Origin of the sequence: Endozoicomonas sp. NE40 (assembly GCF_040549045.1) — a bacterium.
GTDB classification, from domain to species: Bacteria; Pseudomonadota; Gammaproteobacteria; order Pseudomonadales; family Endozoicomonadaceae; genus Endozoicomonas_A; species Endozoicomonas_A lisbonensis.
Window position 1 is genome coordinate 3,424,899 of record NZ_JBEWTB010000002.1, and the last position, 56,960, is coordinate 3,481,858.

Consider the following 56,960-nt stretch of genomic DNA (forward strand, 5'->3'; position numbering starts at 1 on the left):
GCGCTTTCTGACACGGTCGCTCATACCACAGCCGTTGTCTGAGAGGGAGATGACAGCCTGATCGTTTTCGTGTCGGGTTTTGATACGAATTCTTCCCGGCTCAGTTCGATTCTGGCGCTGGTTAATGGCATGGGCGGCATTTTTCAGCAGGTTCAGCAGTACCTGCTGCAACTCGCAGGCGATACAGGGAACTTCTGTTAAAGCCGGATCAAGATCGTAGTCCACACGAATCCGCATAAAATCAAACTCGGATTGCCAGTTCAGGTCAGAGGCAGCGATATCGACGGTCTTTTCCAGTAACTCTTTCAGATTGGCTGAGGACAGAACCGGTTCAGCCTGACGACTGAATTTCAGCATGTTTCTGACGATCTCCGAGGCTCTCAGACCCGCATCCTGAATATTATCGAGGAAGCGATTGATCCCCCGGTCTTCCAGATAGGCATTCAGCTCGTTCAGGTCTACATGGTGTTGCTGTGCAGTGTGCTGGTTGGCGGGCAGATCGACAGAGATTCTGCGACGTATGTTTTGTGCGCCCTGAATCACTGCACCCAGAGGATTATTGATTTCGTGTGCCATGCCTGCGGCCAGTCCGCCAACAGACATCATTTTTTCGGTCTGCACCATCACTTCTTCCAGCTTAAGTCGTTGAGTGATGTCGTCTATACGGATAACCGCTTCCGGATGCTCATCACCAGACAGTGGATAGATGATTAAGTCCAGGTAACTGTCGTTTCCAGCAATAGCCACTGGCAGCTTTTCTACCCTCTGGGTACTTTGTTCTTTCAGCGTTGTTTCAATCTGAGGCAGGCAATGCTCAAGGAAGGGTAAGGCATTAACAATTGTCTGGCCGATCACTGGCTGGTGGCTGTCTTCTGCGAGACGGGCTGCTTCGGCGTTACACTGTTGTATGACCCCCTGATGATCCACAGTGATCAGCGCCGATGGCATGGAATTGATAATGTTGTTGAGGTATTCCTGAAACTGTTTCAGTTTGCGTTCAGCCTGCTGGCGCACTTTTATCTCATGTTCCAGCTCCTGATTATTGCGCTGCATTTCTGTCAACAGCTGTCGTTCATACTCTTTTTCTTCCTGGAGCTGCTGATCTCTGGTGGCGATGCGGGAGAGCATAACGTTAAACGCCTGTGACAGGGTGCCTATTTCGTCATGGTGAAAGACTCTGGCGCGGATACGGTAATCTTCATGTTTTGACACCCTGCCCGTTATACGAATCAGGTGAAGGATGGGTTTGGTAATAAAACGACGAACATAATGGGTGATGGTCAATGTGATCAGCAGGAAACTGACCACGATGACCATTCCGGCCACCCCCATAACGCTGGTCGGGGCAAGGTCATGCTTTGAAAGCAAATAGGCAGAAACCATGAAAGCACCGCTGGCAATCAGCCCCAGGGAAAGGGCTATGCCAATCAACAGGTGCAGGAGTTTGCTGCTGACGGTGAGTTTTGAGAAGTAGGCGTACAGTGTTTGCATGGGCTTTGTCGTATTCTTGGTGGCCCGGGATATAGAGCAAACTATCTTATTTGTACTTCCGTAACAAGTTTACCAGCGAACGCCTTTTTGTGAGAGCCTGTCCATCAGCTGTTGGTGGGCTGGAAGCTTCAGGCCCTCTTTTTCAGCGATCCTGATCAGGTAGCCGTTGATAAATGCCAGCTCGGTTCTACGCTGCAGGCGTGCATCCATGCAGGTTGAAGAGTGGTTAGCAGCTGTTAAACGGCAAACTTCGTATACTTTTTCGTGCAGAGACTCTGGTGTTGGCCGGCCCAGTGTGTTGCTGACATGAACGAATTCATCAATCAGCTCATCCATCAGTGGCTTTTTGTCATTTTCCAGTAATGAGCCATTCTGACAGTCAAAAAGGGCTGTTAAGCCGTTGATGGCGCAGTTGACGGCCAGTTTTTGCCATAAGACATTCTCAATATCTTTACTGGCGGTCATCTTCAGAGGAAAACCCTGGAACTGGCGGAGAAACGCTGTGGCAGGCTGACGGTTAAAACAACCGATTTCTGTCAGCCCCTGCCCGGCGTGATGGACATGCAACGGTTCTCTGATCCAGGCTCCATCAGTGGTTGAGCCAATCCAGATGTTTTGTGCAGGAAAGGCTTCTGCGACCGCCTCCTGACTGCCCATACCATTTTGCAGAAGCAGCACGTTGCAGTGTTTCGCCAGCACAGGGCTGATGGAGTTCATAGCGGTCAGTGCGTCGCTCGCTTTGGTGCAGACAATAAGCTGGTGAATCGGCGCTGTTATCTCATCGGCGGTCACCACACTGACAGGGTGACAAGATTCTGTTTTGTCCAGACGGGTCAGGGTCAGAACTGCTTTTTTGTCTGTATTTTCGTTTATGGAGTGCTCTCTGTTACGGACAATCATAACAGGAGATTTTCCAGTGGCTTGATGAAGAGTTGCGGCCCAGAGGCAGCCAATACTTCCGGCTCCAAGGATATACCAGGGGTGTGATGACATCGTTTATTTGCAGGGTCAGATGAGTCAGTGGATTCAGGTGCCATAGTCTAACAGGAGGTACAGTGTAACACAGGGTGTCAGGGCTTTTTTTCGAACGAGAGTACTTTGAATCCATGTCTATACTTGCTGGATGTTTCTAACACCTGAGGTGTCTGGATTATGAGTCATGTTTATAAAATCCTTGAAGTCGTCGGCAGCTCAACCCTTAGTAGTGATGACGCTATTCGTAATGCCATAGCGACAGCAAGCGTTACGGTGAAAAACCTCAACTGGTACGAAGTGGTGGAACACAGGGGGCATATTAACGATGGTGAAATTGGTCATTTTCAGGTGACGGTGCGAATTGGATTCAGGCTGAATGATAAAGAGTAGGTTAACGTTCGGATAAACTGTTCTGGTCGAAAACAGCCCTGGTAGTTCCGGGGCTTGCCCCTGACTCTTGCCCTGGCTTCTTATTTCGAACTCTTACTTCAAACTCTTGCCTCGAAGAAAGCGTTCCCTGACAATATGGGGCATTAATCTTTTTTATGTGGAATTCTTCATGCCTTCATTTGATATTGTTTCTGAAGTCGATCTGCACGAACTCAGCAACTCTGTAGATCAGTCAAACCGTGAACTGACCACCCGCTACGATTTCCGTGGTGTTGATGCCAGCTTTGAACAAAGTGGTGACACCCAGATCGTGATGACTTCTGACGCGGATTTTCAGCTGGTGCAAATGCTGGAGATGCTGAAAACCAAAATGGTTAAACGGGGCATCGACGTCAAGTGTCTGGAAGTGAAAGACCATTACGGTTCCGGCAAACAGGTCAAGCAGGAAGTCACTGTACGTCAGGGACTGGATAAGGAACAGGCTAAAAAGATTGTGAAAATGATCAAGGATGCCAAACTCAAGGTTCAGCCTGCTATTCAGGGTGAACAGGTTCGTGTAACGGGCAAAAAGCGGGATGATCTGCAACAGGTGATTGCCATGCTGCGTGAAGCGGATACCGACATGCCGCTGCAGTACAATAATTTCCGTGATTAATTCAGCGTTTTATTGAAACAAAAGGGCTTGCTTTTAGCCCTTTTTAAATTTTATTTAATAATTGTCTGGCTATAGTTCAGAAAAATTTTTCATTTGTTTAGTTTCACGCGGTTTGTCTATACCCGTATGTTCTTTTATAAATCTTACGAATGGACTCAGACCCAGAGGCATAAAATAATTCATTTCCATTGTCGTATTCTTTTGATCCAGTTCGTAGCCTAACCCGGTGACTGCAAAGTTTTCATCCAGCAAAACTGATCCTCTCTGAAAGTCACTGCTTAACACCTCTCCGAAACCTTCAGGAATTGAGCATATTTTCCAGTCAAGCCCTTTGACACGGGGGATGCAGTCTGACTGATCTTTTATTTTGACAGGATGAGAAAAAACATTAATTTCAGGGCGGCTTACTAACAAATGGCTGGGGCGTTTCATCCTCTCCAAATAATACACTGTCCACAATGGGTAACGACCTTCAAGTCCATCAAACCAGGAGTGCGTTTTAAAAGACAAAGTGGGAAAGGGAGGGTTAAGTGGTGATTTCAGTTTTAACAGGACAGGTTGAGAAGTATGGTATGTGCTCGGGCGCCGAACATCTGAGACTTCAACCTGATCATACTTTTGATTCGATTCAGCTGAGAAACGAAGCATTATTTTTTGAACAGATGGTTTCTGAATCGTTATTTCCGAGAGTGGTTTCGGTACGCAGTCACTTGTTGTCAAAGCCCAATTTTTATGAATGACAACAGCGTGGCAGCTTATTGGATTATGATTAAAGTCACTGGTTTCCAGAAAAGCCAGCCAGTTGGAGACATGTATATCCTCCGGGCTGGGAGTCTCCGCCATTGAACAGAGCGCTGGGAACAAGAGGGACGTAAACAGTACAGCTCTTACTGTTTGAATGTTGGACACAGTGACTCCTCATTTTTATGGTTTATTGCTCAGCTGATGTCACTTTTAACTTCCACGCCAGCAGTATCAGAACCAGCGATGGAATACCCATCAATGCCGTAGCTGTGAAGAACGAAGCATAGCCTATGGAGTCAACCATTACTCCGGAAAAACCCGCCAGAAACTTTGGAAACAGTGCCATGACGGAACTGAACAGTGCGTACTGGGTCGCAGAGTAACTGACGTTAGTGAGACTCGACAGATAAGCAATAAAAGCGGCAGTCGCTACGCCTCCCGCCAGATTATCCAGTGAGATCACGACGGTCAGCCAGGTGATGTCGTGGCCTATACCTGCAAGAAAGGCGAACAGCAGGTTGGTTATCGCTGCCAGTAAACCACCGGCAAACAGAATCTTCATCACCCCGAAGCGCACCATCAGACCACCACCAATGGCCGCACCAACCAGCGTCATAATGACGCCATAGACTTTTGAAATGGCTGCGACTTCCTGTTTGGTGTATCCCAGATCGACATAAAACGGGTTTGCCATGATGCCCATCACCACATCGCAAATGCGGTAAGTGCTGATTAACCCCAGAACCAGAAGCGCATGCCAGCGGTAGCGAATCAAAAAGTCCAGAAACGGGCAGATAACGGCACCGTAGAACCAGCCAGCGGTACGGACAATAAAACCGGGCAGGTGAGCGTTATCAGCCATCCACTGTTTAGCCCTGAGTTCCAGCTCCTGTCTGGGTGGCTCTGCCGGCTCACTGATAATCAGAGTCGTGAGAATACCCACTCCCATGCAGCAGGCCATGATGAAGTAAGCCATACGCCAGGGGTACTGGTCATAGGTGCCTTCAGTCACGGTAAACCATGCCGCGATACTTAAGACGCCAGCCGTTGCCAGAATCATTGCCAGACGGTAACCGACCATGTAAGTAGCTGCCAGGGCAGCCTGAAGGTCTTTGTTGGCAGACTCAATACGGTACGCGTCGATGACGATATCCTGAGTGGCAGAGCCAAAAGCGACCATGACGGCAAACAGCGCCATCGTCCACAGATCCAGGGCCGGGTCGGTGATAGCCATTCCCACCAGGGAACCGGCAATAACGATCTGGGATAACAGCAGCCATGCGCGGCGGCGACCCAGTAGAGAGCTCAATATTGGTAGCGGCATTCGGTCAACCAGTGGCGACCAGACCCACTTAAAGCCATAAGCCAGCCCTACCCAACTGAAAAAGCCAATGGTTGAACGACTGACGTCTGCTTCCCGCATCCAGAAAGACAGGCTGGAAAACACCAGCAATATTGGAAGACCTGCTGAAAAGCCCAGAAAAAACAGGGTAATGGCCCGGCGATGAAGGTAGACCGACAACGTCTGCCGCCAGTCGCCGGGGAGAGTTTTCAGGTCTGTCATTGAGCTTTCCGAGGTTGTTAAGGTTTTATTGGGAAAAGAAAGTAACTATAGACACCTTTGTATTAATAGAGTGTATTAATCGAGGTTCATATGATTGCATCGGTTATTTATTGTTGAATTATTTTGCCTGAAAAGAAAAGCCTTTCCGAAAGAACAGGTGATTAAAAAGCGAAAGAGCCATTTTCAAACCAATGAAAATGACTCGCTGTTATCAGGATGTCTGGTTTGTCTCCAGAAAGCGGTTCGCCATCCAGATCAGAACCAGTACGGGAGCACCCAGCAGTGCGCTGAAAATGAAGAAGTAGTTGTATCCAATAGCATCCACCATCACGCCGGAAAAACCCGCGACAAACTTGGGCAGCAGCAACATCATGGAGCTGAACAGGGCGTATTGGGTAGCCGAATACTGGACATTGGTCAGGCTCGACATCCAGGCAATAAAGGCTGATGTCGCAATACCGGCAGCCAGGTTGTCTGCTGAAACCACCAGGGCCAGCCAGTAAACGTTATTGCCCACCAGACTCATAACGGCGAACAGAGCGTTGGTAATGGCAGCGGCAATCGCCCCGGTAAACAGCATTTTCATCACGCCAAAACGCATGGTCAGCGTTCCGCCAAGGGTGACACCGACCAGTGTCATAATGACGCCAAAGATTTTGGTGACGGTGGCGACTTCATTTTTGGTAAAACCCAGATCGACGTAGAAGGGGTTTGCCATGATGCCCATAACAATGTCTGAGATTCGATAAGTGCTGATCAGGGCCAGTAGCAGCAGGGCATGCCAGCGATAACGGCGGAAAAAGTCTGAAAACGGGCAAACCACCGCGCCATAAAACCAGCCTGCCAGTCTTACCAGCGGTGTTGGCAGGTGAGCCTTTTGTGCCATCCACTGGGTGACTCTCTGTTCCTGCTTCGGTGTTTCGAGTTTAACCTCCGGCTCGCGGGTGACTAATGTGGTGATGATACCAACCGCCATAAAGCCTCCCATAAACAGGTAGGCAACCATCCATGCGGACTGCTGGTAACCGGTACTGTCACCTGCTGCCCGGGCGGCTATTGCCAGAGTGCCAGCCCCCGCGACCATCATTGCCAGACGGTAGCCAAACATATAAGTAGCCGCCAGAGCCGCCTGCAGGCGTTCTTCAGCGGCTTCAATACGGAAGGCATCAATCACGATATCCTGTGTTGCCGAGCTGAAAGCCACCAGTACAGCAAAAAGCGCCATTCTGGTCAGGTTAAGGGTTGGGTCTGTGAAAGCCATACCCAGTAGCCCGGCGACAATGGCAATCTGGCTGAGCAGCAGCCATGAACGACGACGACCTAATAATTGACTAAGCAGTGGCAAAGGCATCCGGTCAACCAGTGGCGACCAGACCCACTTGACACTGTAGGCCAGCCCTATCCAGCTGAAGAAACCAATGGTGGCACGGCTCACGTCGGCTTCCCTTAACCAGAATGACAGGCTGGAAAACAGCAGCATCAATGGCAGGCCCGCAGAAAAGCCCATAAAGAAAAGCGTGAGAGCGCGGGGGTGGCGATAGACTTTCATAGCGTCCCACCATGAAGTCAATCGTATTTTTGAAGGTACAACAGGCATAGAGGCTCATTTTATTGGGTGATCTGGCTGCGTTCGATCCTGTCTGCCTGAATCTACTGACTCAGGCTGCCCAGCAAAAACTGCTGCCATTTTTTTCTGTCAGAGTCTGACAGCTTGTTCAGGGTATCCTGACAGATAATGGCCATTGCCTGAAGTATGGTTTCGGGGGGATAGTCCAGATTTTCCAGCTGGCGGATGATTTCAATGGCCAGCGTCATTTCTTCAGGCAGGTTGTCCATGGTTATTCTCCGTTCCATCCATAGCTATTCAGGCTGACCTTACCGGCGATAAAGGTCACGCCTTCCTGTTCCAGCAGTCCCTTCTGTTCATTATATTTCACACTGTCTTCCGGAAAGGAAATGCGTCCTTTGCAGTTAATCACACGGTGCCAGGGCAGCCCGGAGCCTTTGGGGAGCTGTTTCAGAATATTACCGACGACCCTGGCGTAACCCGGCGCTCCGGCCATTCTGGCCAGCTGGCCGTAAGTCACGACTTTGCCTTCAGGAACCTGGCTGAGGACGAGCCAGATATCGGTACGACTGAACGGTGCTTGCAAGGCGGTTCTCCGATTAAAATACCAGAGAATACCCTAAATCTTCTGTTGAGTTCATTAGCATTTTTTCAGTAAGGCCTCTGGCTTTTTAGCTTCTGAGAGTACAGGCAGAGAGATACTTTATAAGGGTTAGCCGCTGGTAAATTGTCTTGAGTATTACCGCTATTTTATGGAATTCTTACAGCGTTTTTTATAGCCAAAGAGGCTGACTATTCCAATCTTTACAGAGGTCTTTTCAAGGTGTTCATGAAGCTCCAGCTGTTCCGGGGCCGTTATCCCATCGTTTTTTTCAGGTTTCTGATGAACTGCCTTAAAGGCTGTGCTTTGCTGCTCCCTGTGTTTGTGGGTACTGGCCGGGCTGATACCATCTGGTTGGAAAACGGTGATGTTCTGTCAGGGGAAGTGGTTGGTCTGGATGCTGGAATATTGAAGCTGAAAACTGTTTATGCCGGCGAACTGAGTGTTAACTGGCGACATGTCCGTTCGGTCAAGACCGATAATCCTTTGTGGATTAACCTGATTGGCGAAAACAAGGCACAGCTCAGGGAACTGCACAGCAGCGGCGATGATCTGCTTATTGTCGATGAAGATGGCTATGAACGGCGGTTTTCTGCTGCCTGGCCCGTTGCCAGTATGGCTCAGTCGGAACCGGTGCTGGACGACAACTGGGAGTTTAGAGGCAATTTTGATGTCAATCTGGAAAACAAGAGCGGCAACGACATTGAATCCCGCTACCGTATGAACGGACAGATGCATCTGGATGACCAGTGGAACAAGAACCGGCTGAAGTGGAATGTAGACGTAGAGCGAAAAAACGAAGGTATCTGGAAGAAAGATATCTGGGAAGTGGAGTACGACTACAGTCGTTATTTTACCGAACACTGGTTTGCCAATGCCTCGTCCAAAAAACGTTATCATTCACGTGAAAACCTTCGCAGTCGCTCCAATGCCGGTGGTTTTATTGGTTACAGAGTCCGTGAAACGACCACTGAAGCGTTGTTGAACAGTCTGGGACTCACCCAGATCTGGGAAACCTATGACCGCGAAGGCAAGCAGCAGAATCTTGCAGTGGGCTGGAAGATGTTTCACAGGCGATACCTGATGAATGACCTGGAATACTTTGTTGACAGTGGCCTGTATTACCGGATTCAGAGCCAGAGACAGTGGATCTGGGATGGTGAACACGGTGTTCGCTACAAAATGACTGATAACCTTTCGTTCAATGTGACCCAGATATTCGACTTTGACAGTCAACCCGGTGAAGATGAGAAAAAACTCGACTCGCAATTGAAGTTCGGTATTGGCTATAACTGGTAGTTGTTATTGATAATCAGTCGCATTTGTATATAATGACCAGCACCGATAATAATCAAAAGCAGCCATGACTGATGCTTCATGGTCAAGCCAATATTCGAGGTTAATAATGGATAATAAAATGGAAGCCGCCGGGGCTGCCCGCGAATTATTGCTGAATGAATACCACGGTATTCTTTCTACCCACTCCCACGATGTACCAGGCTATCCTTTTGGTTCAGTCATGCCGTATTGTCTGGATGAAAACGGACAGCCTGTTATTTTGATCAGCCGAATTGCCCAGCACACCAGAAATATTCAGGAAAACCCCAAGGTATCGCTGATTATCAGTGAAACCGGTATTAATGATGTGCATAAAGGTGGGCGGCTGACCTGGCTCGGTGATGCTGAAAAAATAGAGGATTACGAACAGCAGGCAGAGCGTTACTATGCTTTTTTTCCTCAGTCCAGGGATTACCATAAAACCCATGACTTTGACTTTTATCGTATCAATCTGGTGCGAGCCCGCTTTATTGGAGGCTTTGGAAAGATCTTCTGGGTTAAAAATGACCTGATGACAAAAGCCAACCCGTTTTATGGCCAGACAGAGAATGGCATGGTGAACCACATGAATGAAGATCATGTGGATGCCATGGTGAAGTACTGCGTTAATGCAGGCATTGTTATTCCTGAAGGTCTTTCCCCCAGAATGGCGGGCGTAGACAGCGAGGGTATGCATCTGTTACTTGGCGATAAGCTGGTACGTATTCCTTTTCCTGCTTCGGTTGAAGAGCCCATGGCGGTCAGAAAAACGCTGGTCGATATGGCGCGGGCTGCTTAATTAAATTGATAGCCTTTAGATAATAACTTGAAATAAAAAAGCTGTATTTAATAATAAATACAGCTTTCAAAATATATCCTTAGATCATAAAGCCTTTAAATCAAGGGATTCTCCTATTTTTTCCAATAGTCGGTTCTGTTTTAAATCATAATAAACTCGTTTTTTTAATTTCAAATTAATGAACTAATTAATCTGGGAGGTATCTATTAGTTCATGCGTCCATTTCAATGGGTATCTGAATTTAATTAAACAGGGAAGGAAATTAATATGGAATCACTGAATATGGTAAATGTTATAACTGGTTATGGCGCTGATGCTTATAATAAGATAGCCAGTTTTAGCCAGAGCGTTTGTGATAGTGGTACTAATGCCTATAACAGTGTAATGGGAAATGTCTCTTATGCTGGTGCAAAAAACTACTTGTACAACAATGGCTCAAGCTGTTATGAAACGTTAAAGAATACAGCTGCGACTCTTTACAGTAGAACTGTTACAGACTATGTACCTGCAGCCGAAAAAGGATTTTCGGATCTGCAACGTATCTCGACAGCCTTTGGTGAGAAAGTAAGAAAGAATGCTCCTGAATCATTGCAGTCTGCATTTGTTCCATCACAGAGAACAGGTATGAGCGCAGCGGTAATGACGGTTGCTGCACTACCGTTTGCAGTGCCTTATCTGGAAAATCAATTCACGAGCTATTCCTGTGGAAGAGAGCTGAGCAGACAGAAACAATTACAGCAGAAGGTAATGACTGATGCTGCAGAGCAAACACCGGAAGAAGCGATCAACTCACTGGGACAGCGATCAGAAAAGCTGAACGAAGCCATCAATGGACGTAAGGCAATTCTAAATCGTAGCTGCTTCAGCCTTTGGAATCTCGGTAAAACATTATTAGTGGCAGGTTCTTCCTTTGTGCTTGCACCCTATGTTACTGGCGCACAGCTGGGCGTTTATGCTGCAACAGGTTTGGCACATATGGTTTACCGCAATGTTTCGAATACAAGCCAGACCCGCTCTCAGGTCGCTGAGCTTGAAAGTATGAAAACAAATATAGATCAGGCCAGAGCTGATAAAGGCACCCTTCAAAGAAGTCAGGAAGAAGCTGTAAGGTTGACGGAAGAGAATGCCAAAGTTACTGCGGAAAAAGGAAAAATAACTGAGGAAAGAGCTGTTATTTTGGATCAACTGAACAATGAACGAGTTGCTCTTCATGATGCCATTCGGCAGCTTGATAATGAGAAAAAACAGCTTCAAGACCGTGTCGATGAGCAAACTGGTTTGCTCACTAACCCAGATGTAGTTTCATTGATGGCAACACATAAAGTGGTTGAGAAGCTTGGCGACAATGCGCAGAAGATTGCGGAAGCAGAACAGCGTCTAAATGAAAAACGGCAGGAAAGAGCCAACCTGATTGCTGAAAAGGACGAAACGCAAGCAGCTATGCGAGCAAGAATGGATGAGTTGACCCGACAGCTTGGGGCTCTTAACTAAGCGATTCATTCACTTTAAACCAGCCTGAAAAATCGCCTTCTATTCCGGAAGGCGATTTTTTTATATGTGTCATAAAGATTCTGCCTGACAGGCCGACCTGATGATTAATATTTATCCAATGTGATCGTTGCAATGCACAAGATAACGCCACTTCTATTATCCGCTTTTGTATCTGCAACCGCCGCAGTCCTGCAGCCATCTGCCTATGGCAGTACAACAATCATTAGCACCGATGGCGACTCTAAGGTACCTACCGATGTTTATGCTGAAGATACAGATCAATATAACTACATCATTGATGTTAAAGGAGAAGGGCGCTTTTTTATCACAGGCGCACGGATCGTTAACGACTCCACGGCTGGTATCGCTGCGATTTTATTAAAATCCAGTACTGATACCTACTCTATCATTCTTGAGCCTGGCTATTTTTTCTCGTCTGCTGTTCACAGCAGTGGCAACATTGATGGTTTGCTTATCAGTGACACACAATCAACAGCAGGCACGATTAAAATAGGTGAAATATTATTAAATGACTTGGTCAGTGTTGATCAGGGCATTGCCGTTCACATCAAAGACATCCTGTCAGGTGGAGCAGTGATAGTTGGTTCTAAAGGCCGTCTGACAGGTAATAACACCCTGATCAAAACAACGGAAAATGGTTACTTGCCGAGTCTGGTCATCAGAGGTGAGATAAAAACAACAGGCGGTTATGCCATTGACCTGTCGGAAGGGATGGGAGCTGGTAACGTTATTGTCGAATCAGGTCTTATTGAAGGTAATATTAAAGGTCCTTCCTCTGCTGATGATCTTCTGAATTTAAACGGTGGTACGATTGATGGTACTATTGAAGGCTTTGAGGACATCCAGATCAATACTACTTCCGCTGTCGTACTGACCAATGATGTAATCGGAAGTAACAGAATGGATGTCAGAGGCGGTGTTTCTTTTGCCAAACCAGATTCCGAAGGGCAACAGAAGGTATCCGGCGATATTTCACTGATCGGCTATAGCTATATGGAGGTACTTGTTGGCGTCGATGATTTAAATGATCCGGCTTTGAAAGTGGCGGGTGATATAACGCTTGATAAAGATGCTGAAATATATGTCGTCATGTCTAAAGACGATTACGACAATAACCGGGTGCTGGATAATGTTAAAGTCTTCCAGGCTGATAATGTAGAATTAACGGCGGCTGCGGATAGTGTTGATGCTTTTATCGGAACACCCTTTTTACATAAAATTTATAATAAATTTTACCAGGATGGTGTAGTCACTGTTTCTATTTCTCCAAAAAGTATTACTGAGGTTGTTAAAGACCTCAATACCGGCCAATCCAGTGCAGAAGTGTTAACGACTATTCTTGAGAATTTAAAAACTGATTCTTCGGGCGGGTCTTCAGGCGGATCTTCAGGTGGGTCTTCAGGCGATTCTTTCGTACCATCAGGCTTTTCAAATCTTTATGCCCGACTTCTGCCCATCCGCACTGCTGAAGATATGGCTGAATTTGCTTCCGAGAACAGAGTCAATAACGCAGATATTACTCAGGAAGTGAACATCACTTTAATGAACAGTGCGATTACCCAGGTTTTGCGTCGCCTGTCTGCGCCTCGTCAGGGGGCTGCTAAAACGGGTGTGGCGTACGGTGATGGAATATCAGCAGATGGTTTCTGGCTTCAGGCTATAGGCGCAGATATAAAGCAGAACAGCCGCAAAAATACCACGGGTGGTAAGATATTTGGCTATGATGCCAGTCTTGAGGGGTTCACACTGGGTATAGAGTCTTCAAAGGAAGATTATACCTTTGGGGGAGCCGTCACACTGGTAAATGCTTATGTTGAAAAAGACGGTGTCAGCGATACCAGTCGTATAAAGAATTACCAGTTCAGTGCCTACAGCCGATGGGAGCATGAAAACCGTTTTATTGACTCGGTACTCAACTATGGACAGAGTTCGCATAAGCGACACCGTTATATTGATGTTCAGGGCTTTTCAGGCTTGCCCTTAATCGCTGATTTTAATAGCCAGCACTATGGACTGAGAGTGCTTGGAGGCTATAACCTTTCATATCGTGGTATAGACCTTCAGCCAATGGTCGGCTTCAACTATGAAATGGTTCGGACTGACAAATATAAGGAAAAGGACCCTGGTAGTATTGACCTCGCGCAGTCCGTCGAGGATCAGAAATATCAGCGAATAGAAGTGGGAACTGGCATCACTGTAAGTAAAACATTTGCAGTGGCTAAAGGTGAAATAGAACCCTACGTAAGAACCATGGTGTGGCATGACCTCAAGGGACAGCGTATAGAGACAACGGCTCAATTCACTGGCGGCGGTGCAGATTCTTTCGTCTCCAGAGGTGGTGACCCAGTCCGGACAAGCTATCAGGCTTCACTGGGGGTCGTTTATCATCGGGATGACCGTTTCACATTCTTTGCTGGTTATGAGCTGGGCAAAAAATTAGACTACACCTATAACAGTTATTCAGCCGCTATGAAGTATAAGTTCTGAGTGTTTATCTGCTCCATCAACTGAAGTTCATCAAATCAAGATAGGTACCGTTAAGCGATTGGTGAGTGTTTACGGCTGTGGACACCCAAAAAATGCGAGCAGTGTCCACAATACAGTGGCTATAGCCGCCATAGCCATGGCCTGGGGTAGCTGAGTTCTGACATGATCCATCAGATCACACCCCGTACACAGTGCCGATAAAATTGTGGTATCTGAAATGGGTGAAGTCTGGTCACCAAACACTGCGCCATTCAGCACACAGGCAAAACACAGTGCCATAAAAAGCCAGGCACTGCTTTCTTCTAATCCAAGACCCAGGGTCAGGCTCCAGGCCAGAGGCATTGCCAGAGGGTAAACAACGGCATAGGTTCCCAGGCTGGTACCTGTGGAAAAGGCAACCACAATACTTAATCCAAATAACAGGGCTGGCAGCAGCCAGTAAACACTCAGCAAACGTTCTGATAATAAGCTGACAAGAAAAGCTCCTCCTCCCGTCTGCTGACTCATATGCCCCATGGTGACGGCGAGCAAAATAATGACAGAGCCGAGTACCACCGATTCCAGACCTTCCACTACACCGCCCATCAGGTCATTGAGGCTCATGCCTCTCATCAGGGCAATGCCCCCGGCCAATACAAAGGCAGCAGAAAAAGCCCAGAGAATCTGTGGGGCACCACGCAACCAGAAAGTCACCAGTGCAGTGCCGATCAATACGCCCAGCGGGAGCACAAATTCCAGTACCCATGGCTGATAGTCCCCCGAAGAGTTATCAATTTCACGGGACGCGAGCGGACGACTGCCCAGTGCTGATAACTGCCCTGTCGATCGAGCCCGTTTAATTGCCTTTTTCATTTGCCGCCCAATAAAGGGAGCCTTGTCGATTGATAACAGAAAAGTCCCCATAACCGCCAAAATAGCGTAAAACGACAGAGGCAGGCACTGGAAAAAGAACTTCAGGCGATCGGATTCTGTGGCCAGAAAGCTAACACCACTGACAATCAGTAAAGGTTGTACAAACCCTGGCCAGGCATTAAAGGCTAGTAACACCGCGACAGGGGAGGAAGTGGAGTCTACAATATACGACAGTTCCTCTTTTGATATCTTTTCCTGGTCAGCAACGGGTGTCACGGTGGTACCCACCAGTACGGCAGAAATGGTCCCTCCCTGGAACATCAGGATACCCAGTGTCCAGGTCACTAACTTTGCTGAAACAGGTCCTTTGACGCAATGTCTCGACAGAAAACGGGCAAAGGCCTGGGCAGCACCGGTTTTTCCCCAGATACCACTCAGCCCACCCAGCAGCCAGAGGTACAAAATCAACAGAATTGCAGAACCCGGCTGCCCGATGCTGTTTACCAACAACCGGGTAACATCGTACTGACCGATCAGCATTCCCCCAACAAGCAATCCCCCAAGTAGAGCTGTCAGGGGTTCTTTGAGCATGAAACAAAGAATAATGGCGGTCAGGGCTGGCAACAGTGACCAGCCTCCCCAGTGACGAACAACACTCAGTTTTAACACCTGAGGCCTGCCGTCGGAGCCTATCCGCCTGGCCAGGTCCTGCTCAGGAAGTTCCTGCTTCAAAGTCAGCTTGTTAAGGTTAGAAGGGTGCAGCGGGCTTTGATAATAGGGGGTAATTTCTGACAGTGAAATGTCCTGGTCCTGAAAGTGGACAAACCTAGAACCATCCGGGGCTATTTCCTGAGGCAGCACCTGTTCCTGAACCTGAGATATCGGTGTCATAGTCCGTCCGACACAGAAGGACATAGCCAGAAACAGTAGAAAAATCCCCAGAGGAGCCAGGCGACCTAGGTGAATGCAGCATCCTTTCGATTTTGAAAAGGTTGTTGGTGAATGCATGATTTTCTTACAAAACCTCTGATAGATCATAAACACCTACTCTCCGGACGCACTTACCTGTCAGAGAATAGAAATACCCTCAGTCATTAGCTGATTCGTTTTGTTGTACAGACTCCCCCGGCTACTCTGGTGTACTCCAAAGCCTTGCATTTGGCTCTCAATGTATTTCTGCCAATGTGTTTCTATGTAAAGCCAAATTCAGTATCCGGCATGAGGTTTACTGTTGTCACACTGGCTTCACCGTGACGCATAGCCATGTTCTCGCCAACCGGAAACCAGCTGCACAAAGCTTGGTAGATACTCAGTGTTTCTGCAACTTTACTTAATGAAGCGATGGTGTCTCTCTGAAATATTGATCCCGATGCAATTGCCTGTTAACTCTTTCTGTTATGCTCCCTCCCGTTTCCCGGTAATAGAATAAAGGAAGAAGAATGAAAGCCTTTCGGCTACTGTGTGGTTGTTTATCATTGGTGAGTGCAGGTGTGTTGGCTGTCAGCTTTCCTGAAGTTCGACTGGAAAACGACACCGTTAAAGTGGCAGTTTATCTGCCTGATATTGAAAAAGGCTCATACCGTTCCACTCGTTTTGACTGGTCTGGCCTGATCCACTCATTTCAGTTTGAAGAGATTGAGTATTTTGGCCGCTGGCGCTCAGAGCCGGTACATAACCCGGAGATGCATTTCAGTGTTAACGGGCCTGCCCAGATTTTTGGCAACCTGGGCTATGGTGAGTCTGATACCTTTGTTCGCATCGGCATCGGTGTTCTGGAAAAACCCGAAAACGAGAAAAGTTTTAACTTCATCAACCCATACCAGATTCTTGACCATGGCGAGTGGCAGGTCGAATCCACTGACGACACTGTTCAGTTTGTTCAGACATTGCAGGATGACACGGGCTATGGTTATCGTTACAGAAAAACCGTCACCCTGAATGAGCAGGGGTTCTCCATGGCTCATCAACTGGAAAATACGGGTGAAAAGGCAATTGAGACCACTGTGTTCAATCATCACTTCTTTGTGATTGACGACCAGACTGTTGATGAACAATATCAGGTGTTTTTCCCGTTCTCTCCTGCTAAACAAATAGAAGAGTCACGCATTGAATTACAAGACGACAGTCTTCAGATAATCGAACCCATCAGCGATGAAGACCGGTTGTTTGTTCCTCTGACAGGTTTTGCCAGAACGGCGGATGACCATCAGTTTCGTATTCATCATAATGGCCTGAACCGGGGGATAAAGGTTCAGGTAGACCAGCCCCTGAGCAGGCTGGTGGTCTGGGCGAACGACAGATCACTCTCACCGGAAAATTTTCTTGAAGTGAATGTGCCGGTTGGCGAAAGTTTCAGCTGGACGGCAGAATACAGAGTTTATTGATGGCTGTAAAAGGCAGGGTTAATGTTGTTTTTCAACCCTGCTGACTCTTTATATACTGGATCTTTTCAGGATGTATACTGGAGTAAATATGAGCGAATGCGGAGAAAAGCATGGAAACCTTCCAGCATGACCTGAAGAGTTTGTTCAGCCAGCTGGGGCTGAACAATACACCAGAATACATCGAGCAATTTATTGCTGAGCATTCACTGACAGAACAGCAGTCTATTTTTGAAGCCGATTTCTGGCAGCCAGCACAAAAACAGTTTCTCAGGGAAAGCCATGATCAGGACTCAGACTGGTGTGCGGTAGTTAATGAGTTTGATGTAATGCTGAGAGCCAGAAAATAATCACCACTTGTTCAGCCAGAAGTATTGATGATGTATGACCTGCCCAAAGCAAAGATTTTGTAATCCTCCCTTGTATTTCTACTATATGCCTCCAGATAGAAAGTACTTATAAATCCGGAGTCATCCATGCGATTCCCAGTCTGGTTATTTTTGCTGTTCCCCGTTATTGAAATGCTGGTGCTGATTGAAGTTGGCAGCGCTATCGGGGGACTGAATGCGGTTGCACTGATTATTTTAGGGGCAATTATTGGTATGGCGGTTTTACGCCAGCAGGGATTCAGTACTATGCTGAGAGCCCGTGAACGTATGGCACATGGGGAGATGCCTGCGACAGAAATGGTGGAAGGATTCATGATTGCCATTGGCGGTCTGTTTATGATGTTCCCTGGCTTTGTGTCTGACTTTTTCGGGATCGCCCTGCTGATTCCACCAGTACGTAAGTACCTTTTGAAGAAAATGATTGCCAGTGGTCGCTGGCAGGTACACCAGTCTTCGACCACCTTCGAAGGCCAGTATTACCGTGAAGATATTGACCCCGGGCGTGGGCTGCACAATACCTTCGACGGGGACTTCAAACGGGAAGATGAAAAAAAATAGTATTGCCCCCTTGAAAAAGATTAACCGCATCCCTACTTAGAGTAACACCGTATAACAGGTTCGGTTTGGGTGGGTACCAACAGAAATCCACCCGGCCTTAATTGTAAGTTGACTGCTGAATGTTCGGCATAAACAGTTGGAGAGATACATCGATGAAAATCCGTCCGTTGCGTGACCGCGTGGCCGTTCGTCGTGAAGAAGAAGAAACTACCTCTGCTGGCGGCATCGTTCTGCCAGGTTCCGCTACAGAGAAACCAAACCAGGGTGTTGTGGTAGCTGTAGGTAACGGAACTGTTCTGGACAACGGTGAAGTTCGTCCTCTGGGCGTGAAGATTGGCGACAAAGTGATCTTTGGCAAATACGCTGGTTCTGACACCGTTAAGATCGACGGCGAAGAGCTGATCATTCTGTCCGAAAGCGAAATCTACGCTGTTCTGGAAGACTGATTGTCTGCGACTCCCTTAGGGGTTCGATTACAACTGTTTTTAAAAAATTCGTAAAGGATGTCAATCATGGCAGCAAAACAGGTTAAGTTCGGCGACGAAGCTCGCAAGCAAATGCTGGAAGGCGTTAACGTTCTGGCTGACGCTGTAAAAGCGACTCTGGGGCCTAAGGGTCGTAACGTACTGCTGGAGAAATCCTTCGGCGCGCCAACCATCACTAAAGATGGTGTTTCCGTAGCCAAGGAAATTGAACTGGCTGACAAGTTCCAGAACATGGGTGCTCAACTGGTTAAGGAAGTCGCTTCCCAGGCTAACGATCAGGCGGGTGACGGTACCACAACGGCAACCGTACTGGCTCAGTCCATTCTGAACGAAGGTCTGAAGTACGTTGCTGCCGGCATGAACCCAATGGATCTGAAGCGCGGCATCGACAAGGCTGTTATTGAAGTGGTAGCCAAGCTGAAAGGCATGGCGACTCCCTGTGAAGACAGCAAGTCTATCGCTCAGGTAGGTACTATCTCTGCCAACTCTGACGAACTGGTTGGTCAGATCATTGCTGAAGCCATGGAAAAAGTAGGCAAAGAAGGCGTTATTACCGTTGAAGAAGGTTCCGGTCTGGAAAACGAACTGGACGTCGTAGAAGGCATGCAGTTCGACCGCGGCTACCTGTCTCCTTACTTCATCAACAACCAGGAAAGCATGACCTGTGAACTGGAGAATCCGTTCATCCTGCTGGTTGACAAGAAGATCTCCAACATTCGCGACCTGCTGCCAGTACTGGAAAATGTGGCAAAAGCAGGCAAGCCTCTGCTGATCATTGCTGAAGACGTTGAAGGCGAAGCGCTGGCGACTCTGGTAGTGAACAACATGCGCGGTATCGTTAAGGTATCTGCGGTTAAGGCACCTGGTTTTGGCGACCGCCGTAAAGCCATGCTGCAGGATATCGCTACCCTGACTGGCGCAACCGTTATCTCTGAAGAGATCGGTCTGTCCCTGGAAGGTACGAGTCTGGAAGATCTGGGTTCTGCCAAGCGCATCGCGATCACCAAGGAAGACACCACCGTTGTTGACGGTGCTGGTAACCAGGCTGACATCGTTGCCCGTGTTGAGCAGATCCGTGCCGAGATCGAAAACTCCTCTTCCGACTACGACAAAGAAAAACTGCAGGAACGCGTAGCCAAGCTGGCTGGCGGTGTTGCTGTTGTTAAGGTAGGCGCTGCTACCGAAGTCGAAATGAAAGAGAAGAAAGCCCGTGTAGAAGACGCTCTGCACGCTACCCGCGCTGCGGTTGAAGAAGGCGTTGTTGCTGGTGGTGGCGTAGCCCTGATCCGCGCCCTGTCTGCTATCGAAGTGGACGCTATCAACGCTGAGCAGAAAGCCGGTGTTGAACTGGTTCTGCGCGCTCTGGAAGGCCCAATCCGTCAGATCGCTTCCAACTCCGGTGACGAAGCTTCTGTTGTTGTTGACAAGGTACGTTCCGGCGAAGGTAACTTCGGTTACAACGCTGCAACCGGCGAATACGGCGACATGATCGAAATGGGTATTCTGGATCCGGCCAAAGTAACCCGTTCTGCTCTGCAGGCGGCTGCTTCCGTTGCTGGTCTGATGATCACCACCGAAGCCATGGTTGCTGACGAGCCTAAGGAAGAAGCACCTGCTATGCCTGATATGGGCGGCATGGGTGGTATGGGCGGCATGGGCGGCATGATGTAGTGCGACGAGAGTCGCGTAGGTAGCTGACCTAGCGGGCTACGTCCCCGAGGGTGCGAAAGCATCCTCACCCAAACCCCGCAGAAAAAACAGCATTGAAAAATCCGGTATCCGGAGCACTGTCTGGATACCGGTCTTCTCTCACGAGGAGCCTGTATCCAGGTATTGGGTGAAGACCCAATATTCCACGCCTTAGCATTTTCGCCGTAAGCCCCCTGGCTTTTAAGACACCCTCTTTAGTTGGGGGAGCAGTCACCCGAGTTGACTTTCATAACCCGAAAACCGGACAGGAAATACCCATCACGCCACGTCGTGTCGTAACATTCAGGCCCGGTCAGAAACTGAAGGCTAGGGTAGAAGCTTATGCAGGACACCGAGTTCAGGACGACTGATTCCGACATTCAGGAAGAATCAGGCCAACAGGCTGAACTGCCCGTTATTCCGGGCAAACGCTACTTTACTATTGGTGAAGTGAGTGAGTTGTGTCAGGTGAAATCTCATGTCCTGCGTTACTGGGAGCAGGAGTTCTCCAAACTGAAGCCGGTACGCCGCCGCTATTACCGCCGTCAGGATGTGTTGCTGATACGGCAGATCCGTAGTCTCCTTTACGCACAGCGATACACCATTGACGGCGCCCGTGTCCATCTCAGGGGCGAGGCTCAGAAGCAGGATTCATCCAAATACAACCAGCTGATCCTACAGATGATTGCCAAGCTGGAAGATGTGCTGGATACGCTGGATGGGATTCCCCGCTTCTGAGAGCCGTTATCAAAGTACCCGGTCCACTGTCAATAGATTATTTCTGAATCTGAAATCAGACCATATATACTGTCCGTACGCCCCAATAGCCAATAAAGAAATAATGGCAGTTGCTATTGCGATATTCACTAGTAGCTTTCGACATCTGAAACGCATTGATGTTCTCTCATGTATAGACGTTTTTATGGGCTGTCTGCACATGGGGCAATTCGGGGGTGGGCCATTAGTGAGGCATTTTTCGACCCAACGGCTTATGCATTTTTTTCCAAATTTATGACCACAATCGAGTGTATCAACCTGATTCTCAGGTATATTCTCGTGGCAGATGGCACACATTGGATTAGGTTCTGACGGTCTTAACATAGGATCAGGTTCTGACGGTCTTAACATAGGGTACTCCTTTACTATTTTATATTCCTGATAGCTGTGCTCTTTGATTACTGGTGAATGAATAAGTTCCCCTGTACCCCTTTTTAAACAAGCTTGTGAATCCAGCCGAAAGCCTTCAACGACCGGCTGGACTGGAGTGTTCATTTTTCTACCGGTTTGGAAGATGCTTTGGCAGTGGGCGAGGCGCAGATACGCCAACCGCCGTAAGAACTGGATTAGAAAGAAGTATTTCAGAAAGGTCGGTGGTCGAAGTCGAAGTTTCTGTGCAGTGTACCGTGATATAGATGGCAACGGTGTACTGGCATCTTTGGTGTACGCCAGTGATGTACCGATTAAACGGCATACAAAAATCAAGGGCGATGCTAATCCTTTTGACCTCGAGTGGGAAACCTATTTTGAGTCTTGATGGCTCAAAAAGACAAAGGAATCCCTGAAGTCTCGTGGAAAGTTGCTAAGACTATGGACTGAGCAGAAAGGGTTATGCCCTGTATGCCGTGGAAAGGTTGACAGCAGTACAGGTTGGGATGTTCATCATCTGGTCAGGAAGACAGATGGAGGAACTGATGATCGGAACAGGGCTTGAACAACAGCTCGTAATTGGGCGTGGTGAGACGTTGAAACTGGATATAGAAGATACGTCTAAGGTGACACTAGAAACAGTGGGGGGAAGCAAGATTGAATTCATCGCTACTCCCAGCACCAACCCTACCATCTCAGTAGGAGATGATATTGCCCAGCTGGATGTGAGCGTTGAGGAGTTTCTTGTGACTAGCAAAAAGCTGCTGGATTATGACTTATCAGTAAAACCTTAAGAGGCCATAAAAGTGCCTTAATGGTCTCCCAAGGGCTCTAAATCTTAGAGAGGCTTGAGCCGTATGCGGGGAAACTCGCACGTAGGGTTCTTAGGGGAGGGACTGACAGTAATGGCGGCTTTTTTCGTGAAGGGTTCTGACAACCCGCCGATTTAATACCTGTTGAAAACCTGACAGGTAAACGTCTATGCCCAGTGGTATAACTCCGGGTTCCAATGTTCCGACTCCTCCCACAACGTCTGGAGGTGGGACTGGTTCTGCTGATGCAGCAGGGGTAACGGGAAGGGTCAATGGGAACTCTGTTGCAGGAGTAGCCAGTCCGAGACGCCAGCTTGACGGTATTCCACCAAACCAGACCTCTGGCACTTCACTTCGTGAACGCTCTGCCAGCCAGCCCGGCACGCCTCCTCCCAATCAGCTATCCGGTTCACTATCCTCAGAGTCTGCCCGGGAGGGTAGTGCTGCGGAAAGCCCAAAGGAAAAACAGAAAAGAGAACTGGAAGAAGCCCGCCAAGCCAGAGAAAACAATACTCTGGAACAGCTGGAGGCTGAGCAGGAAGCCTTGCTGGCCGAAGCCGATGAAAAATACCAGAAGGTTGAGGCGCATACGGTTCTTGGCAAAGCATTTGCCGCCCTGGATAACCCGTCCGGAGCCCTCAAAGGCGTTAAAGTGATCATTCGGTTGCCGGGTGAAGACAAACCAATACGACTGATTCCTCCTGATAAGAAGGCTCTTAAGGGTCGTGATGTTGTTGCCTTGACTAAGATGGCAAAAGAGTTGCTCCAGCAATATAACAACACGGCCTTTACCGGCTTTAATGTAGGAGAGTGCAACCAGCGATTGTCGACTATTCAGGAAATGCTCAAAGATGTGGGCGGTAAGATATCTGAAAAAGGCAAGCCTGATAATGACTGGCAGAAGCAGCTGGAAGATCTGCAACACCGGCAGTCAATTATTCATGTTAAACAGCCAGCACCCGTTGAGGGTTCAGAAGATGAAATACGAGAACTAACGGTGGAAAGGCTGGGAAAGGAAGAAACAGAACAACTCATGAAAGATCTGGAAATGATCGAGCCAGAACCGACCACACTGGCAGGAAAATTTTGGAGGTTCCTCAACCATGGAAGGTAGCCGTAGCATTCCGCCTGGCACCCCACCTTCAGGCAAATCGTTGACTGAGGAGACTGTGCCGGAAGAAGAACAGCCCAATGCTGGCTCAGTTGCGCCCCCTGACGGGCGCCCGAAAATGGAAGGACTGGAGCCTGGCAAAGCGCCTAAAAAGTCCTTGCGGGAGAGGATGTCCGCAGCGCAGCCGGATGTTGCGTCAACAACAGGTATGGGCAAAACGGATTCACCTGAGGCGTTGTTAAGGCAGCGACAGGAAGTGTTGACTGCGGTTAATCATCTGGCCGTTATGAACGGGAAACTGAAAATTCTTGGCGAAGCCCTGGAGGCTCTGAAATCCCCGAATGACTCACCAAAGGGATTGGTGATTAAAGTTGAGATTGACGACAGAATGGTCTCTATTATTCCTCCTGACAAAGAAGCGTTGCGGGGGCAGGATATGGAACAGCTGTTGAGGGAGGTTAGAGAGGCAGTCAATCGCAGTTATGCCGAGTGTGCAAGAGAGGCTGGTTCTAAACCGCTGCCAGCACAGTTTCAGGAGCTGCAGCAAAAGTTTATTCAGTTAAGTCGCCAGCTTGGAAAAGAACACGCTGAAGGTGAAGTAATACAGGAGCATTTGAATCAGGCATTGAAAGCGGTACCGAAATCCATGCAGGTGGATTATTCGGGGGGAATCGTCCTGATTGAAAGAGTCATCAAACCCAAAGAGCAACCACCAGAACCAGCTACTGACCAACCCCCTCAGCCACCCCGACCACCCGGGCCAGAGGAGTAGGTTAACCAGCGAAAACAAAAAAGAGTGCTACATTTCTAGTGCCGACACAGGAGCGTAATAGATGAATTTCAGGAAACCCTTTCTGGCTGGGCTGGTGGTGGTTGCGTCAGTCGCGGGTTGTACCCATATCAATCAGGACGCTTTCAGCCAGCTGGATGCCGGTATGAGTATTGAAGATGTGGAGGGCATTCTGGGTAAACCTGAATCCTGCCGTGATCAGTTAGGGCGGCTTGAGTGTATCTGGCGGGATAAAGACCGGGAAATCCGGGTCAGTTATATTGATCAAAAAGTAGTGGTTTATAGCGCTTCAGGGTTGCAGTAAGAAAAGCTACGTTGAGTGTTTATTTTTTCTGAAAGGAATAAACGGAACCAAGCCCAAGTATTTGAGTCAGCTGGTCCAGAGCTTCCCTTGATTCTGTAAGAAGTTTTGGATCCGCTAAATCGCTCTCTTTTAACTGATCACGATAGTGGCTTTCAACCCACTGAGTCAGCTGTGAATACAGAGAATCTGTTATCAGACAGTGTGGATTAACCGCCTGCAGCTCCTGTTCGTTCAATACCACCCTTAATCTCAGGCAGGCGGGACCGCCGCCGTTGTTCATGCTTTGTCTGAGATCAAACGCCATGATCTGGTCGATGGGGTTATCGGTATTAACCAGTTCGCTGAGATAGTTTGAAACGGTCGGGTTATTTTCACATTCAGAAGGAACGACCATAATCATCTTGCCATCATCACGGCTGAGTAACTGGCTGTTAAACAGATAGGTTTGCACAGCCGTTTCTACCCGAATCCGGCTTTCGGGAACCTCTACAATCTGCAACTGGCCTGCAGTGGCTTTTTGCAGTGTTTTATACACTTCAGCCTGTTCCAGAAACGCTTTTTCATGGCAGAGCAGCAGATGCTGGTTGCCGACGGCAATTACATCGTTATGAAACACGCCACTGTCTATCACATCCGGATTCTGCTGGGCATAAACGACCGCTTCATCTTTTAACCGGTGTTGTCTTGCCACGGCTCTGGAGGCTTCCAGGGTTTGTCTTGCCGGGTAGCGCCCGGGAACAGGTCGGGTTTCATCCAGGCCGTAGCGACCAAAGACAAAAAAGGAAATGGCGGGTTGGTGGTAGTTGCTGCACAGTCTGGTGTGGTTGGCAGCCCCTTCATCACCCAGTACACCGGTACCCGGCAATGCCGGGTGATGCTGGAAATATTGTCCATCATTAAACACCGCTTTAAGAATACGGGCAGTGCTTTTGTGTTCAATGGAACGATGGAATTTGCTGACCAGATTGGCAGGCGTAAAGTGAACCTTGCCATCCTGCGTGTCGAAGCTTGCTGATACCGTTGCGGCATTAGCTGTCCACATGCTGGAAGCTGAACAGCAGGCAGACAGAAGTTCAGGTGCCTGTCTGGCTACAGCTTCCAGTACACGGGCATCGGTTCCGGCAAAACCTAAACGACGCAAAGTGTCTATATCCGGACGGGCCTGTGGTGGCAGAACGCCCTGCACAAAACCCATATCGTGCAGGGCTTTCATTTTGGCAAGCCCCTGCAATGCCGCCTGTCTGGGATTGGATGCCTGTCGTTTATGTTCAGTGGATGCAATATTCCCGGCAGACAGTCCTGCGTAGTTATGGGTTGGCCCCACCAGTCCGTCAAAATTGGCTTCTATGGCTTTCATTTCTGCTCACAACTTTTATTCGTATTATGCCAGTTATTCGAATTATTCCAGCGCTAAACCGGGGACGAGTTTTTCAGGCATGATCAATGCGTCAGCCTCAACACTGGCAACCGGATAAGCGCAGTAGTCCGCCGCAAAGTAGGCACTGGGGCGATGATTGCCGCTATCGCCGACACCGCCAAAGGGTGCAGTACCTGCTGCCCCGGTAATCGGACGGTTCCAGTTAACAATGCCAGCCCGGATATGGTTGAAAAACAGCTCATAGTCTTCCCGGCGATCACTGAACAGACCGGCAGAAAGACCGTATTGAGTGTTGTTGGCTTTTTTAATGGCATCCTTTAAGTACTGATAACGAATAACCTGTAACAGCGGGCCAAAGTACTCTTCATCAGGCAGTGCCGGAACCGTAGTGACATCAACAATGCCGGGGCTGATCAGACCTGTGCCGGGTTGCAGCTTTCTGGATTCCAGCAGTACCTTTCCTCCCAGAGACTCAAGGTGTTGCTGAGCCTGCACAATGGCTTCTGCTGTGGCTTCGGAAATAACGGCTCCCATAAACGGCTGCGGGTCACTGTTCCAGTCACCGGTTTTAAGGCTGGCTGTGGTGCGGGTCAGCATTTGTATAAACTGGTCTCCCCACTCCCCGGCAGGGACGAACAGGCGTCTGGCACAGGTACAACGCTGTCCGGTGGTGATAAAGGCAGAATGAATAGTGTCGTGTACAGCGGCGGTCATATCAGCCACTTCACAGACAATGAGCGGGTTGTTGCCACCCATCTCCAGCGCCAGGATTTTCCCGGGGTGGCCTCCAAACTGCTGGTGAAGCAGTTTGCCGGTTCGGGAGCTGCCGGTGAAAAACAGCCCGTCGAGATCTGGGTGGTTGGCAAGATAAACGCCGGTTTCCCTTTCACCCTGTATCAGGTTAATCACACCTTTTGGCAGTCCTGCCTGTTCCCATAATTTAACGGCCAGTTCTCCGGTGGCGGGTGTCAACTCACTGGGCTTGAAGACCACGGTGTTACCTGCCAGCAAGGCTGGCACGATGTGTCCGTTGGGCAGGTGTCCGGGGAAGTTATAGGGACCGAAAACAGCAACAACACCATGAGGTTTATGCCGGATAAATGTTCTGGCTCCCGCCAGACTGTTTTCAGTAATGCCGGTTCGTTCGTTATAAGCCTTGATGGAAATTTCTATCTTGCCTTTCATGGCAGCCGCTTCAGTGCGGGCTTCCCACAGAGGCTTTCCGGTTTCACGGGCGATGGTTTCAGCAATGGTGTCTGCATGCTCTTCCAGATGTTTGCCAAAAGCACGAACGATAGCAATACGCTGCTCCAGAGGTGTCATCATCCAGCCAGAAGCGGCTACTCGAGCAGCATGAACCGCCTGATCGATTTGCGGCTCACTGCTGTTGCAGCCGCTCCATACGATCTCGTTGGTGGACGGGTTGGTGGATTGAAATTCTGAACCGGAACCTTTCTGCCATTGACCATTAATGTAATCAGTCATGTCTGTCTCCTGTTAAGGTCGTCTGCCGGTTAAGGGAGCCACACGCACGGTGTCGTTCGAGTCCAGTTGCAGGGCATCGGCCTGATCCCGGGTGATATTGACAAATTCCAGCCCTTCAAAGGATACCTGCCCCAGTATACAGCGGAAATGGTTGAAGCCTGTGTTTGACAGCAGCCAGTCTGTTTCGTCGGTGGTGGTGGATTCGTGAATTCGTACTTTATATTCTCTTGAATCCCTGACGGTGCGTATATCCCTGACCCGTGCTTCCAGCAGCGGACCGGCATCGAAAATGTCAATATAGTGGGTATAATGGAAACCTTCACTTTCGAGCAGTTTCCGGGCAGGGAGTGTGTCGCTATGGGTTTCACCAATCACTGCCTGGGCATCTTCAGGCAACATGTTGGTGTAAATCGGATGCCTGGGCATCAGTTCGGCAATAAAGGTTTTTCCCTCGGCCACCTGCTGGTCGGCGGTAACGAAATCCACATTAAAAAAGTGTCTGCCTATGGCTTCCCAGAACGGAGACTCGCCATTGTCATCGCAGCTGCCCCTCATCTCGGCAATGACGTTTTCATTAAAGTGAAAGGGGTGGTTCGCCATAAACATCATGCGGGCCTTGGAAAGCAGTCGCCCATTGTTGGAGTGACGGTAGTCGGGCAACAGGAATAACGTGCAAAGCTCAGAGTAGCCGGTATGGTCGCTGCACAATGTCATGGTGGTCAGGCGGTTGTAGACATTCAGCTCTCTTGAAGCATGCACCTGGGTGTTGATTTTGAAGTTGTACCAGGGATCTGACAGCCCGATCGCAGACTCAATACCGGATACTCCGACAATCTCACCGGTTTTCTGGTCTTCCAGCATAAACAGGTACAGAGACTCTTCCAGTGCTGAAGACGCCGCAAATGATTTCAGCGCCCATTCCATTTTACGGCGAACTACATCAGGCTTTGGTTGCAAAGAAGAAAAACCCACACCAGTGTGTTTGGCAAGATGCCAAAGGGTGTCATAGTCGCAACTTTCGATCGGGCGAAAGATCATCATAGGCAACCCCCAGTGTGTGATTATTCGGCTTTGGTGTGGGTACTGGTGAATATTTTATCGGCAGAAGCCGCTACAAACCCCTGATACAAGGTTCCATCGCTGGTTGGATAGCGTTTGGCAAATTCATAGAAACAGCCGGGTATTTCCCGCCTCCCATCCGTGAAGTCAACGGTTATTTTTTTCGCCATGGTAGAGGACTGCTCCAGCAACACATCCGGCGAGCCTTTCACCAGTCCCCCGGTGTCGTTGAGAATATAGCCGTGTTTCTGCAACAGGTTATTCAGGTCAACAATATTATCCGGTTCAGACAGGTGGTTAATGGATACCGTGAAGTGGTTAGCACGATAGCCAAAGGCAGCCACCCAGGCGGCGTATTCACTTTCTGCCAGCAGTTCGTCGTAGGTTCGGGTGTCCAGTTGCCAGGGGCGTCCGGAACAGCTGAACAGGGGAGATTGTGTCGCCCCGGGAGTAATCTGGTTCACCAGGGAGGTAATATGCTTCTGCGCCTGTTCCGACAGTTCTTCAACCAGCAGCTCGCTGATAAAGACTTTTGGCAGTTCAGGATTCGGGTGCTGGAAGTGTCTGGCAAACAGTTTGCGGGCAGGAAATTCGTACTCCCCACCCTCGACATACCCATTGTCCGTGAAAGCATGGGCTATAACAGCAAGGTTGACCTCTGGCAGGTTATAGGTTCGAAGCGCAATATGATCATTAACAACTGTGCCATTGTTGCTGGATGAGCTGTTGCTGGCTGCAAACAGGTCGTGGATGCTTCGGGCATCCGGAGCCAGCTCAAGATAATCTTCCCACATGGCCTGCAGCAGGGTATGGATTGTGTTGTCCATGACAAGCCTCCTGTCTTTGGTGTAATGAGTGACAACTCAGGATCATGGAAAGGCAAGGGTAGCAGTAAGTCAGTTGTCGTTTTTTTACTGACGCAGCCATTCGTTGCCTTTGCCTTCCGCTTCATTTTTTGCCAGTGCCATCAGCAGGGCTGCACTGAGCTTCGCTCTGGGAATCAGGCTGCTGATTTTCATATATTCCTTATCGCTGTGAATATGACCTCCCTGTACTCCCAAGGTATCAATATTTGGTACGCCAAAGGAAGCCAGATTATTGCCATCGCAGCAGCCGCCAGTGGCTTTTACATCAATGGGCATACCCAGGGCCGAGCCGCACTCTTTAGCCAGCTGAAACAGTTTCTGGTTGGCAGTGGACAACACTTTTGGTTTACGGCCAAAACCACCGTGCAGTTCCAGAGTAATGCCATCGCGGCCACTGATCTGGTTAACCAGCATTTGCAGCTGATGCAGGCACCATTGTTCATCTTCAGGTTTTTCAATACGAATATTAAACCGGCAGATACAGCGATCAGGCACTATATTGGTTGGTCCGCCCCCGTGGACAAAACCGGGATTGAAAGTGACGTTTTCACGACCACCATTGAGGTCATCCATTGCCGACACGAAATCACAGAGCGCCCGGACCGCATTTCGGCCAAGGTGATGTTCACGTCCGGCATGGGCGGCTTTGCCATAACAGACAGCCGTGAAGTTGCCGCTGCCTTTACGGGCACCAGCCAGTGAACCATCGGGAAAACTGGGTTCGTAAAGCATTCCCACATGAGCTGTTTTTGCGGCTGCTTCAAACAGGGGAGCGGAACCGGGTGAGCCAATTTCTTCATCAGGATTCAGGATGATCTGCCACCCAACCTGTTCAGCCCAGGGCGACTGCTCAAACAGTTTCAGGGCATGAATCATCACCACCAGACCGCCTTTCAGGTCAGTGACGCCGGGGCCGTTGATATGGTCATCATCAATGAATTTTACCGTCTGAAACGGGTGGTCTTCGCCAAACACCGTGTCCATGTGTCCACCCAAAACAATTTGCAAAGAAGCCTCTGGCCGCTTTGAAAGAATAAGCGCGTCACCTAATGGCTGACGTATAGCGTCTCCGTGAATGTTAATGGACTGGTAATCGTTAAGGCTGACAACCCGCTGTTGCGCTTCCAGAGGCAGGGTCATTTTTTGCAGTTCAGACAGAACCCGATTCACCCCTTTTGCATTAAGACTTCCGGAGTTTATTTCCGCAAGGCTGATGGTCTGTTGAAGCATTGTGCTCTGACGATCGTCCAGTTTCTGAAGCAGAGGCAGGAAAGGATCAATAATGCCTGACATGGTATCCACTTTTGTTGTTATTGACCTCTAAAGTATACGACGATGCAGAAAATATACAGGCAAAAAAATGCCAACATGACGTTGGCATTTTCCGGCTGCGCAGGGGTGACGATGGGACGCTCGATCAGCTTTGAACTATTTTTGCCACAGCTTTCCTCAGGGCATCCATCCCCTGGCGAATGTCGTCATCAGGGATGATCAGTGACGGAGCCAGACGCAGAACATTCGGACCTGCGACCAGCAGCATTAAACCTTCTTCCGCAGCGGCAGCCAGAAACTCCTTGCCTTTACCGTGCCATTCAGGCGTCAGTTCCGCACCAATGAGCAGCCCCTTGCCCCGGATTTCAGTGAAGACACCGAACTCATCATTAATGCTTTCCAGCTCCCGACGAAACAGCTGATGTTTGCCGGATACATTGGCTAGTAACTGGTCATCATTAATCAGCGTGATCGCTGCCAGAGCCACTGAACAGGCCAGGGCATTACCGCCATAGGTGCTGCCGTGAGTGCCAAAGCCAAAACTGTTGGCGACTTCCGAGGTCGTCAGCATGGCGCCAACGGGGAAACCGCCGCCAAGAGCTTTTGCGGTGGTCAGGATGTCGGGTACAACACCCGTACTCATGTAAGCATAAAACTCACCGGTGCGTCCTACGCCGGTCTGCACTTCGTCAAACACCAGCAGGGCATTGTACTGGTCGCAGAGTTCTCTGGCGGCCTGTAGAAACTCTGGCGTTGCGGGCATGACGCCACCTTCGCCCTGAATGGGCTCCAGAACAATGGCGCAGGTTTTGTCTGAAACCGCTGCCCTTAAAGCTTCAACGTCGTTAAAGGGCAGATGGGTGACACCTTCTGGCACAGGGGCATAGCCTTCACAGTATTTGGGCTGTCCACCTACTGTGATCGCAAACAGACTACGGCCGTGAAAAGAGTGGTTGAAGGAAATAATTTCATGTTTTTCCGGGCCAGCGTGGTCGTAAGCGTACTTTCGTGCAAGCTTGAACGCGGCTTCGTTGGCTTCGGTACCTGAATTGCAGAAGAAGACTTTTTCTGCAAAGCAGACTTCGGTGAGCGCCCTGGCCAGAGCGAGTGCAGGTTCATTGGTGTAAACGTTACTGAGATGCCAGAGTTTGTCGGCCTGATCTTTCAGGACCTTTACCAGCTTCGGGTGGCAGTGTCCCAGCGCATTGACGGCAATGCCGCCAGCAAAATCAATGTACTCCCTGCCTTCCTGATCCCAGATGCGCGACCCTTTGCCACGGACGGGAACAACTTTCTGAGGTGCATAATTTGGCACCATTACTTCGTCAAAAGTTGCTCTGCTGACAGAATACTCGGTCATAGGCTGCTCTCCCGGAAACTTGTTATCTTTTTTCGATGGCTATTAAGTATTATTGCTTAAGGAGTTTACATCATCAGCAGATGCATTTGGGGGCAGAAGTGAGTTTTATTTTGCCGTTCTGAAAGGTGCGTGCGGGCATCGAAACCGGAAGGTCTGAGGTCTGTTTTACAGACCCCATGCAAAGTCATCTATTTGGTCTTGAACTTTTTGATTACCGGCTTCACTTTTGATGAGCAGGCGTTGGTCTGGTGGATAGCTGCCAGAAGAACCGGATCAATCACTTCGGGTACTACACCCCTTGGCTGTCTGGTTTCTTTAGGCATGCGTACCGTTCGATGATCATCAGTTACAAATATCATTTTTTTATCTCCCCCTGTCTCCGTAAAGAGTTTTATCAGTGGATTCGATAGTAATTAATACGTACTAACCACTAAAAACCTTTACAGTTGACCTGTGTCAGTTTTTGTTGTTTGAAAAAAGTTGCAGAACAATTCTTGTTATGTTTGTTCGCTCATTTGTTATTCACTGTTTAAAGTGTATGCAGCCGAAACGCGCCCGGCACGTTGAAAGCTATATTCATAATACTCTTATGTTATTTACAGCAGCCTTTTTAGTTCTCTCGAAGTAGACCGGCCGGAAAGAGCAAGGTGAATTAACAATAATCGTAGACCTTTTTGCCATCAACCAGAGTCATCTGTATCTGATACTGTTTATCGAGAATAGCCAGATTTGCCCGTTTACCGGCTTTAATGCTACCAATGCTCTCCTGCATACCCAGCAGGGTGGCAGGTGTCAGGGATGCCATATGAACCGCTGCCAGTGGTGCTACGCCAGCTTCGTTAACCATATTGGCAATGGCCCTGTCCAGTGTCAGAGTACTGCCCGCCAGGGCACCTGATGCGGTTCTGGCGACGCCATCCTGTACGGTGACCTTCAGCTGGCCTAACTGATAGTCTCCGTCCTGCAAACCTCCTGCACACATACAGTCCGTCACAAGAGCGATTTTTTTCTCGCCCTTGAGACGGTAAACCAGTTCCATGACAATTGGGTTAACATGCACGAGATCTGCAATCATTTCGGCGTATATGTCCTGATGATGCAGAACCGCACCAACGGTACCGGGTTCCCGGTGATGCAGACCCAGCATCTGGTTAAAGATATGGACTCCGCCAATAGCTCCGGCCTCAAAAGCCTCCTGGCACTGTTCATAACTGGCCCCCGTGTGTCCAACCATGACATTGATGCCTTTCTGGCTCAGGTAGCGGGTGGCTTCAATAGCGCCTTCAAGCTCAGGAGCCAGTGCCAGTGACTTCAATGTGCCATCTGCAGCTGCCAGCATTTCATCGAGTCGTTCAGTGGAGGGCGACAGGAAATAGCTGCCATCGTGGGCGCCCTTGAAATCTTTGGTAAAGAAAATGGCTTCGGAATAACTGCCCAGCAGTTCAGCGCCACTGACGCCCTGTTCAATGGAATGTTTTACGTTAGCTAATGCCGCCAGATTTCGTTCCCAAGTATCAGTGACCGTAGTGGCAAGAAATCCTGTGACCCCTGTTCTGGCAATGCTGGTGGAAATGGTATTCAACGATTCGTGGGTCGCATCCATCACGTCACAGCCAGAGCAGCCGTGAATATGAAGATCAACAAACCCCGGCACAATGCGGTGGTCGCCCAGGTCAATCACCTCTGCATCGGGCGCTGGCTGACAGCCGACTGCGGCGATCCTGCCATTCTCGATTTTCAGACAGCTATTGTGAATGATCCCTGTTTCCGAAAAAATCTCTTCCGCTTTGAGGTAAAACGTCGTCATAAAACCTTCCCAGCCTTTTATAATTTGCGTTGCTTGACGCATTTTACCATGTGCTGATTGTTTAAACGTCAGCGACATGTCAATGGTTCAGGAGAACGTCGATGCTGACCATTTACAGTGAACAGCAAAAGCTGCACAACCCTGCCAGAGAGTTCCTTGGGGGCGATCTGGTACCTTATCTGGAATCCCCAAAACGACTGGACTATGTTCTGGAAGCCCTTCAGGACAATAATCTGGGACGAATCGAATGGCCAGAAAGCTTTTCAACCGAGCCTATAGCCAGGGTGCATCGACCAGATTATATCGAGTTTCTGGAAACTGCCTGGCAGCGCTGGCACCAGACGTACCCGGAATCCACTCAGGCATCGCCTTACTGTTTTCCTCATCGAGGGCTCAGGCATCTGGTGCCGGAACAGATTGAAGGCGCACTGGGGTATTACTCTATGGATCTCACGGCACCCGTGGTTGAAGGGACCTGGAAAGCCATCAGGGCATCGGTGGATTGTGCTCTGACCGCTCAGAAAAGAGTACTGGATGGGGAACCGGTCGCCTTTGCCCTTTGCCGGCCACCCGGTCATCACGCATCAGAGGATTTAATGGCCGGTTACTGCTTTTTTAACAACGCAGCTATTGCTACTCAGGCTTTTCTCGATCAGGGCGCTGATAAGGTCGCCATACTGGATGTTGACTATCACCACGGCCATGGTACCCAGTCCATTTTCTATTCCCGCAACGATGTGTTTTTTGCCTCTCTTCATGCTGATCCCCGGCAGGACTATCCCCATTATCTTGGTCACGAGGACGAAACCGGCGATGGTGCGGGGCTGGGTTTCAATATGAACCTGCCGCTGCCACTGCATGCCACAGGCTGGACGGAATACCGCAGGGCTCTGGAAGTCGCTCTTGGACGAATCGGTGGGTTTCAACCGGACTATCTGGTGGTTTCCCTGGGGCTCGATACCTATGAACGGGACCCGATCTCTTTCTTCAACATCAATACCCCGGATTTTGTGGAGCTGGGACGTTGTCTGGCCGCTCTGAAAAAGCCCACCCTGTTTGTTTTTGAAGGAGGCTATGCCCTGGAAGCTCTGGGTAATAATACTGTGGCAGTACTGGAAGGATTTTCCGCTTTCTGACGGGTACTCTCTGATGGATGGTTTGTGGCCGTTTTCTCAGCCTACAACTTTTGTCTATATAGAAAAGGCTGAGAACTGTCGATAGAACCCATGCAATTCTCCTAATTCACTGGAACACGTTTATGAGACAGGATATACCACCAAAAGACAGGGCTGAATGGGCGGAGTTGGTACAGGGTCAGCACAAAATGGACAAATTTGTTCTTCAGTTACAGGTCGATAAAGTTCAAAAAGGCATAAAATCTGGCGATATCACACAGGAAGAAGCCATAGATTACCTTTACGAGTATTTTGCCAAATACCCCAAAGGCTTTGTCAGTGACCTGAAAGCTGTGTTCAAAACATGGTGAACACCTTTTTAAAATGGACCTGATATAAAAACGAGCCTGAAGAGTAGACAGGACTAAAGGATAAAAGGATTTGTCATGAAAAAGTTACAGAGTGTCAAAGAGGTCATCCAGCTGATTGAAGCGGGTAAAGTGTTATCGCTGGCCGGGGACGAACGGGTGTTGTCACAGCTGCCAGAAGGTAACTGGGTCGCTGGATCAACGCCCTATTTTATGGGAGAAAGCCAGGGCGAGTTTTCACAGGAAAAAGTGTACGTCGATGAAATTTCAGATGACGCCACTCAACACAAAATCATAACATATGATAAACAGTCGCTGCCCTCCTTTACCCGTGACCGTTTCGATAATGGTTATACCATACTGGTGATACCTGCTTTCTCGGAGGTTCATTCAGACTTTGCCCTGCATGCAGACGGTTATGACTTCCTGTACGACAACCCCGTGCTGGGCTGGGTATCCGGTATTGACCTTAACTCCAGTGATACACCCAAGGTATACGATGGTTCTACAGGTACTGAGCTGACCGACGGGGTGGTGGCGCTGCATGTTGAGCTGCCCACTAACAAAATGCCCCAGCTGGAGATCATTAACATTCACACACCGGATCCGGACAGCCCGGTGATTGAGTTTGATACTGATGCTTTCGAGGCAGGAGACTGTCTGGTAAATGGGGAAAAGGTGAATTTTGCCGAATATGTTACGGCTCACAGTATTGATACCAAGGTACCGCTAACCAGTAATTACTCCGGTGCGATTATCAATACCTGTATCAAAGAGGTAAACACGGATGATGGTAAGGTGTCCTTCTATGCTCCGGTGTTCGCGGGAAGGCGGTATCGCTTTGCCAGACCTCTGGCTGACTATGCCACAGAGTTTGCAAACAGCCTGCCACAGGAAAACACGGATATGCAGTTCTCCTGTAACTGTATCCTGAACTTCCTTTATGGCGAGCTGGAAGGCAAGCGGGCAGGTTTCCCGGGTCCCATTACGTTTGGAGAGATCGGGTACCGTCTGTTAAACCAGACCATGACCTACCTTAAAGTGGTTGATCTGGACGACTGAATAGCTGAATTAATAGCTGACTGAAAACAACAATGGGGAGCTTCAGCTCCCCATTGTTGTTTTCAGGGTTGTTTAAAAACCATCAGACGAACGGTTAGTCCAGCGCCCTCCTTCCCAGCAGGGAATAAAGTACAGGCACAACAAACAGTGTCAGCAGTGTTGATACCAGCAGACCGCCAATAATACTGGCCCCCATGGGCGCCCACATCATGGAACCGGAAAGGGTCAGTGGCAGCAGGCCGCCAATGGTGGTCATGGTGGTTAGCAGAATCGGCAATAACCGTACCTGCCCGGCTTCAATAATGGCTTCTTTTATCTCCATGCCTTTTCTGCGCAGCTGATTACTGTAATCTACCAGTATGATGGAATTGTTGACGACAATACCCACCAGTGAAGTCAACCCGATAAAGGCAGTAAAGGAGAAGGTAAAACCGGCAAACCACAGTGCCAGAATCATGCCCGTCACGGCAAAAGGAATGGCTGTAAAAATCACCAGCGGCTGACTGAACGAGTTGAACTGTAACACCAGTATCGCAAAAATGCCCAGCAAGGCAATCAGCAGCACTTTAGCCATACCGGCAAACGACTCTTCCCGCTGCTCCTGTTCACCGCCTACCTGATAAGTCACGCCATCCGGCCACTGGTACTGATCCAGTTTTGCCCGAATGGCATTGGTCACGGTTTCTGCCTGATAACCGGCTTTCAGGTCAGCGGTTATTCTTGCCATACGTTCTGTCAGATGATGCTGAAAACGAGGCAGGGCATCCTGCATTTCCAGCTTAACCAGTTGTTTGACCGGAACCAGATGGCCGCTGGTGGACTTCACCATCATGCGGTCAAAGTCTTCCAGTTGGGGTTCATTACCAGACGACTGACCTTTAACAACAATCGGGTAATTCTCTCCCGAGTGGTCACGGAACTGGCTGACAGGTACCCCGACAAGACTGGCTCGAATAACCTGGTCAATAGAGCTGATGGCGACCCCGTACATGGCGGCTTTATCTCGGTTAATGGTGACATTCAGGTCAACCTTGGGGTTGTCCAGGGGATTATCGACATTCACCGTTCCGGGTGTGGTAGCAATGATCTGCTCAATATCCCTGGATACCGCCAGAACCTGGTTCAGATCGTCCCCCATAATCCGGAAGGCAACAGAGGCTTCATAAGGGGGACCCTGTAACAGTTCCTTAACCACCACTCGCGCCCCAACAATACGGCTGAAGTCGTCTCTAAGGGACTCAACAAAAGGTTCTACCTCACTGAGCCGACCGGTATTCAGATTAATAACCACCTGGGCATAGTTGGGTACCTGACGTTTAGGGAAAATGTTGTAGTAGATTCTGGGGTTATCTTTACCAATGTTGCTGACCACGGAACGTACCAGTGGGTAGTCTTTGACAATACCTTCAACCTGTCGTACGGCATTGTCTGTTTGCTGAAAACTGGAACCTTCGGGCAGTTCAACATTGACCAGCAGCATCGGCTTTTCAGCCTTGGGAAACATACTGACACCCAGTGTGCCTGCCAGCATAATGGAGCCAGCCAGGGTCATGACGGCTATTATCAGGATCAGCACCGGATAACGAAGGGCGCCACTGAGCAGCGCTTTATAGGGGCCGTAAGTAAATGCCTGCAGACCCCTTAACAGTAATGGCGGTTTGCTGTCCTGTCCTTTCAGCATAACGCTGGCGAGCAGTGGCGACAGGCTCAGGGCAATAATCAGGGAAGCCAGCAGGGTCAGAATAACGGTGACCGGCATGGATCTCATGAATATGCCAGCGCCAGTCTGCAACAGCATAATCGGCAGAAAAGCCAGAATGGTGGTCAGGGTTCCGCTGATGACTGCCCAGCCGACCTGACTGGCCCCCCGGGCAGCGGCTTCCATCGGCGCATAGCCTTTGCGCAGGAAGCGGTGAACGTTTTCTGTCACCACAATGGCATTATCAACCAGAAGCCCCAGTGCGATCACCAGTCCGGCAATCGACATCTGCTGCAGGCCATAGCCAGCGAGGTCTACCCAACCCAAGCCAATAAACACTGACAGGGGAATGGCAAGAATAATGACAACCGCCGACCGGGCGCCCAGAAACAGGACGGTGAGCAACCCGACCAGTATCAGACCCTGAACCAGACTGTTGAAAAACTGGGAGACACGATCGTGTACCGACTCACTCTGGTCGTGGGCAATACCAATGGCAACGTCTGCAGGTAACTCCTGCCCAAAATCATCCAGCGTCTGTTTGATAGCGTCCATGACGGTGAAGATATTGCTGCCCTTGCGCTGGACAACGGTGACAAAAATGGACCGGGTTCCCTGAAATCGTGCCTGATAGGTAGGCAGAGCATCGGTGAAGACGATATCGGCAATATCTTTAACAAACACGACTCTCCCCGGAGTAGAGACCACGGCCGTTCTTTCAACGGCTTCAATATCTTTGAAGTCACCACTGGTTCGTACCGTAAAACGGCGTTTGCCTGCCAGAACATGACCGCCGGGAAGGTTGACTCCGGACGCCTGTATAGCGGCAATCAGGTCTTCAACCCCAATGCCCAGTTCCTGCATCCGGGCAAGGTCTGCCTGAACCTGCAGTTGCTGTTCGGGATAAGCTTCTGTTGTCGCTTTTTTGATACCGGGAATCCGTTCAATGCGCTTTTCCAGTTTTTCTCCCAGCAGTCGCAATGTGTTATAGCTCCGGGATTCAGACATCAGGGCAATCTGGATAATGCTGACATCAATCGGAGAGATACGGTCAATGGCCAGCACCGGAATATCTTCCGGCAGCTGGTCGCGTATTTTGGCAATTTCGGCTACCACATCGTCATACTGTTCCTGAGGGTCAGTGCCGTAGAGGAACTCGACCTGAATCACCGCCAGACCATCTTCGATATCACTCTTTAAAATTCTTATGTCGTCTAACTCCTTGATGGCTTCCTCGATAGGGTCAACAATCAGCTTCTCCATATCCAGTGGGTTGGTACCGGGATAGACGACACGTACCATCGTTGCCGGAAATTCAAACTGGGGATCTTCAGAGCGGGGCATGGTCATCAATGACACAATACCCAGTGCTACCAGCAATAACATGACCACCAGGGTAAAGCGCCGGTTCTGAATCGCAATGGCTGGGAGTTTCATGGTGGTTACTCCTGAAGACCGTAAGCAGCAGCCTCGGAAACAATGACGGTATCGCCATCCAGAAGAAAACCGGCACCGGAACTGATAACGGCTTCGCCTTCCTCCAGACCTGAATCACTGGCAATGAAACCTGATTCCATAAAGTTCAGATTGATATTTCTCAGGGTCACCGACTGATCACCGGGTTTGTAGACAAACACCTCTGCCGAAGAGCGGCTGGCATTAACGACAGACTCAACAGGAATCAGTGCCAGCATCTGCTGTCTGGAGGGAGTAAGGGTAACCTTGCCCACAAAGCCTGAACGCAACTTGCTGGTGGTTTCGGGGAAGGCGATCTCTACCTGAAAGGTGCCTGTGCGTTCATCAGCCAGTGCCGCAAGGCGGGTAACCTGTCCGGTAAAGGTCTGTCCGGGCCAGGCATCAAACTGAATCAGTGCCTTGTCGTTTTTCTTAACCCTGACAATTTCTTCATCGGTCAGGCCGGTTTTAAGCACCCAGCCCCGGGCCGTGTCTGCCACCACCAGTACAGGTTGATTGGGTGTTACCAGTTCGTTTTCTTCTACATGACGCCGTAATACAAGACCCTGTGACGGAGCATCAATGCGAGAGTACCTCTGGTTAAACAGGGTGATACGCAGCCGGCTTCTGGCAACCTCCAGCTCGGTTTCTGCAGACTGGAGCTGATCCAGCGACACCACATTGTTCTTGTGCAGTTTGCTGATGCGCTCCAGGTTGCGTTTTGCCAGGTCCAGCCTTGCCCTGGCTTCATCGACCTGTGCGTTAACCTCTTCCATGGTCAGGCTGGCGAGCAACTGCCCGGTCTGCACCCGATCGCCTTCATCAACCAACAGTTGTGCCACGGGGCCTGCTGTTTTAAACGACAGAGTTTGCTGGGATTTATAAGCGAGAATGCCGCTGGTTCTTATTGGGCGCGAGTATTGCTGGTATTGAACGGTTTCAGTCGTCACGCTGACCGGTGGTTTACCTGATTCAGGGCTGGCAAAGGCGGGCAATGGCATCGTGCTGTAAAAAACGCTGTAAACAATGCAGTAAAGAGCCAGGGTCACAAGCCCGGGGCAGTGGCGGGAAGCAGGCATGAAAGTTTGTCCGATATAGTCTTTATTGTGGGCTTAATGCTAAAAGAGTAATGTGTTCGGTGTCAACAATGTTGACAATGAATACATTTGTGCAAAACTCTATAGCCAGTACGAGCGATCATCAGGTTAATTATGTCCCGATATCACCATGGAAATCTCCGGCAGGTATTGCTGACTGAAGCCCGGCGGCAACTGCATGAGTCGGGTGCCGATAAACTGAGCCTGCGGGCCCTGGCAAGGGCTGTTGGTGTTTCCCAGACTGCCCCTTACCGGCACTTTGCTGACAAGGAAGCCTTGCTGGTGTCGTTGATGACCGATGGTTTTTCAGAACTGGATAAGCATGTCTGCAAAGCGGAGCAGGCATCCGCTAACGTTGATGACGAGCTGGTGAATGCCGGGCTGGCTTTTGTTGAGTTTGCTTCCAGCAATCCTGAGTTGTACAAGCTGATGTTCGGGCCGTTGCTTGCCAGAAAAGAGATCTGTCCGCAGCTGAAAACGATGGCTTTGAACAGTCTGGGGCGGTTGCAGGGCATTATCAGCCGTAAACTGCAAAGTGCCGACCAGGAACTGATCTGGCAAACCACCCTGAATGCTACTGCTCTGGTACATGGTCATGCCCGGATGTGCATTAACGGAATGCCCGCCTGTAATCCGGTAACTGGTAAACCTATTGATTTACGCAGGGCTTTAAAGGCATTTGCCGATGGCATTAATGCCTGCAACGAACTCCTTTGAAATCACCGAAACATTGATGACTTTGGTAATGTCCGGTCTTGCCGATAGTTGAAGCTAACACATAGTGTTACTTACGCAGTTTCATTCACGCAGCTTCACTCGGAATTCTGACAATGGTTAAAGGGCTGACTGCTTCTTTTTTGACAACAGCCGTCACGATTGTTGTGCTGTTCAGCCTGCCGGGCTGTTCAAAGGTTGAACCGGCGGCGTATGAAGATGGCGAAAAATGGCCGGGTGGAAAAACATCCGTGACCGTTTCGGGTAAAAGTTCATTCTCCCGTGCTTCTGCCAATATGGCAGCCAACCGAAGGCTCGATTTCAGTGTGGGTGACAGCTTCTTCAAAAGTGACTGGGTGCCTGCTCCACAGCCTGACTCATTTCGTGACGGGCTGGGTCCTCTGTTTAACACCCGCTCCTGTGAAGGTTGTCACATTCTTGATGGCCGGGGGCATTCCCCTGACGATGGCGAACTCAATGAAGGTGGGTTGCTGATCAGAATCAGTGTGCCAGCTACTACTCAGAAAGATAAGGAGCAGCTGACCCGCAGTGGAGTGGTTCCACATCCGGTTTACGGTGACCAGATTCAGGATTTTTCTCTGGGAGGGGTTAAGCACGAGGCTAAAGTCCGGGTTCGTTACGAATATTCAACCATCCGCTTTTCTGATGGGGAGAGTGTTCAGATTCGCAAGCCGGTCATTTCGCTGGAAGGTTTAAACTATGGCCCCCTGCCGGACAATTTGATGATGTCGCCTCGTATTGCGTCACCCATGATCGGGCTGGGATTGCTGGAAGCCATATCAGATTCGCAGATTCTGGCGAATGAAGACCCGGATGATCGTGACGGGGATGGTATTTCCGGTCGTGGTAACCGGGTCTGGGATATTCAAAATAAAAAAACGGCACTTGGACGTTTTGGCTGGAAAGCTGGTCAGCCTAATATGACCCAGCAGAGTGCCGGGGCGTTCAATGGGGATATGGGCATTACTTCCAGCCTGTTTCCTGATGACAACTGCACGGAAAGCCAGGTTTCCTGTAAAGAGGCGACACCGGAAGAAGATCCGGATGTTTCTGATTCCATACTTGAAAAAGTGGTGTTTTACAGTCGTAACCTCGCCGTTCCCATGCGACTGGATTCCAAAGACCCGGAAGTGCTGAAAGGGAAGGCACTGTTTGCTAAAGCCCGCTGTACGGGATGCCATATTCCCAACTTTACAACCCTTAAGGTTAAAAATTATCCGGAACAGTCAGAGCAGAATATCTGGCCATATACGGATTTGCTGCTGCACGATATGGGTGAAGAGCTGGCAGATAATCGTCCTGAGTTTCTTGCTTCGGGTCGTGAGTGGCGAACGCCGCCGCTGTGGGGGATTGGCAAAACCAGAATGGTCAACCCGAAAGGCACGTTTCTGCATGACGGGCGCGCCCGCACCATTATGGAAGCGATTCTCTGGCATGGTGGTGAGGCAGAGGCTGCAAAGCAGGCCGTTATGGATATGAATAAAGAGCAGCGAACCGCGCTGGTCAGATTTGTGAACTCTTTGTAATTGAGACGGGGGAAGCACCGGCCTGTGCATGATCCTGTTCGCATAAGAGTTTCTTACAGGATTGTTCAGGAATATTTATTTTTCTTATTAGCTATTCAGCCCCATACTGCCTGCCTTCTGAAGTTTCGTTAAGTAAATAAACGTTATGGGTTCTCTACATGAGCGCTTTTCGGCATCTGGCGGAAGTTTCCACAGGGTAGCCCAAAGCCTGTTTTTCCTGATGAGTCTGCTGTGCCTGTTTACTGGTATTTCATCGGCCATTGCTCTGATGCTGGGTATTATTCTGGCTGTTACATTAGGCAACCCCTGTTTAGAGATGGCGCAGAAAGCGATAAGTGTCCTGCTGAGATTGTCAGTGATTGGCCTGGGCTTTGGCATGAGTGTTCAACAGGCTATAGATGCCAGCCAGAACGGCTTTCTGCTGACCGTAACCTCTATCGTCTTTACTCTGGTTCTGGGGGCGTTGACGGCTACCAGAATGGGGCTTACCCGTCATGCCGGACAGTTGATTTCCAGTGGAACGGCCATTTGTGGCGGCAGCGCAATCGCTGCGGTGGCTCCGGTTATCAAAGCTTCTCCCCGTGATATCTCGGTTGCGCTGGGTGTTGTGTTCATTCTGAACTCGGTAGCGCTGATTGTATTTCCACCGGTGGGACACTGGCTCTCAATGACACAGGAACAGTTTGGACTCTGGTCAGCGATTGCTATTCATGATACCAGCTCTGTGGTCGGTGCCAGTGCCAGTTATGGCCCGGAAGCCCTGGCGATTGCCACTACCGTTAAGCTGGGGCGGGCGCTGTGGATCATCCCTCTGTCTCTGCTGATGGCAGTTATCTCGGGGGGAAATGTCAGGAAAATCAGTATTCCCTGGTTTATCGGGTTGTTTATTCTTGCGATGCTGGCTAACAGCTTTATCCCCGGAGTCGAAATGTTCAGCGATGATATTGTTGAGTGGTCAAAGAGAGGGCTGGTGTTAACTCTCTTCCTGATCGGTTCAACCATGACCCGTGATCTGTTGAGGAGTGTTGGCTTTATGCCAATGGCTTACGGAATTTTCCTGTGGGTGGCCATTGCGTTGTCTTCACTGGGGCTGATCATGTACTAAGCGTTACTGTCAGGGGTGCCGTTATTTTATTCCGATGGCCCCCTCCTGCCTTCTCGTCCCTTCCGCTTTAAGTTAGACTCTCGTACACGTGTGGTGACAGGACATTATAAATAAGCCATGCGCCTGTAAGGGTAGAAGAATAAAAAACGTGGGGGACTTATGCGCAAACTGCTCCTTTCTCTGGCAGCTTTGATCTTACCGTTGTTGTCTGTTTCGGTGAGCGCGAACAATTATTCCGTTGGTACGGGTGGGCAAAGTGGAATTTACTATCCGTTTGGAGGCGCCCTGGCCAAAGTCTGGTCCGATAATATCGAGGGTATAAACGTTAAGGCAGAAGTGACAGCGGCTTCTGTTGAAAACACGATTAAAGTGGTACGGGGCGACATGCTTGCCGGTCTGGCAATGGGAAATGTTGTTCTGGATGCCTATAAGGGTGAAGGCAAGTTTCCGGCAAAAATGCCTGTGAATGTGCTGTTTGCCCTCTATCCCAACCTGGTGCATGCGGTGACGACTGCAAAAACGGATATCCAGTCCCTGTCCGACCTGAAGGGTAAGCGGGTTTCACTGGGAGCCCCCGGTTTCTGGTACTGCTGTAACATCTGCGGCACTGCTGGAGTCCCTGGGTGTGGAAGTGAATGCGGTTTACCTGAATTTCTCTGAAACCACTAATGCCCTTGCCAATGGGCAGATTGATGCCGGATTTATTGTGGGTGGGCAGGGCGTTGGCGCTGTGACTCAGCTGGCACTGACCCACGACATTCGTATTCTTGATATTTCTGCACAGGAACAGGCGACCTTCAAATCGAAGTACCCTGCTTACAGCAGCTATACCATTCCTGAAGGGGTTTATAACAAGGTCGATGCCGTTAACACCCTGAGTGTCTGGAATGTGATTGTTGTTAAGGCAGACCTTCCCGAAGACATGGCTTATGAACTGACCCGCACCGCTTTTGAGAATATTGATCAGGTACGAAAAGTGGTTAAAGCCGCTGACGCCACTACTCATGCCAATGCAGGTAGCCTCAATGGCGTGCCACTGCATCCCGGCGCTCTCAGGTATCTGAAAACAGCTCAGTAGACAGTTATTGAAAAAGGGTAGGTAGCCCGGCAGAAGACTCGTGGAAGGAGGAAGTCATGACGAAGTCGATTATTAAACGGTCAGGCTATCTGGTGTTGGTACTGGCGGTTTTGCTGTCGGGCTTTCAGATATGGCAGGGCATTACTTCAACCATCTCAGCCACCTATTTCCGGCCAGCTCATCTGAGCTGGGTGATGGTGCTGATCTTCCTGCACTTCCCTGTTGTCAGAAACGAGCAACACCGGCTTTATGTCCCGGGACGTTTATTTGATCTGGGACTGGCGGTTGCTGCAGTCGTTTCCGGCTACTTAATCGTCAGTTTTGACTACAACGATATCAATTATCTGCTGTATGGGCTGAGTACTCCCAACCTTATAGCAGGTGTCGTCTGCCTGGCGCTGCTGCTGGAAGCCTGTCGTCGCACAGTTGGCTGGGTGATGGTGGCTATTGCCGGACTGTTTCTTGCCTACAGTGCGTTTGGCAGCTTTTTGCCGGGAACTCTGGCGACCAAGGCTTACAGTTTGCAGGAACTGATACAGTTTCAGATGTATTCCAGTAATGGCGTCTTTGGCTCAGCGCTGGGTATAGCGGCAACCACTGTTTTTATCTTTGTTTTGTTTGGCGCTTTTCTGGAGGTCACCGGGGCAGGTAAATTCTTTATCGACCTGGCGTTTGCCATTGCGGGGAAGTATCGGGGAGGACCTGCTAAAGCGGCTGTTATTGCTTCGGCCGGACTCGGTTCTATTTCCGGTTCAGCCATTGCCAATACGGTGACAACCGGTTCCATCACCATCCCTATGATGAAAAAGCTGGGTTATAAACCGGAACAGGCGGCAGGCATCGAAGCCGCTGCCTCGACGGGTGGACAGATCATGCCGCCAATTATGGGTGCCGGGGCGTTTGTCATGGCTCAGTTTACCGGTGTGCCATACAGCGACATTATGATTGCTTCTATCGCACCGGCGTTTTTGTACTTTTTCTGTACGCTGTTATACGTCCATATTATGGCATGCAAGCTGGGATTAAGTTCTGCGCAGAGAACGGAAGCGATCTGGGATGTGATGAAGCATGGTGCTCATTTCCTTTTACCACTGTTGTTAATCACGGTGCTCCTATTAATGGCATTTTCACCACTGCTGGTGGGGGTTATCGGTTGTGGTGCCATTCTGGTAACGGCAGGGTTACGTAACCATAGTCGTATAGGAATACAGAAAATCATTCTCGGCATGAAAAACGGTGCGTTGCTGGCGTTGCCAATATCAGCCGCCTGTGGTGCTGCGGGCATTATTGTCGGGGTCGTGGGGCAGACTGGTATTGGGTTGCAGTTTACCCAGTTTGTGATGACACTTTCCGGTGGCTATATGTTTACCGCCCTCCTATTAATCAGCCTGGTGGCGCTGGTGCTGGGAATGGGACTGCCAGTGACTGCCGCGTACATTGTTCTGGCCGTGATGGCTGTGCCATTGCTGGGTGACTTTGGCTTGCCGCTGCTGACCGCTCACCTGCTGGTGTTCTGGTTATCCCAGACATCAAACGTTACCCCGCCTATTGCCCTGGCCGCGTTTGCCGGTGCTGGCGTGGCGGACGCTAACCCGATCAGGGCTTCGGTTGAGGCATTTAAGCTGGCTGCTGGCCTGTTTGTGATTCCCATTATGATGGCGTATTCAGGTCTGATCAATACAGAGGGTAATGCCTTTGGGTTTGTTGTTGGGGTAGTGCAAACACTGGCCATTATCGTCGCTATGGCGATGGCCGTTGAAGGTTATCTGCTAAGGGCGCTTTCGCTGGTTGAGCGAATTCTGTGTGGCCTTAGCCTGCCGTTATTGCTGTTTAATCCGTCAGGCTTCGGGCTTCTTGGGCTAATGGTTGTTGTTGCTGTGATTATTCTGCAATGGCACCGGCGGGCAGCGTTTCCGGCAGAGGAAGCCTGAATGCTACGCCAGCGTTTTCAGACGGAACGGGACTGAAAAGCAAACTATCCAAAGATATAGAGACCTTCCAGTTTTTTTATAAGAAGCTCAAGGACAGGGTTGACAGCCCCTCTCCACAACGAAAAGCTTCTGTTCATTCTGATTTTGTCCTGAGGCGGAATCTCCAGATGATCGAGGTCATCAAAGCCCAATGCTCTTCGAATTTCCCGGATATCTTCGAGGGCTGTAAAATGCTGTTTTTCCACATTTTCCGGAGCAGGATAAAAGCCAAACTGACAATAAAAGCCCAGAGATTCCAAAACCGGATACTGTATGTACAGGTGCACTCCGCCATTGATCTGAACCTCACGAGCTACGATAAACATCAGCATAGCGCCAAGAGAAATATTACGGTACTCATCTTCGGTACGAATGTACGTCACTGAAAAATGACTGTTACTATCAAGCGGGCCTAGAGCTAAATGACTGTCGAATTCGGAAGCTGCCTTTACATGGCCAGCTTCCGATTTTTGGCCATCAGCGTTTTGATGATAAAGGGCTAATATCAGACGCTCAGAAGTGGAATACCGTTCCAGTATAAAAGTCCGACCTGATAAAATATGCTTGAAACTGGTGCCGGCAGGGACTCCCACTTGATGAAACGGCATGTTTTACCTCTTTAGCTACGTGCACTTTACCTATATTTAGCGTCAGGCTCTAAAACAGGAAAATGTATAAGCAGCCACTGTTGTGTACACATCTGCGGATAACCCATTTATGAAGCGGCTGCCTGTCGGGCAAGTTCAATTTCATGACGAACAGCTTCCAGGGCTGTCCGGAAACTGTCGTCAAATCCGTTTAATGCGTCAATAAACTCAGGCATCATGCTGGTGATGGTTTCACCGGAAATATCTGGCAGGGTTTCCGGCAAGCTACTCAATGCCTGATTCATTCTGCCTTCTGCCTGAATGATAATAGACTTCAGTCGTTCAAATTCACGACCCTGGTTGCTCAGGTCAGGTTTTCGACCTGAACGGGACAGAGTTAACTGGTCGTAAAGTTCCTGCAGTTTAATGTCCTGGGAAACCATCATCCCTTCAACCTGTTTTAAACCTTTCACAACGTTTTCTGAGCTGGAATTGCCTACGGGAGCTACAGCAACCTGCTTTGTTTCATTGTCGGCATCAATGGCTGCCAGTTCTGGCTGTTTGCCCAGTGCCATATCCGGACGGTGAGGGTGAATGGCGGCAATCGTGTCCAGCAGCTCTTTGATAACACCAAAGTTGAATTGCAGCATCTCCTCAAATTGACTACGGGCAGAGGCAAAGGTTTGCGTGAGTTCTTCTTCAACCTTGTCCTGTAATCCGGGAGCTACCTGTGTATCCTGCCCGGGGTCAGCAGGTTTGGGGCGATCATTGATATTTTCTATAGACATTGGAAATCCTTTTCTGACGTTAAAGAACATTTCCTAAGTTTAGTTGTTCATTCCATTAACCGGTCATTAAAGCCTTCATAGCCACTATGTATATTATTTGCCGGTACCATATGAGTATTCCTGAGCCGTCTGGCCACTAGCTGCTTCAACAACTCGGTGGTGGGGGTACATCACACCAAAAGCCACTCTTCAGTAAATTCAACTCTGCCTAAAGGAATAAATTGCCCATGATGCAGCATTCTACAAAATAATTCTGACGGAATAAGCCTTACACGATCTGTTCCAAATATTTTTAATGGATCATCAAATAGACGGTAATAAGCCAGCTCTATTGCTGCCCATATATAAATAAATGCAACAAACTCAGAGCAAAAGAAATTAACCCTGTTTGTTTTGATTAAACTTTCTGTTTCATTTATAAGTCTGCTTTCTAATCTCTTAAGCCTTTCATTTGTTATAGATGGACCTCTTTTTTGGAAGATAAATGAATTGATAGCTTTTCTGATGCCGTAAGATGTGCTTCTTGATGTAGCCCAGCAGGAATGAATCGTTAAAGCTTTTCGGTAAGCCTTTTCGGATAATTTCTTATTAACACACCTGACAACTAAATATTCTTTTCCACCATGAGTTTTAAAACTGGGATCTGGTGTATAAGCTACGCCAGCTCCTCGAAATCGCATAATTTCAAATATTCCGCGTGTCTCATCATATTCAAAAAGTCCATCTTGACCCATAGAAAAAGCTACGTGGGTTATTTTGCAGGGATCTTGTGAGTAAAGATCCGATGTTTTTCTTCTATGTCCTGAAAAATTAAGCCATAGCGGAATTGGAGAAAAAAAGCTTATACTTTTGGCTATGACCCCGGATGTATGATTTATTATTTTAAATAACACATCGCCCTCTTCTAATTGTGAAGAATCTATTTTTCGTTGAAACTCGTTCATAAGCAAAGCTCCTGAAACGTTCTGTTGACCAGCAATCCTCGAATATTAAACAACAGTGTAATTTTATATCCCATAATTAAATTTCTACGGGCATATTCCCCGGAGCAAGCTCCGGGGAGCAGATTTGCACTACCCTCTGGCAATAGAACCCTTATTAAGTCCTTCATAGGCTGTTACCTGAAGGTCAGAATTGTCCGGTAATGCTTTACTTATTTCAGCAGCAATATGCTGTGCCAGTAGTTCTACAGTGGTGTCTGTGTCGATCAGGTAGCAGAGGTGTTCAGCAATGGTCAGTTCGAAATACCCCTGATCAGAGGTGTAGCCAAAGCGATTGTAACGATGTCCATTCTGTTCAAAGCAATCAAGAAGGTCTTCTGTTGTTGCAATATAGATATCATGCCATTTTTTTGCCCAGCCCTTTTCAAGGAGCTGATCTCGTTCTCCATTGACATGAATTTGAATGGCGGATCGGTGACCATGAGCAATTCGCTGGCAATCACCCAGATGTTTTTTCAGGCCGTGGCTGTAATGGTAATAAGCACCTTCAATGGATTCACTATAGAGCCTGAGTTTAACGTTTTTGACGTTATCAGGCAGTTCTGACAGGAGCGCTTTTTCCAGAATGGGGGTCAATACGTCAGTCGTTATTTGTTCGGCGTCAACCAGCAGCATGGCCTGTGCGGGTGCCTTGCAGTTTATTGTACCGACAGCCGACGAGTCCATGGTGACATCCAGGCGGTCTCCGGTTGAATTGACCTGAATGGATGAATGGGCAACAGGTACCAGCAGGCGGTGGTCTGCCAGAAAGTCCAGAGAGGCTTTGACCTGTTTCTTTACATGCCCGAAATCAAACACCATTCCCTGCTCATCAAGGTCACCGTATAAAACCACATCGGCCAGCCAGGTTTCTCCTACAACACCCCGCTCAGGGGAGAGAAAACTGAAATCAAGAGTGGTGAGCTGGTTTACAAACAGGGCGGTCATAAAGGATTTCTTTGTTGATCAGATGTCAGATAATGAGACTGAAGTTTAAACCATCTTGCTGATTCTTTCAGGGAGGGGGGAGAAATTTCACATTTCGGGCTATTTCTCATTATTATTGGCTCGCCAAACTATTTATAAGTGTTTTCTGGTTATAAGTGCTATCTGGCACTGTCAAAGCCAGTCAGTTCAGGAGTTAATTTTGCACCACCTTCTCAGTTCCGGGGACCTTGAATTTGAATCCAGACATATCTGGCACCCCTACAATTCGACCAACAGCTCTGTTCCTGTTTTCCCGGTTACCGGAGCGGATGGCGTCAGACTGACATTAAATGATGGCAGGGAAGTCATTGACGGAATGTCATCCTGGTGGTGTATGGCACACGGTTACAACCACCCACACATGAATCAGGCCATGAAAGCACAGATTGATACGTTCTCTCATGTCATGTTTGGTGGTTTGACCCATAAGCCTGCCATTGACCTTGCCCGGAAGCTGGTAGATATGACACCTGAACCCATCCAGACCGTTTTCTTTGCGGACTCAGGTTCGGTGTCTGTGGAAGTGGCGATTAAAATGGCGGTGCAATACTGGGTTGTCCAGGGCTATACCCGTAAAACAAAGATGCTGACATTCCGTGGCGGTTATTACGGTGACACCACTGGCGCCATGTCGGTATGTGACCCGGTCGGGGGGATGCATTCCATGTTTACGGGGCTTCTTCCCGAGCATCATTTTGTGTCGCGGCCTTCCTGCAAGTTTGATGAGCCGTTTGATGAATCCCATATCAGCGAATTCAAAAGCAGTCTGGAAACCATGCATGAACAGGTGGCTGCTGTCATTATTGAACCGGTTGTTCAGGGGGCTGGAGGCATGTATTTCTACTCGCCTGACTTCCTCCGACGTGTCCGGGAGTTATGTGATGAGTACAATGTCCTGCTGATTCACGATGAGATTGCCACAGGTTTTGGCAGAACTGGCAAGCTGTTTGCTTGTGAACACGCCAATACCGTGCCAGACATCATGACAGTGGGCAAAGCGCTGACCGGTGGTTACATGACCATGGCTGCCACGTTGTGTACTGAGAAAGTCAGCGACACTATTTCTGCCCATGGGCCGATTATGCACGGGCCAACCTTTATGGCAAACCCCCTGGCCTGTGCCGCAGCCAATGCCAGCCTGGAGATTTTTGCCACGGGTGAATGGAAGTCTCAGGTGGCCAATATTGAACAAAAGCTGCGGGATGGTTTGTCGCCCTGTGCGGAGTTCGACACAGTGGCTGAAGTGAGAATTCTTGGGGCGATCGGTGTCGTTGAACTGAAAGAGCCGGTTGTTATGGAGGAAGTGCAGCCCATGTTCGTTGAGGAGGGCATCTGGGTACGCCCGTTTGGCAAACTGGTTTACATCATGCCGCCTTACATTATCAGCGATGAAGACCTGGATTTTCTGTGTCAGCGATTCTGTCGGGTTATCAGCCGTATTTAAACGATCATTAATAGAATGTATCAATTGATGCGATAGGCTCTTTTTGCTTGGTCTGTAACCCTTAATCGGTTCATACTGTGAATATGGGTCACGACTTATGAGGGAGCCGGATATGATAGTGGTTAAAGACATCGTTCGCAGGAATATTACACCTCTCTCGACAGACCTGATGCTGGCAGATGCCGTAGAACGGATTCTTGCATCAGGTCTGATCGGATTGCCAGTGGTCAATAACGAAAACAAGCTGGTTGGCTTTTTATCGGAGCAGGACTGTATCGCACAGATGCTTTCTGGTACCTATCATTCAGACAGTCGCAAAGTCGTTGCTGACCTGATGCACAGGGAGCCTTTGTTTGTGACTCCTGAAGAGTCTGTTATTGATATTGCACAGAGAATGCAGGGCAACAAACCCAAGGTATACCCAGTGATTCAGGAGTATGAACTGCTGGGTGTCATCAGTCGTAAGGATGTGCTGAAAGCGCTGAGTGAAATGATTAAAAGCGTATCGTTTGCCTGAAATAAACAAGCCCATCAACAATCAAGGGCATGGTTTACATGCCCTCAGCCTTTTTCCTTCAGCTTTCTGTCTGTTCCGAAGCCAGTTCTCCAGCCTGTTCCAGTTCCTGATTGACCATGGCGGTTACGCAGGAGTCGGACCAGACGTTGATAGCGCTTTCGAGCATGTCAATGAAGCTGTAAAACGGCAGAATCAAAAGCATCAGCTGCAAATCAACATTCATGGCTGCCAGGAACGCACTGGACAGCATGTAGCACCCCATAGGCACGCCTGCATTGCCAATTGCAGCGATGGAGGCAATCAACACCCATGACAGAAGTTCCAGAGTAGAAAACTGGATGCCATTACTTTGGGATACGAACAGTACGGTGATAAGAATAAACGCTGCACAAGCGTTCATGTTCACACTGATGCACAGCGGCATACTGAACCGGGCCACTTTGCCATTGACTCCAAGCCGCTTCTCAGCACATTCGACTGCAGAGGGCAGGGCAGCGCTGGATGATTTGGAGAAAAAGGCAATGGTCAGTGCCGGCCACATGGCTCTGAGCGTTTTTACCGGCGGGATGCCTTTGCTCTTAAGAAACAACGGCAGAATAACGCCTGCCTGAATAACGTTGGCCAGTAATACACAGATCAGGTAAACCGCCAGTCCCTGAAGCATGTCCTGATTCTGAAAATCCCGGACAAACAGAGTAACAAACGCCCAGACAGCCAGAGGCATCAGCTTGAGAACAAAACTGGTCATTTTCATAACGGCTGCAAACAGACTGTCAAACAGTTTGTGCAGGGAATCTTTATGATCCTGCCCCAGAGAAAGGATGGCGGCGCTCATCAGCAGTGCCAGAAATAAAGCGCCCATCACATTGCCGTTGTAGAACGGTTCAATAAAACTGGATGGAATAATGCTCAGCAGATAGTTCCAGTAGCTGATCACCTCCAGGTCCTGACCGGAATAGCTGCCTGCAAGGCTACCCTGATGGGCCGGGTCAAAGCTGGTATACAGCAGCAGAGCCATTGCCGCTGCAACGAAGGTTGTCAGAAGCGTAAATTTGAGAACTTTACCCCCCATCGCTTTTACATCGCCCATGCCACTCATGCCCGAAAGCGTGGCGATCAGGGAGAAGAAAATGATAGGGAGGCTCACCAGTTTCAAAAGCCGGATAAAAATGTCGGTAATGACTTCGCAGATGCCATTAATGGCTGGGACATCAAGCCAGCCAGTCACCAGCCCGAGGGCGGCAGCCAGCAGCAGCAAGGCTGTTGAACCGATTCTATAGTGTCTGTTGCATCTGTCGCACATGATTAATCTCCTTACATCCTCAAACGTTTTGAAAACTGTCTAATCAGACTGTGTGCGAGTAGCAACAACGAGTGCCGGGTTTTTCTGAACCAGATCTCTTAAAGAGAGTTTTCTCCTGATTCCAGAAGTAGATGAAACGCCTGCTTCTCCTGCTGGAAACCAGTGCTAAAAAAAGGTTTTCTGCATCCATAGACAGACAGATTAGCTTCAGGTTCCGATTTCTCTAATGCGAATTAGATATTTCCTTATAGGGCAAAAAAGCTTGTCTACACTAGGAACCGTTTTTTGATGCCTGTTGCGCTCTTCCCGGGCGTTTTGTTTGTACGAATGTTTTATATGTAGGTCAGTGTCTGGAGGTGAAGCATGACAATTCGTTTTAGTCTGCCTGAATCACTGGAAGAGTTCGACGAACAGGAAGAGTCGCTGGAGCAGCCCTGTTTTCCCTACCATGGTTACGAAGAGCGCCCCGGTGGTATTAATTTCTGGGTATCTGTGACGGCAAAGCGCCTTATACAACTCAATCTCAAAATTAATCGCAAAGGGTTGGATACGCTTCCTGCACAGCAACCTGTACCCGGAAATGTTCGCCACAGTGGCCGTAAAATCCTGTTGCAGGTTACTCGAGAAGAGGTTGTCAGGTTTGATCGTCTGGATTAGCTGCCAGCCAGTCAGGCGTTAATATAAATGTCTGCTGGCTAATAACAGGTGCTTGGCAGAGTATTCCTGGTCGTGCTATTGATAGTGATATTTGCTTTATCAGTGGTGGGGAACGCGTTGGAACTGATCATCTGTCGACATGGCGAAGCGGAACAGAATACAGGGGGCTGGTACAGCTCAAATCCTCGTCACCCCGGGTATGTCGAGGCGCATTTGACAACCAGAGGGATCAGGCAGGTTCGCCAACTGGGCAACGAGCTAAAGTCCACAGGGTTGACGGCTGATAATATTTGCCAGGTGTTCGCATCACCGCTGCCCAGAACCTGTGAGTCTGCCAGGAATGTTATGGATGTTCTTTCTGTTCCCGAACCAAAACTGATTATTGAGCCGAAACTGATCGAGTCGCAGGTTGGGGACAGGGAGAGCCAGCTGATTTCACAATACAATGAAAAGGACTTCTGGTTTCCGGAGAATCCGGAATCATTTCATGGTGAAACCCGGGAAGCAATAAAAGCCAGAATGTTTGATGCGTTCACGGCCATCTATCGCAAATGCCGTGACCAGAATGGCTATGTGCTGTTGTTCAGCCACGGCGCGCCTGTTTATCTGCTGCTGGAAAAGCTAACCGGTACGGGTGAACGCCTGCCTACCGGTGGCTGTAAACGACTGACAGTGACTCCGGCGATGCTCTAATATCACGGAGACAGCCCCACAGGCTAAGCCTTCGAACAACGGTCGTCAGGTACCCTGTGACAGCCAGTTTAAGGCATCATCTTTATTGCCAAATGATTTTAATTCACCAGCCAGAAACCAGTTACCGACTTTCGCTGCAATATCCTGCCAGTTTTTATTGCTTAATAGAGCAATCTGTTTGAAATCTTTATTGTGTTTCAGGCCCATTTTACAATCATCCCAAAACGCTCTCAGCTCCCAGCCCTGCAGGTCTGATATATCCACTAATAACTTGACTGTTGAATCAGGAGCCTGATTGATTGCTGACTCAAGCGCCGGAGTAAAGCTTTCGTAGTCGCTGTGGGTGAGCTTTCCAAATACATTAAGAACCAATATTGATTCATCTTCTATATTTTCAATGTTAATTGAAATGCCATGCTTTGTTGTATTCACTTGAAAACCTCCTGACTTGCGTTATCCAGCTTGAGCATAGTCGATTATTGCTAGGAGCCTGTCGGACTTAAGCGTCCGTAGCGAGGATTGCAAGAAATTGAGGATAAAAATTTCTGATTTTGAGGCGAATAGCGAGCTATTCAACGAGAAAGCAGGAATTTTTAGACCAATTTATTGCAACCGCAGTAGGACAGTCTTAAGTCCGACAGGCTCCTAGAGGTATTTGGGAGAGACATAACACTGGGTATTCCTGAGACACTGCATTAGAATGACCTGCAAATTTGCGCCCGCAGAGGCTAAGAAGTCTTTCAAAAAGTCTTTAACCCGGACGCTTCCCGGAATGGCCTTTATTTCACAAGCCCTGCGGTTTATTAAACCTGTCTACATCGGCTTCAGGATGAATTCAGCATGACAAACCAGACCGATTTTATCAGGGCTACCTTTCCGGTAGGTCCGCTGCAGTGCAACTGTACCATCATAGGTGACAAAGCTACCGGTAAAGCCATTGTTGTTGACCCGGGCGGCAATGCTGACATTATTCTTGCCAAACTGAATGAGCTGGGACTTAAGGTGGTTGCCCTGATTCATACCCATGCTCATCTGGATCATTTCCTGGCCAGTGGTGAACTGAAAAAACTGACAGGTGCTCCCATCTATCTGCATGAGGAAGACAAGTTCCTGTGGGACAACCTTGAAGGGCAGTGTCGTATGTTTGGTGTACCTTATGCCCCCGTCCCTGATCCGGATTACTGGCTTAAAGATGATGAAGAACTGCCCTGTGGTTGTGGTGTTGCCTTGCACACACCGGGTCATACACCAGGGTCAATGAGCTTTTACTTTGAATCACACAAACTACTGATTGCAGGTGATACACTGTTCCGTCGCTCCATTGGCAGAACAGATCTCTGGGGCGGAGACTTTAAAACGATAGAAAAATCTATCCGTGAACGTTTATATGTTCTCGACGAAGAAGCCTGCGTAGTGACAGGCCATGGGCCCGATACGACCATTGGTGAAGAGATTCGAGAGAACAGTATTGTCAGGGGCTGACGCCCTGAGAGCGCTTTCTCCCAGGAGACTATTGATGATCAAATCATTCAGAAATGCATTACCACTGTTGTTTGTTGCTGCCTTTATGGCGGGTTGTCAGACGACGGATCCTTATACCGGTGAGCAGAAAACCCAGAATACGGCAAAATATGGCGGTCTGGGTGCCCTGGCAGGTGCTGTCATTGGCGGTATTGCTGACGGTAGTGAAGGTGCTTTGAAAGGAGCGGCTATTGGTGGTGCGGCAGGAGCCGGTTATGGCTACTATACCGACCGTCAGGAAACGAAGTTAAGGCAGGAACTGCAGGGAACCGGTGTTCAGGTGTCCAGACAGGGCGATAACCTTAAACTGATCATGCCTTCCAACATTACTTTCGACAGCAGTCAGGCTGATATTAAGTCCAGCTTTTACCCGGTTCTGGGCTCTGTTGCTAAAGTGCTGAATGAGTTCGACAAGAACCTTGTTGAG

General features: G+C 49.1%; 57 protein-coding genes and 1 pseudogene (2 of these 58 cut by a window edge). 33 read left to right on the forward strand and 25 right to left on the reverse strand.

The genetic code is table 11. The features are described 5' to 3' along the window. Positions 1-1,491, reverse strand: the 5' portion of a protein-coding gene (locus tag V5J35_RS16340) for an ATP-binding protein (RefSeq protein WP_354008164.1). The gene continues 213 nt to the left of window position 1, outside the view; 1,491 of the gene's 1,704 nt are visible here — the first part of the coding sequence; its start codon is at positions 1,489-1,491; the stop codon falls past the left edge of the window. A gap of 69 nt (positions 1,492-1,560) precedes the next feature. After that, the gene (locus tag V5J35_RS16345) at positions 1,561-2,484 is read right to left on the reverse strand and encodes a ketopantoate reductase family protein (protein ID WP_354016447.1); all 924 of its coding nucleotides are present in this window, start codon (positions 2,482-2,484) and stop codon (positions 1,561-1,563) included. A 159-nt stretch (positions 2,485-2,643) separates the two neighbouring features. Here V5J35_RS16345 and V5J35_RS16350 point away from each other — a divergent pair, with 159 nt between their 5' ends. Together V5J35_RS16350 and V5J35_RS16355 are read left to right on the forward strand one after the other, a co-directional pair. Continuing rightward, entirely contained in the window at positions 2,644-2,856 is a 213-nt protein-coding gene (locus V5J35_RS16350) for a dodecin (RefSeq protein ID WP_354008167.1), read from the forward strand. Between the two features lie 169 nt (positions 2,857-3,025). Continuing rightward, on the forward strand, positions 3,026-3,511 hold the full coding sequence (locus V5J35_RS16355) for a YajQ family cyclic di-GMP-binding protein (RefSeq protein ID WP_354008168.1): 486 nt from the start codon (positions 3,026-3,028) through the stop codon (positions 3,509-3,511). A 69-nt stretch (positions 3,512-3,580) separates the two neighbouring features. Here the strand turns inward: V5J35_RS16355 and V5J35_RS16360 are convergent, their stop codons facing one another. From V5J35_RS16360 to V5J35_RS16380, 5 genes are all read right to left on the reverse strand, one after another. Next, positions 3,581-4,420, reverse strand: a complete 840-nt coding sequence (locus V5J35_RS16360) for a hypothetical protein (protein WP_354016448.1) — start codon at positions 4,418-4,420, stop codon at positions 3,581-3,583. Positions 4,421-4,442: 22 nt separating this feature from the next. Beyond that, the gene (locus V5J35_RS16365) at positions 4,443-5,819 is read right to left on the reverse strand and encodes an AmpG family muropeptide MFS transporter (RefSeq protein WP_354008170.1); all 1,377 of its coding nucleotides are present in this window, start codon (positions 5,817-5,819) and stop codon (positions 4,443-4,445) included. A 211-nt stretch (positions 5,820-6,030) separates the two neighbouring features. Continuing rightward, the gene (locus V5J35_RS16370; protein ID WP_354008171.1) at positions 6,031-7,368 is read right to left on the reverse strand and encodes an AmpG family muropeptide MFS transporter; all 1,338 of its coding nucleotides are present in this window, start codon (positions 7,366-7,368) and stop codon (positions 6,031-6,033) included. A gap of 101 nt (positions 7,369-7,469) precedes the next feature. Next, complete coding sequence (locus V5J35_RS16375; RefSeq protein ID WP_354008172.1) at positions 7,470-7,655, reverse strand: DUF2496 domain-containing protein; 186 nt, start codon at positions 7,653-7,655, stop codon at positions 7,470-7,472. 2 nt (positions 7,656-7,657) lie between these two features. Next, positions 7,658-7,972, reverse strand: coding sequence for an MGMT family protein (locus tag V5J35_RS16380; RefSeq protein WP_354008173.1), 315 nt, complete (start codon positions 7,970-7,972; stop codon positions 7,658-7,660). Between the two features lie 297 nt (positions 7,973-8,269). On the opposite strand from V5J35_RS16380, the gene V5J35_RS16385 reads away from it, so the two are divergent. The 4 genes from V5J35_RS16385 (at position 8,270) to V5J35_RS16400 (ending at position 14,102) form a co-directional block, all read left to right on the forward strand. Then, on the forward strand, positions 8,270-9,286 hold the full coding sequence (locus tag V5J35_RS16385; protein WP_354008174.1) for a DUF481 domain-containing protein: 1,017 nt from the start codon (positions 8,270-8,272) through the stop codon (positions 9,284-9,286). A 106-nt stretch (positions 9,287-9,392) separates the two neighbouring features. Then, a complete protein-coding gene (locus V5J35_RS16390) occupies positions 9,393-10,103 on the forward strand; it encodes a HugZ family pyridoxamine 5'-phosphate oxidase (protein ID WP_354008175.1) in 711 nt (236 codons plus the stop codon). Positions 10,104-10,370: 267 nt separating this feature from the next. Continuing rightward, entirely contained in the window at positions 10,371-11,594 is a 1,224-nt protein-coding gene (locus tag V5J35_RS16395; protein WP_354008176.1) for a hypothetical protein, read from the forward strand. A gap of 132 nt (positions 11,595-11,726) precedes the next feature. Further along, positions 11,727-14,102: an autotransporter family protein gene (locus tag V5J35_RS16400; protein ID WP_354008177.1), complete on the forward strand. Its 2,376-nt coding sequence runs from the start codon at positions 11,727-11,729 to the stop codon at positions 14,100-14,102. Between the two features lie 69 nt (positions 14,103-14,171). Here the strand turns inward: V5J35_RS16400 and V5J35_RS16405 are convergent, their stop codons facing one another. Continuing rightward, positions 14,172-15,845 (reverse strand): Na+/H+ antiporter NhaC family protein, encoded by a 1,674-nt coding sequence (locus tag V5J35_RS16405; protein ID WP_354008178.1) that lies wholly within the window; start codon positions 15,843-15,845, stop codon positions 14,172-14,174. A 548-nt stretch (positions 15,846-16,393) separates the two neighbouring features. On the opposite strand from V5J35_RS16405, the gene V5J35_RS16410 reads away from it, so the two are divergent. The 7 genes and pseudogenes from V5J35_RS16410 (at position 16,394) to V5J35_RS16440 (ending at position 21,194) form a co-directional block, all read left to right on the forward strand. After that, the gene (locus tag V5J35_RS16410; RefSeq protein ID WP_354008179.1) at positions 16,394-17,338 is read left to right on the forward strand and encodes a hypothetical protein; all 945 of its coding nucleotides are present in this window, start codon (positions 16,394-16,396) and stop codon (positions 17,336-17,338) included. Positions 17,339-17,448: 110 nt separating this feature from the next. Next, positions 17,449-17,685 (forward strand): DUF2789 family protein, encoded by a 237-nt coding sequence (locus V5J35_RS16415; protein WP_354008180.1) that lies wholly within the window; start codon positions 17,449-17,451, stop codon positions 17,683-17,685. Between the two features lie 126 nt (positions 17,686-17,811). Next, positions 17,812-18,282 (forward strand): FxsA family protein, encoded by a 471-nt coding sequence (locus tag V5J35_RS16420; protein WP_354008181.1) that lies wholly within the window; start codon positions 17,812-17,814, stop codon positions 18,280-18,282. A gap of 152 nt (positions 18,283-18,434) precedes the next feature. Then, entirely contained in the window at positions 18,435-18,728 is a 294-nt protein-coding gene (locus tag V5J35_RS16425; RefSeq protein WP_262564089.1) for a co-chaperone GroES, read from the forward strand. Positions 18,729-18,794: 66 nt separating this feature from the next. Further along, positions 18,795-20,438, forward strand: a complete 1,644-nt coding sequence (groL, locus tag V5J35_RS16430; RefSeq protein ID WP_354008182.1) for a chaperonin GroEL — start codon at positions 18,795-18,797, stop codon at positions 20,436-20,438. Positions 20,439-20,707: 269 nt separating this feature from the next. Next, a pseudogene (locus V5J35_RS16435) lies at positions 20,708-20,827 on the forward strand (HU family DNA-binding protein); the annotation flags it as partial. After that, positions 20,799-21,194 (forward strand): MerR family transcriptional regulator, encoded by a 396-nt coding sequence (locus tag V5J35_RS16440; protein WP_354008183.1) that lies wholly within the window; start codon positions 20,799-20,801, stop codon positions 21,192-21,194. The pseudogene V5J35_RS16435 and the gene V5J35_RS16440, both read left to right, overlap by 29 nt. 9 nt (positions 21,195-21,203) lie before the next feature. Here the strand turns inward: V5J35_RS16440 and V5J35_RS16445 are convergent, their stop codons facing one another. Beyond that, complete coding sequence (locus V5J35_RS16445) at positions 21,204-21,728, reverse strand: RING finger domain-containing protein (RefSeq protein ID WP_354008184.1); 525 nt, start codon at positions 21,726-21,728, stop codon at positions 21,204-21,206. A gap of 19 nt (positions 21,729-21,747) precedes the next feature. Between V5J35_RS16445 and V5J35_RS16450 the strand changes: the two genes are divergently transcribed. The 5 genes from V5J35_RS16450 to V5J35_RS16470 all read left to right on the forward strand — a co-directional run bounded on the left by V5J35_RS16450 (position 21,748) and on the right by V5J35_RS16470 (position 24,619). Beyond that, on the forward strand, positions 21,748-21,990 hold the full coding sequence (locus V5J35_RS16450) for a hypothetical protein (protein WP_354008185.1): 243 nt from the start codon (positions 21,748-21,750) through the stop codon (positions 21,988-21,990). 145 nt (positions 21,991-22,135) lie between these two features. Beyond that, a complete protein-coding gene (locus V5J35_RS16455; RefSeq protein ID WP_354008186.1) occupies positions 22,136-22,396 on the forward strand; it encodes a hypothetical protein in 261 nt (86 codons plus the stop codon). A 187-nt stretch (positions 22,397-22,583) separates the two neighbouring features. Continuing rightward, complete coding sequence (locus V5J35_RS16460) at positions 22,584-23,528, forward strand: hypothetical protein (RefSeq protein WP_354008187.1); 945 nt, start codon at positions 22,584-22,586, stop codon at positions 23,526-23,528. After that, a complete protein-coding gene (locus V5J35_RS16465) occupies positions 23,518-24,297 on the forward strand; it encodes a hypothetical protein (RefSeq protein WP_354008188.1) in 780 nt (259 codons plus the stop codon). Before V5J35_RS16460 ends, V5J35_RS16465 begins: the two co-directional genes overlap by 11 nt. 61 nt (positions 24,298-24,358) lie before the next feature. Next, a complete protein-coding gene (locus V5J35_RS16470) occupies positions 24,359-24,619 on the forward strand; it encodes a hypothetical protein (RefSeq protein ID WP_354008189.1) in 261 nt (86 codons plus the stop codon). Positions 24,620-24,638: 19 nt separating this feature from the next. Here the strand turns inward: V5J35_RS16470 and astB are convergent, their stop codons facing one another. The 8 genes from astB to nagA all read right to left on the reverse strand — a co-directional run bounded on the left by astB (position 24,639) and on the right by nagA (position 33,846). Then, positions 24,639-25,976, reverse strand: coding sequence for an N-succinylarginine dihydrolase (astB, locus tag V5J35_RS16475; protein ID WP_354008190.1), 1,338 nt, complete (start codon positions 25,974-25,976; stop codon positions 24,639-24,641). A gap of 42 nt (positions 25,977-26,018) precedes the next feature. Further along, positions 26,019-27,482 carry a succinylglutamate-semialdehyde dehydrogenase gene (gene astD, locus V5J35_RS16480; protein WP_354008191.1) on the reverse strand — a complete coding sequence of 488 codons (1,464 nt, stop codon included), beginning with the start codon at positions 27,480-27,482 and terminating at the stop codon, positions 26,019-26,021. Between the two features lie 12 nt (positions 27,483-27,494). Beyond that, a complete protein-coding gene (astA, locus tag V5J35_RS16485; RefSeq protein ID WP_354008192.1) occupies positions 27,495-28,523 on the reverse strand; it encodes an arginine N-succinyltransferase in 1,029 nt (342 codons plus the stop codon). Positions 28,524-28,543: 20 nt separating this feature from the next. Further along, entirely contained in the window at positions 28,544-29,368 is an 825-nt protein-coding gene (locus V5J35_RS16490) for a DUF1338 domain-containing protein (protein WP_354008193.1), read from the reverse strand. An 84-nt stretch (positions 29,369-29,452) separates the two neighbouring features. Next, positions 29,453-30,700 carry a hydrolase gene (locus V5J35_RS16495; protein ID WP_354008194.1) on the reverse strand — a complete coding sequence of 416 codons (1,248 nt, stop codon included), beginning with the start codon at positions 30,698-30,700 and terminating at the stop codon, positions 29,453-29,455. Positions 30,701-30,824: 124 nt separating this feature from the next. Next, positions 30,825-32,039 (reverse strand): aspartate aminotransferase family protein, encoded by a 1,215-nt coding sequence (locus V5J35_RS16500; RefSeq protein WP_354008195.1) that lies wholly within the window; start codon positions 32,037-32,039, stop codon positions 30,825-30,827. A gap of 188 nt (positions 32,040-32,227) precedes the next feature. Next, positions 32,228-32,398 (reverse strand): hypothetical protein, encoded by a 171-nt coding sequence (locus V5J35_RS16505; RefSeq protein WP_354008196.1) that lies wholly within the window; start codon positions 32,396-32,398, stop codon positions 32,228-32,230. Between the two features lie 293 nt (positions 32,399-32,691). Next, the gene (gene nagA / locus V5J35_RS16510; protein WP_354008197.1) at positions 32,692-33,846 is read right to left on the reverse strand and encodes an N-acetylglucosamine-6-phosphate deacetylase; all 1,155 of its coding nucleotides are present in this window, start codon (positions 33,844-33,846) and stop codon (positions 32,692-32,694) included. Positions 33,847-33,947: 101 nt separating this feature from the next. Between nagA and V5J35_RS16515 the strand changes: the two genes are divergently transcribed. The 3 genes from V5J35_RS16515 (at position 33,948) to V5J35_RS16525 (ending at position 36,391) form a co-directional block, all read left to right on the forward strand. Beyond that, positions 33,948-34,982 (forward strand): histone deacetylase family protein, encoded by a 1,035-nt coding sequence (locus V5J35_RS16515; protein ID WP_354008198.1) that lies wholly within the window; start codon positions 33,948-33,950, stop codon positions 34,980-34,982. A 122-nt stretch (positions 34,983-35,104) separates the two neighbouring features. After that, the gene (locus tag V5J35_RS16520; RefSeq protein ID WP_354008199.1) at positions 35,105-35,332 is read left to right on the forward strand and encodes a hypothetical protein; all 228 of its coding nucleotides are present in this window, start codon (positions 35,105-35,107) and stop codon (positions 35,330-35,332) included. Positions 35,333-35,407: 75 nt separating this feature from the next. Then, the gene (locus V5J35_RS16525; protein WP_354008200.1) at positions 35,408-36,391 is read left to right on the forward strand and encodes a DUF6976 family protein; all 984 of its coding nucleotides are present in this window, start codon (positions 35,408-35,410) and stop codon (positions 36,389-36,391) included. Between the two features lie 94 nt (positions 36,392-36,485). Here the strand turns inward: V5J35_RS16525 and V5J35_RS16530 are convergent, their stop codons facing one another. Continuing rightward, positions 36,486-39,527 carry an efflux RND transporter permease subunit gene (locus tag V5J35_RS16530; protein WP_354008201.1) on the reverse strand — a complete coding sequence of 1,014 codons (3,042 nt, stop codon included), beginning with the start codon at positions 39,525-39,527 and terminating at the stop codon, positions 36,486-36,488. 5 nt (positions 39,528-39,532) lie between these two features. After that, a complete protein-coding gene (locus V5J35_RS16535) occupies positions 39,533-40,624 on the reverse strand; it encodes an efflux RND transporter periplasmic adaptor subunit (protein ID WP_354008202.1) in 1,092 nt (363 codons plus the stop codon). Between the two features lie 132 nt (positions 40,625-40,756). Between V5J35_RS16535 and V5J35_RS16540 the strand changes: the two genes are divergently transcribed. From V5J35_RS16540 to V5J35_RS16565, 6 genes are all read left to right on the forward strand, one after another. Next, positions 40,757-41,359, forward strand: a complete 603-nt coding sequence (locus V5J35_RS16540) for a TetR/AcrR family transcriptional regulator (protein ID WP_354008203.1) — start codon at positions 40,757-40,759, stop codon at positions 41,357-41,359. A 113-nt stretch (positions 41,360-41,472) separates the two neighbouring features. After that, positions 41,473-42,903: a di-heme oxidoreductase family protein gene (locus V5J35_RS16545; RefSeq protein ID WP_354008204.1), complete on the forward strand. Its 1,431-nt coding sequence runs from the start codon at positions 41,473-41,475 to the stop codon at positions 42,901-42,903. Positions 42,904-43,048: 145 nt separating this feature from the next. Beyond that, positions 43,049-44,008, forward strand: coding sequence for a YeiH family protein (locus V5J35_RS16550; RefSeq protein WP_354008205.1), 960 nt, complete (start codon positions 43,049-43,051; stop codon positions 44,006-44,008). A 159-nt stretch (positions 44,009-44,167) separates the two neighbouring features. Beyond that, positions 44,168-44,668 carry a TAXI family TRAP transporter solute-binding subunit gene (locus V5J35_RS16555; RefSeq protein ID WP_354016449.1) on the forward strand — a complete coding sequence of 167 codons (501 nt, stop codon included), beginning with the start codon at positions 44,168-44,170 and terminating at the stop codon, positions 44,666-44,668. Continuing rightward, positions 44,634-45,086, forward strand: a complete 453-nt coding sequence (locus V5J35_RS16560; RefSeq protein WP_354016450.1) for a TAXI family TRAP transporter solute-binding subunit — start codon at positions 44,634-44,636, stop codon at positions 45,084-45,086. Before V5J35_RS16555 ends, V5J35_RS16560 begins: the two co-directional genes overlap by 35 nt. A 56-nt stretch (positions 45,087-45,142) precedes the next feature. Beyond that, on the forward strand, positions 45,143-47,017 hold the full coding sequence (locus V5J35_RS16565; protein WP_354008207.1) for a TRAP transporter permease: 1,875 nt from the start codon (positions 45,143-45,145) through the stop codon (positions 47,015-47,017). Positions 47,018-47,061: 44 nt separating this feature from the next. On the opposite strand, the gene V5J35_RS16570 is transcribed toward V5J35_RS16565, so the two are convergent. The 4 genes from V5J35_RS16570 to V5J35_RS16585 form a co-directional block, all read right to left on the reverse strand. Further along, on the reverse strand, positions 47,062-47,439 hold the full coding sequence (locus V5J35_RS16570) for a hypothetical protein (RefSeq protein ID WP_354008208.1): 378 nt from the start codon (positions 47,437-47,439) through the stop codon (positions 47,062-47,064). A 332-nt stretch (positions 47,440-47,771) separates the two neighbouring features. After that, positions 47,772-48,431 (reverse strand): hypothetical protein, encoded by a 660-nt coding sequence (locus V5J35_RS16575; RefSeq protein WP_354008209.1) that lies wholly within the window; start codon positions 48,429-48,431, stop codon positions 47,772-47,774. Positions 48,432-48,601: 170 nt separating this feature from the next. Then, positions 48,602-49,375 (reverse strand): hypothetical protein, encoded by a 774-nt coding sequence (locus tag V5J35_RS16580; protein WP_354008210.1) that lies wholly within the window; start codon positions 49,373-49,375, stop codon positions 48,602-48,604. Positions 49,376-49,504: 129 nt separating this feature from the next. Next, on the reverse strand, positions 49,505-50,359 hold the full coding sequence (locus tag V5J35_RS16585; protein ID WP_354008211.1) for a 6-carboxytetrahydropterin synthase: 855 nt from the start codon (positions 50,357-50,359) through the stop codon (positions 49,505-49,507). 199 nt (positions 50,360-50,558) lie between these two features. Between V5J35_RS16585 and bioA the strand changes: the two genes are divergently transcribed. After that, positions 50,559-51,842 (forward strand): adenosylmethionine--8-amino-7-oxononanoate transaminase, encoded by a 1,284-nt coding sequence (bioA, locus tag V5J35_RS16590; protein ID WP_354008212.1) that lies wholly within the window; start codon positions 50,559-50,561, stop codon positions 51,840-51,842. Positions 51,843-51,954: 112 nt separating this feature from the next. After that, positions 51,955-52,359, forward strand: a complete 405-nt coding sequence (locus V5J35_RS16595) for a CBS domain-containing protein (protein ID WP_354008213.1) — start codon at positions 51,955-51,957, stop codon at positions 52,357-52,359. A 58-nt stretch (positions 52,360-52,417) separates the two neighbouring features. On the opposite strand, the gene V5J35_RS16600 is transcribed toward V5J35_RS16595, so the two are convergent. After that, positions 52,418-53,662, reverse strand: a complete 1,245-nt coding sequence (locus V5J35_RS16600; RefSeq protein WP_354008214.1) for a dicarboxylate/amino acid:cation symporter — start codon at positions 53,660-53,662, stop codon at positions 52,418-52,420. Between the two features lie 363 nt (positions 53,663-54,025). Here V5J35_RS16600 and V5J35_RS16605 point away from each other — a divergent pair, with 363 nt between their 5' ends. Together V5J35_RS16605 and V5J35_RS16610 are read left to right on the forward strand one after the other, a co-directional pair. Then, positions 54,026-54,319, forward strand: a complete 294-nt coding sequence (locus tag V5J35_RS16605; RefSeq protein WP_354008215.1) for a hypothetical protein — start codon at positions 54,026-54,028, stop codon at positions 54,317-54,319. A gap of 117 nt (positions 54,320-54,436) precedes the next feature. Further along, positions 54,437-55,012 carry a histidine phosphatase family protein gene (locus tag V5J35_RS16610; RefSeq protein WP_354008216.1) on the forward strand — a complete coding sequence of 192 codons (576 nt, stop codon included), beginning with the start codon at positions 54,437-54,439 and terminating at the stop codon, positions 55,010-55,012. A gap of 45 nt (positions 55,013-55,057) precedes the next feature. Here V5J35_RS16610 and V5J35_RS16615 read toward each other — a convergent pair whose 3' ends face one another. Further along, the gene (locus V5J35_RS16615) at positions 55,058-55,444 is read right to left on the reverse strand and encodes a SpoIIAA family protein (protein WP_354008217.1); all 387 of its coding nucleotides are present in this window, start codon (positions 55,442-55,444) and stop codon (positions 55,058-55,060) included. Positions 55,445-55,852: 408 nt separating this feature from the next. On the opposite strand from V5J35_RS16615, the gene V5J35_RS16620 reads away from it, so the two are divergent. After that, positions 55,853-56,494, forward strand: coding sequence for an MBL fold metallo-hydrolase (locus V5J35_RS16620; protein ID WP_354008218.1), 642 nt, complete (start codon positions 55,853-55,855; stop codon positions 56,492-56,494). Between the two features lie 34 nt (positions 56,495-56,528). Then, a protein-coding gene (locus V5J35_RS16625) for a YiaD family glycine zipper/OmpA-like lipoprotein (protein WP_354008219.1) crosses the window boundary here: on the forward strand, positions 56,529-56,960 show its 5' portion. Its footprint extends 231 nt past the window's final position; the window shows 432 of its 663 coding nt (coding positions 1-432); the start codon lies at positions 56,529-56,531; its stop codon lies beyond the right edge, outside the window.

What these genes read in the sequence shown, in the direction of transcription:
- V5J35_RS16345 (WP_354016447.1), bottom strand. Translation starts at nt 2,484, where the DNA reads ATGTCATCACACCCCTGGTATATCCTTGGAGCCGGAAGTATTGGCTGC.
- V5J35_RS16350 (WP_354008167.1), top strand. Translation starts at nt 2,644, where the DNA reads ATGAGTCATGTTTATAAAATCCTTGAAGTCGTCGGCAGCTCAACCCTT.
- V5J35_RS16355 (WP_354008168.1), top strand. Translation starts at nt 3,026, where the DNA reads ATGCCTTCATTTGATATTGTTTCTGAAGTCGATCTGCACGAACTCAGC.
- V5J35_RS16365 (WP_354008170.1), bottom strand. Translation starts at nt 5,819, where the DNA reads ATGACAGACCTGAAAACTCTCCCCGGCGACTGGCGGCAGACGTTGTCG.
- V5J35_RS16370 (WP_354008171.1), bottom strand. Translation starts at nt 7,368, where the DNA reads ATGAAAGTCTATCGCCACCCCCGCGCTCTCACGCTTTTCTTTATGGGC.
- V5J35_RS16375 (WP_354008172.1), bottom strand. Translation starts at nt 7,655, where the DNA reads ATGGACAACCTGCCTGAAGAAATGACGCTGGCCATTGAAATCATCCGC.
- V5J35_RS16385 (WP_354008174.1), top strand. Translation starts at nt 8,270, where the DNA reads ATGAACTGCCTTAAAGGCTGTGCTTTGCTGCTCCCTGTGTTTGTGGGT.
- V5J35_RS16390 (WP_354008175.1), top strand. Translation starts at nt 9,393, where the DNA reads ATGGATAATAAAATGGAAGCCGCCGGGGCTGCCCGCGAATTATTGCTG.
- V5J35_RS16395 (WP_354008176.1), top strand. Translation starts at nt 10,371, where the DNA reads ATGGAATCACTGAATATGGTAAATGTTATAACTGGTTATGGCGCTGAT.
- V5J35_RS16400 (WP_354008177.1), top strand. Translation starts at nt 11,727, where the DNA reads ATGCACAAGATAACGCCACTTCTATTATCCGCTTTTGTATCTGCAACC.
- V5J35_RS16405 (WP_354008178.1), bottom strand. Translation starts at nt 15,845, where the DNA reads ATGACACCGATATCTCAGGTTCAGGAACAGGTGCTGCCTCAGGAAATA.
- V5J35_RS16410 (WP_354008179.1), top strand. Translation starts at nt 16,394, where the DNA reads ATGAAAGCCTTTCGGCTACTGTGTGGTTGTTTATCATTGGTGAGTGCA.
- V5J35_RS16415 (WP_354008180.1), top strand. Translation starts at nt 17,449, where the DNA reads ATGGAAACCTTCCAGCATGACCTGAAGAGTTTGTTCAGCCAGCTGGGG.
- V5J35_RS16420 (WP_354008181.1), top strand. Translation starts at nt 17,812, where the DNA reads ATGCGATTCCCAGTCTGGTTATTTTTGCTGTTCCCCGTTATTGAAATG.
- V5J35_RS16425 (WP_262564089.1), top strand. Translation starts at nt 18,435, where the DNA reads ATGAAAATCCGTCCGTTGCGTGACCGCGTGGCCGTTCGTCGTGAAGAA.
- groL (WP_354008182.1), top strand. Translation starts at nt 18,795, where the DNA reads ATGGCAGCAAAACAGGTTAAGTTCGGCGACGAAGCTCGCAAGCAAATG.
- V5J35_RS16440 (WP_354008183.1), top strand. Translation starts at nt 20,799, where the DNA reads ATGCAGGACACCGAGTTCAGGACGACTGATTCCGACATTCAGGAAGAA.
- V5J35_RS16445 (WP_354008184.1), bottom strand. Translation starts at nt 21,728, where the DNA reads ATGAACACTCCAGTCCAGCCGGTCGTTGAAGGCTTTCGGCTGGATTCA.
- V5J35_RS16450 (WP_354008185.1), top strand. Translation starts at nt 21,748, where the DNA reads ATGCTTTGGCAGTGGGCGAGGCGCAGATACGCCAACCGCCGTAAGAAC.
- V5J35_RS16455 (WP_354008186.1), top strand. Translation starts at nt 22,136, where the DNA reads ATGGAGGAACTGATGATCGGAACAGGGCTTGAACAACAGCTCGTAATT.
- V5J35_RS16460 (WP_354008187.1), top strand. Translation starts at nt 22,584, where the DNA reads ATGCCCAGTGGTATAACTCCGGGTTCCAATGTTCCGACTCCTCCCACA.
- V5J35_RS16465 (WP_354008188.1), top strand. Translation starts at nt 23,518, where the DNA reads ATGGAAGGTAGCCGTAGCATTCCGCCTGGCACCCCACCTTCAGGCAAA.
- V5J35_RS16470 (WP_354008189.1), top strand. Translation starts at nt 24,359, where the DNA reads ATGAATTTCAGGAAACCCTTTCTGGCTGGGCTGGTGGTGGTTGCGTCA.
- astB (WP_354008190.1), bottom strand. Translation starts at nt 25,976, where the DNA reads ATGAAAGCCATAGAAGCCAATTTTGACGGACTGGTGGGGCCAACCCAT.
- astD (WP_354008191.1), bottom strand. Translation starts at nt 27,482, where the DNA reads ATGACTGATTACATTAATGGTCAATGGCAGAAAGGTTCCGGTTCAGAA.
- astA (WP_354008192.1), bottom strand. Translation starts at nt 28,523, where the DNA reads ATGATGATCTTTCGCCCGATCGAAAGTTGCGACTATGACACCCTTTGG.
- V5J35_RS16490 (WP_354008193.1), bottom strand. Translation starts at nt 29,368, where the DNA reads ATGGACAACACAATCCATACCCTGCTGCAGGCCATGTGGGAAGATTAT.
- V5J35_RS16495 (WP_354008194.1), bottom strand. Translation starts at nt 30,700, where the DNA reads ATGTCAGGCATTATTGATCCTTTCCTGCCTCTGCTTCAGAAACTGGAC.
- V5J35_RS16500 (WP_354008195.1), bottom strand. Translation starts at nt 32,039, where the DNA reads ATGACCGAGTATTCTGTCAGCAGAGCAACTTTTGACGAAGTAATGGTG.
- V5J35_RS16505 (WP_354008196.1), bottom strand. Translation starts at nt 32,398, where the DNA reads ATGATATTTGTAACTGATGATCATCGAACGGTACGCATGCCTAAAGAA.
- nagA (WP_354008197.1), bottom strand. Translation starts at nt 33,846, where the DNA reads ATGACGACGTTTTACCTCAAAGCGGAAGAGATTTTTTCGGAAACAGGG.
- V5J35_RS16515 (WP_354008198.1), top strand. Translation starts at nt 33,948, where the DNA reads ATGCTGACCATTTACAGTGAACAGCAAAAGCTGCACAACCCTGCCAGA.
- V5J35_RS16520 (WP_354008199.1), top strand. Translation starts at nt 35,105, where the DNA reads ATGAGACAGGATATACCACCAAAAGACAGGGCTGAATGGGCGGAGTTG.
- V5J35_RS16525 (WP_354008200.1), top strand. Translation starts at nt 35,408, where the DNA reads ATGAAAAAGTTACAGAGTGTCAAAGAGGTCATCCAGCTGATTGAAGCG.
- V5J35_RS16530 (WP_354008201.1), bottom strand. Translation starts at nt 39,527, where the DNA reads ATGAAACTCCCAGCCATTGCGATTCAGAACCGGCGCTTTACCCTGGTG.
- V5J35_RS16535 (WP_354008202.1), bottom strand. Translation starts at nt 40,624, where the DNA reads ATGCCTGCTTCCCGCCACTGCCCCGGGCTTGTGACCCTGGCTCTTTAC.
- V5J35_RS16540 (WP_354008203.1), top strand. Translation starts at nt 40,757, where the DNA reads ATGTCCCGATATCACCATGGAAATCTCCGGCAGGTATTGCTGACTGAA.
- V5J35_RS16545 (WP_354008204.1), top strand. Translation starts at nt 41,473, where the DNA reads ATGGTTAAAGGGCTGACTGCTTCTTTTTTGACAACAGCCGTCACGATT.
- V5J35_RS16550 (WP_354008205.1), top strand. Translation starts at nt 43,049, where the DNA reads ATGGGTTCTCTACATGAGCGCTTTTCGGCATCTGGCGGAAGTTTCCAC.
- V5J35_RS16555 (WP_354016449.1), top strand. Translation starts at nt 44,168, where the DNA reads ATGCGCAAACTGCTCCTTTCTCTGGCAGCTTTGATCTTACCGTTGTTG.
- V5J35_RS16565 (WP_354008207.1), top strand. Translation starts at nt 45,143, where the DNA reads ATGACGAAGTCGATTATTAAACGGTCAGGCTATCTGGTGTTGGTACTG.
- V5J35_RS16575 (WP_354008209.1), bottom strand. Translation starts at nt 48,431, where the DNA reads ATGTCTATAGAAAATATCAATGATCGCCCCAAACCTGCTGACCCCGGG.
- V5J35_RS16580 (WP_354008210.1), bottom strand. Translation starts at nt 49,375, where the DNA reads ATGAACGAGTTTCAACGAAAAATAGATTCTTCACAATTAGAAGAGGGC.
- V5J35_RS16585 (WP_354008211.1), bottom strand. Translation starts at nt 50,359, where the DNA reads ATGACCGCCCTGTTTGTAAACCAGCTCACCACTCTTGATTTCAGTTTT.
- V5J35_RS16595 (WP_354008213.1), top strand. Translation starts at nt 51,955, where the DNA reads ATGATAGTGGTTAAAGACATCGTTCGCAGGAATATTACACCTCTCTCG.
- V5J35_RS16600 (WP_354008214.1), bottom strand. Translation starts at nt 53,662, where the DNA reads ATGTGCGACAGATGCAACAGACACTATAGAATCGGTTCAACAGCCTTG.
- V5J35_RS16605 (WP_354008215.1), top strand. Translation starts at nt 54,026, where the DNA reads ATGACAATTCGTTTTAGTCTGCCTGAATCACTGGAAGAGTTCGACGAA.
- V5J35_RS16620 (WP_354008218.1), top strand. Translation starts at nt 55,853, where the DNA reads ATGACAAACCAGACCGATTTTATCAGGGCTACCTTTCCGGTAGGTCCG.